The sequence below is a fragment of the Mesorhizobium cantuariense genome (assembly GCF_042647205.1).
GTDB classification, from domain to species: Bacteria; Pseudomonadota; Alphaproteobacteria; order Rhizobiales; family Rhizobiaceae; genus Mesorhizobium; species Mesorhizobium cantuariense.
Genome location: NZ_JBHRVD010000001.1, coordinates 2515134 through 2568379, shown reverse-complemented (window position 1 = coordinate 2568379; position 53246 = coordinate 2515134). Strand labels below are relative to the sequence as shown.

The following is a 53246-nucleotide window of genomic DNA, read 5'->3' as shown; positions in this document are numbered from 1 at the left end:
ATCGATGCGCGCCTCAAACACGGTGGCCGTCATCGCGCCCAGGACCTGCACGGCGAGGCTGGCCGAGACGATCAGGCCGACAGTGCGGCCATCGATGCCATACTGTGCGCCAAGCGGTTCCAGAAAGGCCCAGACCGCGCCGAAGAACATGAAGTAGCAGAAGACCGACAGCAGCGCGGTCAGCGAAGGGACCGTCAGCACATTGGCCAGGTTCTCTTCCTTGGGCAGGTCGGCATAGTCACCGGGTACGGTGAAGGCGACCGCCAGCGACGCGACGCAGACGACGGCCAGAACGATGAAGCCGCCCGCCGACCCGGCGGCCGGAATGACATAGAGCGCCAGCAACAGGGCAAGCGCGCATTGCGCCAGCGTCTGCATGGTGACAAAAAAGCCGCCGATGCGCTCGGCGCGCCGCGAACGGGCGATCAGTTCGGTGGCGACCGCGACGAGGCCGCCTTCGGCAAGCCCGGCCAGGGCGCGGGCCGCGATCAGTGTGTTGGCGCTTGCGGCATAGGCCGTCCACACATTGGCCAGCGCCAACAGCAGCAGAAGCACGGCACTTTTCCAGCGCATATTGTGCGCCGAGAGCAGCATCGCCACGACAGCCGAACCGATGGCAATGGCGATCATTTCGGCGGTGGCGACCAGCGCCAGTTCATCGCCGCTGACATGGCCCTCGGTGTAAAGGGCGCCAAGCAACACGGGCTGCAAGCCTAGAATGAGCAGGCCGACCGAACCGATCCACAGGGCCGAGGCTAGCTGCCGGCCGGTCGGATTGCCGACCAGCCAGTCGCCACTGCCTGCGTGCCCGGTATCTGTCGAAGCCAAAGGCGCCTCCCAACGTCCTTGCCGCGCGGCAAAAAAGCTGACAACCTGTCAGTATTTCAGAAACTGATACTTGATCATATTTCTTGTCAACCGGAATTTGGAAAACCCGTGCGAAAGATCGGTGCATGACGGACGTGAAGAGAATGGCGACCGAGCCCAGGCGCAGGCCCAAGCAGGAACGCAGCCGCGAGCGCATCGACGCGATCCTGTCGACGACCATGCGGCTGATCGGCGAAAAGGGCATCGACGCCGTCACCATGAAGGAGGTCGGCATGCTGGCGGGCGGGCCGATCGCCACCGTCTATCACTATTTTCCCAACAAATCGGCGATCCTGGCTATGCTTTATGAGCGGTTTTCAGAGGTCAGCCGCGCACGGCTGACGGCCATCATCGGCGACATCCGGGAGGCGAAGGACGTGATCGTGGCCGCCGACCGGCTGCTTGACGACTATCTCAGCCGCGTCGCCGGCGATCCGGCCATCCAGGATCTGCAGAACGCCATCCAGGCCGACAAGGCGCTCAAGAATCTCGACATCGCCGAAACCCGACATCAAGCCAAGATGTTCTGCGACCATGTCACCGCCCTGATCGAGCCTCAGAAGCGCGAGCAGTTCGAACGCATGGTTCTCCTGATCTTCCAGCTCGCCGGCGGTGTGGTCCGCCTGGCGCTTGCCGAGGGCGAAGCGGAAAGCCGCCAGACCATCGAGGATTACCGGTCGATCATCCACACCCAGCTGCGGCTGTTTTTCTAGAGCGTCGCGATGACGATCTCAGCCGCGCCTATTTCACCCGATGGATGAGGCCTTCGAAGCCATCGGCCAAATCGGAAGCGCCGGCCGCGAACATCTTGACGAGGTTTTGCGGACGGCCTGGAGTCTTGTTGGCATCGAGAAGGACGGCCCTGCCCTCATGGATGACGAAATCGAATTTTCCGTAGTCAAAGCCGAGTTCACGCCGCCGCTCACGCAATTCGTCGGGCACCGGGACGGGCTCGCGCCGGATCGTCTCTGATGCCTTGACCAGGCCATTTGGCGAGATGTAGCGGGTACAGCGCTCGCGCTCTCCGCAAAACACCCAGAAACGTACTGCAAAACCGTCGGGTTCTCTCTCCGGAATGAACTTTTCCACGACCAGATCATCGCAATCAAAGACACCATCTGGAACGTCGTCGAGAGATCCATGGATCTCATAGGGATGCAGGATTGGCAGATGCGGAAACGGCGGCTGTTTCCCCGCGCGCTTGGATCGCCGGTTCAGGAGTGTCTCCGGAATACCTCGATTGTTGAGATTGCTCTTGACGATGACCGGGCCTTGCCAGGCGGCGCCTTCTGACATCAGAGCCCCGCTCATCCGCCGTTTGGATATGTCTGTTGCCCCGACATTGAGGCAGAATGGAAAATTCCGGGCATAGTCGACATGGTCCGCAGGCGTGATTGTCGCATCGACATGCAGGACCGCGATATCGGCATCGTATGTCTTCGACAGACCTTGCTGAACCCGAACCGAATGGCCGCGCCTTTTCAATTCCGCAAGAATATCGAAAAGCATGTACGGGCTGCTCCTGCGCAGCAGGATGTCGCGCCTGCCCAGGAATCTGTCATGCTCATGCGTTATCACGACGATACGCGCCACTAATTACCTCTTGGTTTGTCTGTAAATCTCTTGGCTTATCCAGCAACCTCCATTAAGCCCCGATGGTATCTAAAGCTAGACGTCCCGGACCCGATCAGCTTGCATGAAAAATCACTGGGACAATTACCACCGCCATTGGAAACTTCTGGACGCGCCGCTCCGGCCAACAGCGGAAACCATCGGCATATTCGATCGTGAACTTGATCTGAAAAACGCCGATGTCCTCCTCCTTGGAGTGACGCCGGAACTGGCAATCCTGGGCAGATCGATGTTGGCGGTCGATCAATCGGCAACCATGATTTCCGGCGTATGGGCCGGCGACAATGCCTTGCGAAGGGCAATCGCCGGAAACTGGCTTGACCTGCCCGTGGATCGGGCAAGCATCGACGCCGTCATTGGCGACGGATGCCTGTCGGCAGTCGATTCCAAAGCCGCGCGCAGTTCGCTGTTTGGCGAAATCGCCAGGGTGCTGAAGCCCGGCAAGCGCGCTGCGATCCGCATCTTCGCGCGGCCGGAAACAGCGGATGACCTGCAGGGTATCGAAGCCCTGGTCCTGGCCGGTGGGGTCGAGAATTTCCACGCGCTCAAATGGCGCATCGCGATGGCGTGTACGACCGACGACTGCGATTTCGCAATCAAGGTGCGAACGATCCGCGACACCTTCGACAGCCTGTTCCCCAACCGCGAAGCTCTTGCCGCAAGGACGGGTTGGAGCATGGTGTCGATCAACACGATCGACGTCTATGCAGGCTCGGACATAAGCTACAGCTTCGCGACGCTGGCCATGCTGATCGACGAAGCGAGCAGGTGGTTCGGCGACATGCGCATCGTGCCGAGCGGCAGCTATCCCCTGGCGGAACGTTGCCCGCTTCTGGTGTTCGGTTCGGCCAAGCCCCGATAAGTTCATCATCATGGTGCCAAGAGGTGCTCCGAGCGCCTTGACTCCGGCAGGCCGGCGGCCTATTTCAGCGCCACGTTAGCACTCGCCTTTGGTGAGTGCTAACCATATGTCCGGCGCCGCCGGACGGAGGAACTGTTCTCACCGTTCTCATCGAGGAAGAAAAAATGGCAAAGTCGAAGTTCCGCCCGCTTCATGACCGCGTGGTCGTTCGCCGGGTCGAATCCGAATCCAAGACCGCCGGCGGGATCATCATCCCGGACACGGCAAAGGAAAAGCCGCAGGAAGGCGAGATCATCGCTGTCGGCTCCGGCGCCCGTGACGAAGCTGGCAAGCTGGTCCCGCTGGACGTCAAGGCTGGCGACCGCATCCTGTTCGGCAAGTGGTCGGGCACCGAAGTCAAGCTCAATGGCGAAGACCTTCTGATCATGAAGGAATCCGACATCATGGGCATCATCGGCTGATATCAGGCCTTTCCCTCAACTGAATTCCCGGGCTCGATCAAAGCCCCTGCCAGGAGCTAAAAATGGCTGCCAAAGACGTAAAATTCTCCCGTGATGCCCGCGAGCGCATGCTGCGCGGCGTCAACATCCTTGCCGACGCGGTGAAGGTCACCCTCGGTCCCAAGGGCCGCAACGTCGTCATCGACAAGTCGTTCGGCGCCCCGCGCATCACCAAGGACGGCGTCACCGTCGCCAAGGAAATCGAGCTTGAAGACAAGTTCGAGAACATGGGCGCGCAGATGGTCCGCGAAGTTGCTTCGAAGACCAACGACATCGCCGGCGACGGCACCACGACCGCGACCGTTCTGGCGCAGTCGATCGTCCAGGAAGGCCACAAGGCCGTTGCCGCCGGCATGAACCCGATGGACCTGAAGCGCGGCATCGATCTGGCCGTGACTGAAGTCGTCGCGGCGCTCGGCAAGGCTGCCAAGAAGATCAAGACCTCCGAGGAAGTTGCCCAGGTCGGCACGATCTCGGCCAATGGCGACGAGTCGGTCGGCAAGATGATCGCGGAAGCGATGCAGAAGGTCGGCAACGAAGGCGTCATCACGGTTGAGGAAGCCAAGACCGCCGAGACCGAACTGGAAGTCGTCGAAGGCATGCAGTTCGACCGCGGCTACCTCTCGCCCTACTTCGTCACCAACGCAGACAAGATGGTTGCCGAGCTCGAGGACGTCTACATCCTCCTGCACGAGAAGAAGCTCTCCAACCTCCAGGCCATGCTGCCGGTTCTCGAAGCCGTCGTGCAGACCTCGAAGCCGCTGCTCATCATCTCGGAAGACGTCGAAGGCGAGGCTCTGGCCACGCTGGTCGTCAACAAGCTGCGTGGCGGCCTGAAGATCGCCGCCGTCAAGGCGCCGGGCTTCGGTGATCGCCGCAAGGCCATGCTGGAAGACATCGCCATCCTCACCGGTGGCCAGGTCATCTCGGAAGACCTCGGCATCAAGCTCGAGAACGTCGGCCTCAACATGCTCGGCCGCGCCAAGAAGGTGTCGATCTCCAAGGAGAACACCACCATCGTCGACGGTGCCGGCAAGAAGGCCGAGATCCAGGGCCGCGTTGCCCAGATCAAGCAGCAGATCGAAGAGACCACCTCGGATTACGACAAGGAGAAGCTGCAGGAACGTCTCGCGAAGCTCGCGGGCGGCGTTGCGGTGATCCGCGTCGGCGGTGCGACGGAAGTCGAAGTCAAGGAAAAGAAGGACCGCGTCGATGACGCCCTCAACGCGACCCGCGCGGCCGTCGAAGAAGGCATCGTTGCAGGCGGCGGCGTAGCCCTGCTGCGCGCTTCGGCCAACATCAAGGCCACCGGCGTCAACGCCGACCAGGCTGCCGGCATCAACATCGTTCGTCGTGCGCTGCAGGCTCCGGCCCGCCAGATCGCGGCCAACGCCGGTGCGGAAGCATCGATCGTTGCCGGCAAGATCCTTGAGAACAAGGGCGCGACCTTCGGCTACAACGCCCAGACCGGCGAATATGGCGACATGATCGCCATGGGTATCGTCGATCCGGTCAAGGTTGTCCGTACGGCTCTCCAGGACGCGGCCTCGGTCGCCGGCCTGCTGGTCACCACCGAAGCCATGATCGCGGAGGCTCCGAAGAAGGAGTCGGCTGGCGGCGGCATGCCTGGCGGCATGGGCGGCGGCGGCATGGGCGGCATGGGCGGCATGGACTTCTAATCCAGCCAATCTGGCTAAGCTTACGGAAAGGGCGCCGAAAGGCGCCCTTTTTTGTTCTGCCAGGACGTTTACTTCACTAATAGCACTGCCGGGACTTGAATTGGGGCGACACACCGCGCGGAACGCTTGGCGCGACATTGAACTAATGTTTCCGCTGGCGTCAGAATGGGTGTTGGCTGATGTCTACAGGGCACGGCACTCGTGAATGTTGATTTCAGTGGGCGTGTGTATTATCTTACACGGAGAATGCAGCTGTGGAACGCGATAGCCGCGCCCTGATCAAATTGTTGGAGGCTGATGGCTGGTTCAGAATTGGCGCGACCGGTTCTCACCACCATTTCAAACACCCAATTAAGCCGGGCAAGGTTACAATTCCGCATCCGCGCAAGGACATGCCTACAGGAACCGTTCGCGTTTTGTTGAAGCAGGCGGGCCTTCTGAACCATAAGTGAGAAGCTTGCGTTACATCGCCTTCATCCACAAGGATCCGGATAGCATCTACGGCGTGAGCTTCCCCGACATGCCTGGCTGCATCTCGGCAGGAGATACGATCGACGAAGCCGTGCGCAACGCCGTAGAGGCGCTGTCCGGTCATGTCCGCATGCTGGAAGCGGACGACGATCCAGTTCCCCCGCCGCGCGACTTCGACGCCATCATGAGTGATCCCGAACTTGCGGAGGATCGCGACGGCGCCATGACGACTGTCATTCCGCTGATACGTGATCGCGGATCAACGACGCGGATCAACGTATCGTTCGATCTGGGCCTGCTCGAAGCCATCGATGCGACGGCTCGTGAACGCGGACAGACACGCTCGGCCTTCCTTGCCTCAGCCGCTCGCAAAGACATTGTAGATTAGCTGCGCAAGAAAGCCCGCTGCCTCCGGTGCATGGCCGGAATTACGCTGGTCCTTGCCGCGTTGACCACACAGGCGCGTCGCGATATCAGGACCCCGGCGATGATGGTATCTCGGCCGTAGAAACCGACGCGTCGCGATTGCGGCCTCCTCCGGCAAGCACCGCGGCTTCGATCAGTGCCGCCACCTCGTCGGCCACGGCCTGTACCGGGGCGCGGTCGCGGGTGGCGCGGGCGATCACCATCAGCCCTTCCAGCGACGATTCGACCAGCAGCGCCAATGCATGCGCGCGGCGCTCGGGCACCCCTGCCCTGACGAAGGCGTCCCGCAGCAGGGCTATCCACTGTTCGAAGGCCGAGCGGCACAACTCCGCCAGTTCCGGCACGTCGGTCGGCGAGTCCAGCACGACAGGCGCGATCGGACAGCCGAGCGAAAACTGGTTGTCCTCCAGCATGCGCCCCACCGACTGGTAGATATGATGGACGGCCACCGCCGGATCCTTTTCGGCAGCCAGCGCTTCGCCCAGCCTCTCCGTCACGTCGGCAACGCTGCCGCGCGTCACCTCGATGACCAGCTGGTCCTTGCCGCCGGGAAAGTGGAAGTAGAGCGAGCCCCGCGGTGCGCCGCTGGCGCTCAATATGTCATTGAGCGAAGTGCCGTGATAGCCGCGCTGCCTGAGCAGCAGCCCAGTCGTCTCGAGTATGCGGGTGCGGGTGTCGTTGGCCATGTCAACCTCTGTCAGCAGGAATCACTATAGGCCTTGCATCGAGTATGACAATCGGTCTACATAATATGTAGATCAGTCTACATATTTGAGGAGCCAGCATGCGAAGCTACCGTCTTGAAGGATCCGGCGGGACCGAATGCCTGGTGCTGCGCGACGCGGCGCAGCCGGAACCCAAACCGCATGAGATCGTGGTGCACGTTCGCGCCACCTCGCTCAACCGGCGCGACACGCTAATCCTCAACGGCACCTATCCGCTGCCGCCGCGCCAAGGCGTTGTTCCGCTGAGCGACGGGGCCGGTGACATTGTCGCCATCGGCGATGCCGTCACCCGCTTTGCCGTCGGCGATCGCGTGACAGGCAGCTATTTTGCCCGCTGGATCGACGGCCGCATCAATGCCGGGCTCATCGACCAGCTCGGCTGCACGCTGGACGGCATGCTGGCCGAATGCACTGTCCTCGACGAACAATGGGCGGTGCGGCTGCCCGATCATCTCGACTGGCACGAGGCGGCGACGCTGACCTGCGCTGGCCTGACCGCCTGGAATGCGGTGACGGGCGCCGGAATTCCGAAGCCAGGCCAATGGGTTCTGGTCATCGGCTCGGGCGGCGTCTCGCTGTTTGCGCTGCAGTTCGCCAAGCTGCTCGGCTGCCGTGTCGTTGCCGTCACCTCGCGCGGCGAGAAAGCCGACAGGCTGCGGGCGCTGGGCGCCGACCTGGTCATCTCGACATCGGATATGCCGCAATGGGGTGCGACCGTTCGCGACCAGACCGGCGGCATCGATCTCGTCGTCGAGACCGGTGGCCCGGCGACCTTCGCGCAGTCGCTGATTGCCAGCACGCTTTACGGGCACATCGTGCTGCTGACGCTGCAGGATGCGAAAGGCGGATCGATCCAGATGCCCGCGGCACTCTACCAGCGCAGCCTGGCCACCATCAGCCGCCTCTTCGTCGGCAGCCGGACCAATCTCGAAGCCATGCTGCGCGCCGTCTCGCAGCACCGCCTGCGTCCTGTCATCGACAAGGTCTTTGCCTTCACCGAGGCCGGCGAGGCCTACCGCTATTTCCAGGAGGGCGACGTCTTCGGGAAGGTGGTCATCGACGGCGCCTGACCCATCAATGTCTCAAACCAAAGGAGGAACGACAATGACAATTCGTGAAGCATCGGCCAAGTGGCAAGGGACGCTGAAGGAAGGTTCCGGGCGGCTGCGGCTCGGCAGCGGCGTGTTCGAAGGCGCCTATTCCTTCCCGTCGCGTTTCGAAAACGGTCCGGGCACCAATCCGGAGGAACTGATCGCCGCAGCGCATGCGGGCTGCTTCTCGATGGCGCTGAGCGCCATATTGGGCAACGCCAATCATGTCCCGACAAGCATCAGCACCGTCGCCAAGGTGCATCTCGGCGCAACCGCTGCGGGACCGACAATCACCCGCATCGAGCTCGAAACCGAGGTAGAGGTCGCGGGACTCGCCGACGATGAATTCGAGCGCCTTGCACAGTCCGCCAAGGTAGGCTGCCTCGTCTCACGGGCCCTTGCCGGCGTGTCTCAGATCACCCTCAAGGCCACGCTCGTCGAAGCCGCCAAAGGCCCATGAAGCCGGGAGAAGGACGATGACACAGGAACTTATCATGGACGCAGCCGCAAGCGATCTGTCCCGGCAGACGGCCGAGATCATGCGGCGCTACAACGACGTGTTCCAACGCCATGATCCCTCCGCACTTGCCGAACTGGTGGCTGAGGATTGCGTGATCGAGAACACCGTGCCGGCGCCGGACGGGGCACGCCATGCCGGCAAGGCGGCGTGCGTTGGGCTTTGGACGGCGATCGCAACCCAGGCCGGCACGCGCTTCGATATCGAGGAAACCTTCATCGCCGGCGAGCGGGCGACGATCCGCTGGCGCTATTTCATGGCCGACGGCAATTCGCTGCGCGGCGTCAACCTCATGCGCGTCGCCGACGGGCGGATCGTCGAAGCAATGGGCTACGTCAAGGGGTAGCGCCGGCCGGCGCTACCGATCCGCCAGCGCCAGCTTGGCGCCGAGGGGTGCGACGCACCAAGTCAATGCGACGGGCCGACAGACCTTCCGCTAGTCCATATTGACGCACGAGGACGCCCGACCGCAGCCATATGAGTTACTCCTAATACAAATCAATCTGTGCTAGAATTTAGTGCGACCGCCATTCGACGATCGAGAAAGACCATTAGGGAGGACTCGTGTGATGAACATCAGAACCGCCTGCTTTGGAGTACTCGCATTGGCTGTCTTCAGCGGCACGGCGTTTGCCGGGGCGCTCGACTCGCCCAAGATGATGGAACCGTTTTTCACCGATTCGGGCATGAAGACGATGAAATCCGACGATGAAATGAAGGCGGCCTGGGCAGCGATGTCCGCGGACGATCAGGCCATGATGATGAAGGAATGCCAAGACGCTGCGATGAGCAAACCATACGCACCGTTCTGCGAAAAATTGAAGGCCCTCGGCGGCGCAAACAAATGATCGCCCGGAGTTGAAGAGCAGATGAAGGCGGGCTCTAGGCTCGCCTTCTGACTATCTGGGCAGGGATTTTGCGCAGAGACCACAGGACCCGCGAACCGGTTTCTACCGATCAGCCAGCGCCAGCTTTGCGCTAAGCATGACGAAGGCACCGGCGAAGGTTCGGCGCATCCAGGTCAACACCATTGGCCGCGACACGACATGGCTGCGGATCGAAGCGGCGAAGACGCCGTAGCCGACGAAAACCACGAAGGTCAAAAGCATGAAGACGGAGCTGAGTTCCAGCATCTTCGACAACGCGTTGGGCTCGGTGGTGCTGACGAATTGCGGCAGGAAGGCGAAGAAGAAGATCGACAGTTTCGGGTTGAGCACGTTGACGAGGATACCGGTGGCGATCACCTTGCCGGCCGAGCGCGGCGTCACATCCTGCTCGACGCTCAGACCACCCTTTTCCTTCAGCGTGTTCCAGGCCATGTAGAGCAGATAGGCGACGCCGAGATACTTCAGCGTCTCGAAGGCGATCGCGCTGGTGTGCAGCAGCGCCGCCAGGCCGGTGATGGCGGCGGCCATATGCGGGATGATGCCGAGCGTACAGCCGAAGGCGGCAATGATCGAGGCCCGCGCCCCGCGCGAGAGGCCCGCGCTCAGCGTGTAGAGAACGCCGGTGCCGGGCGAAGCCACGACGATCAGCGACGTCAACAGAAATTCGATGCTCATGAAATCCTCCGCTGCCCTGCCCGGCGAGGAAGGTATCGGGACAGACAATGACGCACAAGCGGCGGTGAGCTTGATCTCCCCCCTCGAGGGGGAGATGTCGCCGAAGGCGACAGAGGGGGTCGCTTCGCATGAAGCGCCAGCGCCTCTTACGACGAGAGGACGCCAGCGCTCTATATGGGGCGACCCCCTCTGACCGCTTCGCGGCCATCTCCCCCTCGAGGGGGGAGATTGGCAGTTACACCGGCAATCCGTGCGCGCGGCGGGCCATCAGGCAATCGTCGTCGCCAGGCATGCAGGCGTGGCAGACATCCGGGCGGAGTTCATAAATGCCGCAACCGGTCGACTTGCCGATTTCGCCGGACAGCGCCGAGCAACGCACGCCCTCGCAGCGCATGCCGGACAGATTGGCCGCTACATATTTTGCCGGGATCCGGTCGAGCTGCGCATCATCCTCGGTGGAAAAGCGCGGCCACTCGGCCGAATAGGAACAGCAGGCGCCGCAGCTCTGGCAGTCGAACAGAGCAGCGGTGCTGCGTTGCGACGCCAAAAGGCTTGCAGCGGCTACCGGGGCAGACGGCCCCGGCGCGGCAGGATTGCGATCGGCGTCTTGCGGCAAGGCGCTATTTCTTCTTGCCTGTCATTTCTTCTTGCCCGTCTTGCGCGACGACGCTTCGGCCGGCGACTTGAACAGATCGGTCGCAGTCTCGGCGGGCCCGTCACCTTTCGGCGCGGCAGCCGGCTTGGCCGACTTTGCGGCGGCGGCCGGGGCTGCCGGCTGGTCCTTGGTGGAGAATTTTATGGCCATGTCAGTCCTCGTCGACGAAGCGCGATGATGGTGCGCGCGGATTGCGCAGGCGGCCGATCAGCGCCGAAACCGCCGTGATGTTCATTTCCTCGGGCGACCAGTTTCTGACTTCCGCGATGTGGTGCACTGCCAGCTCACGATGCGTGCTGCCGCTGTAGGCGGCATCCTGATGGGTCACGCGCTCATGCGTCTTGGCATCTTCGCGGACATATTCGATCAGGTAGTTCGGGCATTCGGCGCGACCGCGCACACCGAGCCGCACCTGGGCATCGCCATGGGCGCGTTTGCAGCGCTCCAGCTTTTCCAGAACCCGGCGCACATATTCGACCGGCTTGTTGAGGCCTTCGACCACGTCGGCGATGGTCGAGTCGGCGGCGATCAGTTTCGGAGGCACGCGCTTGGTAGCCATCAGCGTCTTCCGGCTCGCTTCGGCAAAGCGGCCAGCGCCGCGGCGGCGGCCAACTCGTCGGCCTCCTTCTCCAGACGCTGTTCGCGCAGGCGCGCAGTCTTGGCTTCCCGCGCCTCGCTGACGGCATCGCGTTCGGAATTGATGCGGTTGAGTGACATCGACTGGGTTTGCGTCTTGCTGAACAAGGACACGGCCTGTTCGACTGTCTTCGAATGAGCGGTCAAAATCTTTCTCCTGTCAGGAGCCTGTGCCGATGGAGCGAAACCGGGTCTTCGGTCAGGACCACGCACAAAGCAATACGGCAGCGGATTCAAATTGCTGGAGCGTCCCTTAGCACGTCCAGGCCGGCGCGCAGCGCACTTTCGGCGGCAAGACGCGCAAAATGAAAAAGGCCAGGCACCGCCTGACCTTCCGTAAGAGAACGCCGTACATCCAGACGGATGCACAAGGCACGCTCCTCTCATGCGCATGACATGCCGTGGAAACTCAGGTCTCCGCGGCCATGCGCCCGAATTCGCCACTCACCGGTGCCAGTACATCCGTGGTCACCGGGAGAGCTGAATTCTTTTTTCAGGCCGCCTTCAACTGGTCGGCGGACATCTTGCCCGACTTGTTGTCGCGGACCATCTCGTAGCCGAGCTTCTGGCCCTCGACGATGTCGCGCATGCCGGCGCGCTCTACGGCCGAGATGTGGACAAAAACGTCGGCCGAGCCGTCGTCAGGCTGAATAAAACCAAAACCTTTGGTGGCGTTGAACCATTTAACTGTGCCGGTGCTCATGACGAACCCTTTCCATGGCAAATATTCGTTCGACGCCATGCGGATGCACAACGTCGTTTGTCCCGATTTTTGATGTGGGAAGTTCGTCAAAGGCGCGCTCGAAAGCGCGGATAACAAAAGTCAGTCAAACAAATATCGACGAAATGCTTGTAGGCTTCTTTTGGCGCGCTGTCAAATCTGCATCCCCCACACCTGCGGAATTCTCCCAAAACACCTGGCCAAAACACCTGGCATGACGGCAAACCGGACGCCAAACAGCGCGCTTCCGCCAGCTCGAAAAAAAATTCGCGGCAGCCGGGAACCATCTGCGCAGACGCGCATTTATTCCGTGTCATCAGCAGTTCATGAGAGCAATCGAAAGAAAGGTTGATGGCAAAGACGCCCCCCGCACGATAAAAGGTGCGAGGGGCGTTTTCGTTTGGATCCACCTATTCGTCCGGGCCGGGTTCCGGCCACGTCTCCCTGGCCGCTTCCGCATACCAATGGCGCATCGCCGGCGTCGATAACACGGCATCGACATAGGCGCGCGTATCTGGCGCAAGCGTGCCGCCATAGGTGTCGAAGCGGGTCACGACCGGCGCATACATGGCGTCGGCGGCGGTGAAATGGCCGAACAGGAAGGGGCCGCCCTTGCCGTATTTTTCCCGGCACTCGCGCCACAACGCCTCGATGCGCTCGCGCTGCGCCTCGCCTTCGGCGTCGAGCGGCTTTTGACCCTTCGGCCGGCGCAAATTCATCGGCCAGCCGTAGCGGACTTCGCGAAAACCGGAATGCATCTCGGTCGCGGCCGAGCGCGCCAGTGCGCGGGCATCGATGTCGGCCGGCCAGAGATTTTTGTCCGGAAACAGGTCCGCCAGATATTCAAGGATGGCAAGGGTTTCCCAGACGATTTTGCCATTGTGATTCAAGACGGGTACCTGGCCGGTCGGCGACACTTTCGCCAGATTGGCAAAGGTCTCGGGCGTGCGCAGCCGCACGAAACCCTCCTCGAACGGGATTTCCAGATGCCTCATCGCCACCCATGGCCGGAGCGACCATGAGGAGAAGCACTTGTTGCCGATGAAGAGTGTGAATTCAGCCATTTGTCTCCCCGCACGCACGATCACCCAAAATCCTTTGGTCGGCGCGTGTGCGCAGCCTAGCCCGCCAACCTTGCCGCGGGAGGCGGTTGCGCGACCTGATCTGCTGCCCGGGCGACGCCTGGAACCTAACCGACGCCGGCTCGTTAGCCTCCCGCGGATGAATTCCCCCGAATTCAAAACTCCCAGGAGATGCAAAAAATGGTGAACAAGGATCAGGTCGCGGGCGTGGCCAAGCAGGTCAAGGGCTCGGTCAAGGAAGCCGCCGGCAAGGCAACCGGCAACAGGCAGACCCAGGCTGAAGGCACGGCTGATAGGATCGCCGGCAAGGTGCAAAAGGCCTATGGCGACGTGAAAGACAAGGTCAAGAAGGCGCTCTGACCCGACATCGAGGAACGCTCTTTAATCGGGGAAAGGCGGTCGCGAGGGCCGCCTTTTTCATGTGCTCCAGCCTTTGCTGAAAGCATTGGTGAAGGCGACCTCGCCATGATCGCCGGTCGCCTCGCCCAGCACCACGTCCATGCCGTCGCTGGTCACCCTGGCGAGCGCGAAACCTCCCATATAGGCAGCCTTCGGCTTGAACAGGTCGAGCCCATCCCGGCGATAGATCAGCGGCGTTTCGTGCTGGTGGCCATGGAAAATGCCGACAACATTGTAGCCCTTCAGCGCCGCCAGCAGCGCCTGCCGATCGGCCTCGCCCCACCAGTGCGGTGCACCGGCACCGTCATCGTCGTAGTGCCTTTTGGCGGCATCCCAGCGTTCTATCGAGAAAATGTCCCAGCCATAGTGCTGGAACAGAATGACCGGACGACCGTCCGCCGCATAGGTCGCCAGATCCTGCTTCAGCCATGGCAGGCTGCTCTCGGCGCCGTGACCGGTGTCGCCGGCGAAACGATGCGTCTGGACGAGATGCAGGCCGCCCCAGTCCCAGGAATAGCAATCGGTGTCGATATCATAATCGGTCGCCGGCACCGGCGGCTTGAAGAAGACGCCGGCGCGATGGTTGACCTCGACATAGTCGCGCAGTTCGCGCCGGTACCAGTCAACATGGTGCGGTGGGCCGTTCTGGTCGAGATCATGATTGCCGAGCCCGACATAGACCGGCATGTGCACGCGATCCGGGCCGACGCCCTGCTGGTAGCGCTGGCTGAACTGGAGCAGCTGGGTGCCCTCGTTCGGCTGGGTGACCTGGCCGCCGCCGTCGTCGGTCATGTCACCGCCGACGACGAGGCCGAGCGGCGTGCCGATCCTGCCCGTCGAGCGCAGGCCGGTGGCGACGCCGTTGATCGCGGCCGGCCAGTCCTTGTCGCCGAGACCGTTCAGCGCTGCAACGTCGCGCAGCAGCGCGGCGTCGGTCTTGCCTTCCTGCAGGCAGTTGGGGCTCAAGCCGCTCGCCATGCGGCAGGCATGGACATCGGCGATAAACAGGAATGTGGCATCGATGGACTGGACGCGTTGGCCGGTCTGGCTGAAGGCGGGGCGCGACAATGCGCCGGCCGCGGCAAATCCTGCAGCCTGTACCAGAAGGCTGCGTCGAGAAAACAATCCAGTCGAACGGCGATTCATCATGCGCTGAATTTCAGCATGGAGAGCGGCCGGCCGTCCAGCGCCTCTCCACGCCGCCATCCATCGACATGGTGCCACGGGTCTGGCATGTCTTTACCCTTCAACTTGTGCGAGCAGAGGAGGACGACATGAAAGCTGCACCTATCTTCATGATATTGGCCGCGTTGCTGCCCGCGAGCACCGCGCATGCCGCCGGTTGCGTCGATGCGAAGTCCGCCAAGAATGGTTTCGTTCTGGCGAGGCCCGGCATCCAAAGCAAGTTTCGGCCCGTGGCGGGCGGAATGATGTCGGTCGCCAACACCTACGAGTCGCAATCGCCCCAGACCCAATACCTGTTCGCCGGCCTGATCGAGGTGTTTCGCGACAGCGACACTGGTCGGCAGGCGATGATCCCGTTTTCCGATCTGCGAAAACTGTTCCCGCTGAAGGCAGGGGCAAAGGGCACGATAGAGTTCGTCGAGCTGTCGCCGAACAAGCAGCCGAAGAGCACCAAGACGTTGAGCCTTGTCGTCAAGGGCAAGGAGACCTTCAGCCTGGGCGACTGCAAATACAATGTTCTGGCGGTCAAGGAGACCTTCAAGAACGGCGCCGGCGAGACGCTGGATACATTCACCGCCCTCTATGCCCCCGATCTGCAAGCCGCGCTTGCGCGGCGCTATGATGAAGGCACCAGCTCGGAATCGGTCAATGGCTACGAGACAATCAAGCCGCTGGCGGAGTAGCTAGAGCCGGGGCGTTCCCCACTTCTTCGGGCATCCGCCAAGAACGTAGCGCCGCAAAGTTGACGGCTGCGTCGAGATCCTTTCCCCCTGTCGTCCGACATCAAAGGGTTCTCGGCCGTTGCAGCACCCTGCGACGTCGCCTGCTTGCCACTCCGCTCTGTGATTGCGAGGCCTCGATCTTCTCTAGGCCCGCCAGACAATCCCGCAGCACGCTCGCATCCTGCGCCGTCTTGGCCATCGACATCGCCCCGGAATAGGCTGCGACCGCCAGCGTGGCAAAGCGTTCGGGATCCGTGCCCTCGTCCCTGCCCGCCTGCTGGTCGGCTCGCATCTTGTCGGAAATCGCCTGCCGCCACCCGGCAAAAATACCGGCAAGGGCAAGGCGGAAATCCGGATCGGCGAGCGACAGTTCGTGCGCCAGATTGTTGAGCGGGCAGCCGCGCACGAAACCCTGCTGCTCCAGTTCCGCCGCCACGGCCTCGAACACCGCGCGCACGCCTTCGCGTGCAGTGCTCGCCGCCAGCACCGGTGCGATCCATGTCTCTTCGACCGCTGCAGCCACACGCTCGTCGATCACCGCCAGCGCCAGCGCCTTCTTGGTCGGGAAATGGTGATGCAGCGCGCCGCCGCTGACGCCCGCCGCCGCCATCAGGTCGCCGATGCTGGAGGCGTGATAGCCGCGCGCCTGGAACGCAACCTCGGCGACATCGAGCACTTTTTTGCGCATGCCTTCAGGGTCGTTGATGCGTTTGCGTGAGCGCAGTTTTGGTCGAACGGTCATCTCTGCTGACATTGCCGGACTTTAGCATATTGACAAAACAGGACAACCGATCTGTTTATAAACAGGATGAATGCCCTGTTTTTAGGAGAGACAGATGAACATGCCCCTGAATGCCACGCTGAAATCCGCCGTGCGCGCCTCGCCGGTCGTCGAGCTGCGGCAATACACACTGAAGCCCGGCCAGCGCGACACGCTCATCGACATCTTCGACGGCAAACTGATCGAGGGCCAGGAGGACGCCGGAATGACCATCATCGGCCAGTTCCGGGATCTCGATCGGCCGGACATGTTCGTCTGGATGCGCGGCTTCGATGGCATGGTCGCGCGGAAAAATGCTCTCGCCGATTTCTATGGCGGGCCGGTCTGGGCGGCGCACAGCCATGCGGCCAACGCAACGATGATCGATTCCGACGACGTGCTGCTGCTCAAGCCGGCGTGGCCGGGTGCAGGCTTCGACCTCACGGGCGCGCGGCGGCCAAGCCTGGCCACCGACGGAAAGCCCCTTCAAAACAAGCCGCTGACTGGCATCGTTGTCATCGAGATTCATCATTTGCAGCCCGGCACGGAGGCAGATTTCGCCAATCGCTTCGAGACTGAGACGGTGCCGCTGATGACGGCACAAGGCGCACGCCTGCTCGCGGCTTTCGCTACGGAGCATGCCGAAAACAGTTTTCCGCGCCTGCCGGTACGGGCTGATGAAAACGTCTTCATGTCCGTCACCGGCTTCGACAGCGCCGAGGCGCATGCCCGCCACAAAGCCGCCCTCGCCGTCTCGCCGGCATGGCGGGATTTTTGGCAGGCCGCGCAGCCTGGCCTGACCAAACCAACTGAGACTTTGCGGCTGTCGCCCACTTCGCAATCGCTGGTCGGGCGCGTTAGACTTCAAATGCCTTGATGATGGCTTTTGCAACAAGGGCCGGATCTTCCCAATGCGGGTTGTGGCCACAGGTCTCGGCGCAAACGAAGACGGCTTCGGGAAGGGCGGACTGCAACGCCTGCTGGTGCGCCGCGCCGAACAGCGGGTCGCACGCGCCGGCGATGATCAGAGTCCGGGCTTGCACGGCTCGCGCCGCATCAGTCAGATCGGCGCGGCGGATTTCCTCCAGGATCGCGCGCCAGCGTGGCGCCGGCATCGCCGAGGCGTCTTTCGCCAGGCCGGCGAGAAAGGCTGGGGGCACGCCGGGCCGACAGGCATGCCACCAGGCGTAGAATGGATCGGCCGGCGAGATCGGGTCGCGCAGCGCCTGAACGCCCGCGATCAGCGGATGATCCGGCGCGAAATCGGGCTTCAACGTGCCGGCCAGGACCACCAGGCCGCCGATGAGTTCCTTGTGTCGCCCAGCCAATGCGATCGCCACCATGGCGCCCAGCGAATGGCCGACGACAACCGGCCGGTCGAGCCGCAAGCGTCGGATCAGCTCGGCAATGTCGTCGGCGAAATCGGCGATGCCGCAGCCCTTGCCGGCTTGCGAGCCGCCATGGCCGCGCAGATCCGGCATGATCAGCCGGCGGCCGGCCAGATGCGGCGCTAGCAGCGAGAAACTGCGGCTGGTGTCGGTGAAGCCGTGCACCAACAGCAACGCCGGCTCGGCGCCTGATATCTCGACATAGGCAATGTCGAGATCGCCGGCAGCGACGAATTGCTTGCGGCCGGCCCAGGTGTCCTGTTCCGCGCAGGCATTCGGCCCGGCATCCAGGGGTCTCACAGGCCGAGCTTTTCCTTGACGGCGGCGAGGCCGGGTTGGCCGTCGAATGTGGTGACGCCGGCGAGCCAGGCGTCGAGGCGGTTCTTGTTAAGCGTGATTGCCTTCAGCGCCCCGTCCTCCGGCTTCATGCCGTCATTGATCAGATAGCCCATGCCGACATTCTCGAAATCGATGTCGAAGGCGAGATTCCTGAGGAACTGCGCGACGTTCGGGCATTGCTCGAGATAACCCTTGCGCACCTGCGTCGTCACCGTCGCGGCGCCGAAGTTCGGGCCGAAGAACTTGTCGCCGCCGGTCAGGTATTTGAAGTCGTACATCGTGTTCATCGGATGCGGCGCCCAGCCCTGGAAGACGATGAACTGCTTTTCCTTGATCTCGTAGCCGACCTCGGACAGCATGCCGGCTTCGCTGGACTCGACTACTTGCCAGCCGTCCAGGCCAAAGGTGGGATCGGCGATGGCGTCCATCATCAACTGGTTGGAGCCGGGCTCGATGCCGTACATTTTCTTGCCGAACTTGTCAGCGAACTTGTGCAGGTCGGAGATGTCCTTGACGCCGGCCTCCCAGACATAGGTCGGCACGGCGAATGTGTATTTGGCGCCTTCGAGATTGACGCGCACATTCTCGATCGAGCCGTCCTTCTTGTAAGGCTCGTAATAGGTGACCATCGCCGGATCCCAGTAGCCCAGGAACAGGTCGAGATCCCTGTTCTTCATGCCTTCGTAGATGACGTTGATGCCAAGCACCTGGCTTTGCGGCTGATAACCGAGCGCCTCCAACAGGACATTGGCGACCCCCGTGGTGAAGGCAAGGTCGTTCCAGCCGGGTTCAGCCATGCGGACCGTGCTGCACTGTTCGACCTCGGCCGCCTGGACCGCATGAGAAGCCAAAACCAGGGCGGCAAGACAGACACCATTTGCAAGGATGCGGAACATTTCGGTTCTCCCTCATTGTCGCTAAATTGACCAACTGGTCTTTTTATTGTCCTATGGGTCAACTCTTGATCTGAGCGGACGAAAATGTCAACGTGGATTCGCAATGCATGGACTAATCCCGTGAAACTCAAGCGCCTCAGTGAGATACGCCGCAAGGAGTTGCGGCAGGCTGCCTTCGCGGTGCTGGAGCGCGAAGGCATTGCCGGCGCGACACTGGAAAAGGTGGCAGCCCATGCCGGCGCCTCCAAGGGCATCGTGCTGCACTATTTCCGCAACAAGCAGGAATTGTTCGAGCACGCGATGCGCGAGGCCAATGCCGTCCTGTGCCAGGCGGTGATCGCGCGGCTTCGCCGGGCGCATACCCCCATGGAGCGCATGGATGCGGTGATCGAGGGCAATTTCGAGGAGCATCTGTTCCAGCCGCCTCTCTGCCATGCCTGGCTGTCGCTCTGCGCCGAGGTGCCGCGCGACGAGAAGATGGCCCGTATCCAGAGGGTGATCCATGCGCGCATGCGCTCGAACCTGTTGTCGGGCCTGCGTGGCCTCGCCTCGCCGGCGGATGCCGACGACATCGCGCTTGGCGTCACCGCGCTGATCGACGGGCTTTGGCTGCGGCTTGGCCTGCAGCCGGGCAGCGTCTCGCGCGAACAGGCGGTCCGCCAGGTCAAGAATTATGTCGCGGGCCGATTGGCCCTGCGGGAGCTTGCGACCGCCGGCGCGTAAACCGGCCTCGGCTGGCCTGCGCCGGCAGCGGTCGAAGTTCATACCGGGGGATAGGCCGACGGCTTGACCGCGGCCGCCAATGTACGGTGCTCTCGAAGCGGCAAAGATACTCGGAGCGCCGAATGAGACTTCACAACAAGCGCGCGCTGGTCACCGGCGGGTCGGACGGTATCGGCCTGGCGATCGCCGAGGCCTTTTTGCGCGAGGGTGCGGACGTCCTGATCGTCGGCCGCGACACCAAGAAGCTCGACGCCGCCCGCAAGCAACTCGGCGGCAATGTCGAGACGCTGTCGGCCGATCTCGCCACATCGGCCGGCATCGCAGCCGTCGTCGAGCATAAGAAAAAATCCGCCGGGCCGCTCGATATCCTCGTCAACAATGCCGGGGTGGCTTTCCTGGTGCCGTTCGAGACCGTCAGCGAGGCGCAGTTCCAGCAATCCTTCGCGCTCAATGTGACGGCGGTGTTTTTCCTCACCCAGGGCCTGCTGCCGCATCTCGCGGCCGGCGCATCGGTGATCAACATCTCGTCCTATTTCGCCAACAAGATGATCCCGAAGCGGCCGTCGAGCCTCTATTCGCTGTCGAAGGGCGCGTTGAACTCGCTGACCAAATCGCAGGCCTTCGAACTCGGCCCGCGCGGCATTCGCGTCAACGCCATCGCGCCCGGCACGGTGGACACAGCCATGCGGCGCAAGACCGTCGACAATTTGCCGGCCGAGGCGAAGGCGGAACTGAAGGCCTATGTCGAGCGCAGCTATCCACTCGGCAGAATCGGCCGCCCCGAAGATCTGGCCGGCATCGCGGTCTATCTGGCCAGCGACGAGGCCGCCTGGACCAGCGGTGGCATCTTCTCCGTCGACGGTGGCTACACGGCGGGGTAAGCTAGTTTCCCCCTTGAGGGGGAGATGGCCGGCAGGCCAGAGGGGGTCGCTTCGCGTGGAGCGCCAGCCTCTTCCGGCGGCGATAGGAGGTCGCGCCCGGTCGAACCGACCCCCTCTGTCGCCTTCGGCGACATCTCCCCCTCAAGGGCATATGCGCTAAGATAGCTTCGGCATGGACTGAAATTTGCGCTTTCGTGGTGGCTCACGCCATCGATGTCGCAAGGCATGGAGATTTTGGCGCAGGGCTGCCAAGGGAGGTTGAGCAAAGATCGCTGCGATCAGAGAGGCGACGATCTGGCGGGTGGCGCGCCACAGCAGCGGGCGCCCGTCGCTCAAGGGGGAGAGACACCCAACTCCTGCGAAAGGGGTTCGGTCACAAGCGCGATGAGGAAGTGGGCAAGAATCCAAGGCTTTGCGATCCTTGGGTCTTTGGCTGGAGGCGCGCGCAGTCCGATCAGGCTCTTCAGACGCTTGAAGGCGAGCTCGATGCGCCAGCGCATGCGATAGAGCTTGAGAACTGTGCCGGAGGGAAACTCCTCCTGGTCAAGCGAGGTCACAAGGATGACAAAGCCGGCGGCAATCAGCGTCTCCGGTTGAACCTGCTTGCCCTTGGCCTTGGCTTCCTTGTTGATTTTGCGCCGCGCTTCTTGTGTCGCAGCCTCGGATTTGCGCAAGGCGATCAGGCGCATCTTCAGGGGCTCGCCCTTCTTGAGGCCCAGCCAGACAGGCGTTTCGATGACCTCCTCCCGGCAGCTCTTCAGGTGGCCGATGAGATCGAACGCCTTGCCGTTGGCGTCGAGCCATCGCACATTCTTCCACGGCGCGCGCACGACAACGTCGCCGTCTTGCGCCATGACCTTTGCGATCCGCTCGGCCTGCAGATAGGCGCGGTCGCCGATGCGGATCTCGCCCGGCACCACCGGCACGCGGTCGATCAGCTCGGCCTCGCTCTGGTCGGTGATCTCGAGGAAATCGAACTGCTCGCGCTCAAGATCGAAGGCGCAGTGCATACGCCAAAGGCCATTGTTCTTCTTCTCATGCACACCCGCCTTGGCAACCGATGTCGCATCGAGGATGCGGATCAGCCGGCCCTTAGGCAAGCCTTCCTCCTCGCGCTTCAAAAGGTGCCCGATCAACTGCTGCAGCCACGGCCCTGCATTGCGCAGCCGGCCGAGCAACGCCACGTCCGAGATGTCGGCGATCCCGCTTGCCGCCGCCCAGGCCACGACGCCCCGCATGCCCACCTTGCCAAGGCAGTAAGCCAGTGTCAGGCGCAACAGATCAGTAGCCGACCTGACGCCCCGCGGCCGCAGAAACGCCTTCGTCTCGCGGGCACTCCCTGCAATCAACTCTTCACCGCCGAGGAGCTCAATCGTCTCGGCCCAGCCGTCATCTACAAGCGATTCGTGAGTCATCGCAGCGTAGAATCACAACCGATTCCCCACTGCAACACCTATCTTAGCGCATATGCCCTCAAGGGGGGAGATCAACCAGTGCCTTCAACCGATTTGCATCAATCCCGCCCGCAATCTCCGCTTGAAGCCGTTTGTGCAACGCGATACGCCGTTGCCGACTTCGACAAGGAGAGATCTGTGAGCACGCCAAAGACCAGAACCGAAACCGACACGTTCGGCCCGATCGAAGTCGCCGCCGATCGCTATTGGGGCGCGCAGGCGCAGCGTTCGCTCGGCAATTTCAAGATCGGCTGGGAAAAGCAGCCGGCGTCGATCGTGCGCGCGCTGGGTATCGTCAAGCGGGCGGCAGCCGAAGCCAATATGGACCTTCAGCGGCTCGACCCGGCGATCGGCAAGACGATTGTCGAAGCGGCGCAAGAGGTCATCGACGGCAAGCTCAACGAGCATTTCCCGCTGGTGGTCTGGCAGACCGGTTCGGGCACGCAGTCCAACATGAACGCCAATGAGGTGATCTCCAACCGAGCGATCGAGATGCTGGGCGGCGTCATGGGTTCCAAGAAGCCGGTGCATCCCAACGACCACGTCAATATGAGCCAGTCGTCGAACGACACCTATCCGACGGCCATGCACATCGCCTGCGCCGAGCGCATCGTGCACGACCTGTTGCCGGCACTGAAACATCTGCACAAGGCACTTGAAGCCAAGACCAAGGCCTTTGCGCACATCATCAAGATCGGCCGCACGCACACGCAGGATGCCACTCCCCTTACGCTTGGCCAGGAATTTTCGGGCTATGCCGCACAGGTCGCCTCGTCGATCAAGCGCATCGAGCTGACGTTGCCGGGCCTGCAGGAACTGGCGCAGGGCGGCACCGCCGTCGGCACCGGCCTCAACGCGCCCGTCGGCTTTGCCGAACGGGTAGCGGATCGTATCGCTGCCATCACCGGCATCGCCTTCGTCACCGCGCCGAACAAGTTCGAGGCGCTGGCAGCCCATGATTCCATGGTGTTTTCGCACGGCGCCATCAACGCGGCGGCCGCGGCGCTGTTCAAGATCGCCAACGATATCCGCTTCCTCGGTTCCGGCCCGCGTTCGGGCCTCGGCGAACTGTCGCTGCCGGAGAACGAGCCGGGCTCATCGATCATGCCGGGCAAGGTCAATCCGACCCAGTGCGAGGCGATGACGCAGGTCTGCGTGCAGGTGTTCGGCAACAATGCGGCCCTCACCTTCGCCGGCAGCCAGGGTCATTTCGAGCTCAACGTCTACAACCCGCTGATGGCCTACAACTTCCTGCAGTCGGTGCAGCTGCTCGCCGACGCCTCGGTCTCCTTCACCGACAATTGCGTCGTCGGCATCGAAGCGCGGGAAGACAACATCAAGGCGGCACTCGACCGCTCGCTGATGCTGGTGACGGCGCTGGCGCCGACCATAGGCTACGACAATGCCGCCAAGATCGCCAAGACCGCGCACAAGAAGGGCACCACGCTGCGCGAGGAAGCGCTCGCCACCGGGCTGGTCAGCGAGGCCGATTATGATCGCTTGGTGCGGCCGGAGGATATGACGCATCCGGGGTAGGACATTTGGCGACGGGAAAATTTACTCCCGTCGCAACCCGACCCGACGTGAATTTTGCGCAGGCCGCCCGATCACGGAAATGTAAGCGCTGTGAACAATGTGTCGCCAGTCTGGCGGCTTTGGTGAACAGTCGGCTTGCTCTATCTCACCGGTATCAACCCCTCCCGGAGAGAGAAAACCATGTCCATAAACACTTCAGTCGCCGGTTCCGGCGCTTCCAATGCCTCGACCACCATCCTCCTCGGTCGCGTCCTGCTTGCGGTCATCTTCCTGCTTTCAGGTTTCGGCAAGCTCACCGCCATCGCCGGCACAGCCGGCTATTTCGGCAGCCTCGGCCTGCCCTTGCCGACCGTAACGGCCATTGTCGTCGGCTTGATCGAGCTTCTCGGTGGTCTCGCCATCCTCGTCGGCTTCCAGACCCGGGCCGTGGCCTGGGTGCTCGCGATCTTCACGGTCGCTACCGGCTTGGTCGCCCACACCGGTTGGGCCGACCAGATGCAGATGATCCAGTTTCTCAAGAACCTCGCCATCGCTGGCGGCTTCCTCCTGCTGGCTTCCTCGGGCGCCGGCTCCTATTCGGTCGACGCCAAGCGCGGCTGAGCCAAGCCTGACCACAGCTGAACAAAAAAAGCGGCGCGGAATTTTCCGCGCCGCTTTTTCGTTGTCGGTGTATGCCCGCCGATCTGCCGGCCGCAATTTCTGCTAGGATCAGGAGCATCGGGACGAGGCCAACCGGCGGCCGACAACGGAGGTGAACGCATGCCCCGCAACGCGCTGCTTCTGCTTTCCCGGCTGCTGCTCGCCGCCCTGTTCGTGCCCTCCGGTTTCCAGGCGTTGAGCGATATTGCCGCCACGACAGGCTATTTCGCCGGCCTCGGCCTGCCGCTGCCGACGCTTGCCGCCTGGGGCACGGGACTGTTCGAACTGATCGCCGGGCTGTTCATCCTGGTCGGTTTCCAGACCCGGATCACGGCGCTGCTGCTCGCCGCCTTCTGCATTGCCGCAGGTTTCATCGGCCATTACGGCCAGGGCGGCGGCGACGCGACGCTCGCCTTCATGCACCAGCAGATGCTGATGAAGGACATCGCCATATCAGGCGGCTTCCTGGCACTGGCGATGGCCGGCGCCGGCGCATGGTCGGCGGATGAGCGCGGCGCGGTTTAATATCGTCTTAAATCCAAGGGCAGGCCCGGAACCAACCAGGCATATTGCCCCGGGTTGAACTCTCGACGCCCGAGACAGGTCGACCCCCACTCCGTCTCGGCTTCGCCGAGCCACCTCTCCCCCGATCGACGGGGTAGAGGAAGGGCACGAACTTATTCTAACCAACGCTCCCCACGCTAGGCTCCCTTCCTCTCCCTCCGGAGGGGGGAGAGGTGGCGCTGCGAAGCAGCGACGGAGTGGGGGAAGCCGGTCTTCAAACGCGAAGCCGCTGACAAGTGGCGCGATTGAGTTGACCTAATATCCGCGTGGGTCAGATAAATCACGCTCTGGTAGGCCGTGTTCATTTCACCGACACACTCGGCCCACCCTCGACGGCCAGCACCAGCCGGCGGTTGCTGATCCTTGCCAACTGCGCCAGGCGTCCTGCCGGCCGTTCGCCATAGAGATCGGCCAGCGACGCGGGCAGCACCAACGCCAGTACGCCGTTGGTGCGCTGTTCCCATTTCAGCCTTGGCATGATGCCAGGCATCGACGCCGTCAGCAGGTAGACGACGCGCATCATCGCGGCCAGCACTCGTGCCCGCTCCAGATAACGCGGCGGCGCCAGCGCCTTGATTTCGGGGGCGATGGCTTCGTTGAAGATGCCGTCGTGACGATAGGCGTTGGCCATCGCCAGGAAGGCACGGCCGGGGTGGTCGACGCCGAAGAAGGACGCGTGCGCGATGATGTTGAGCGACTGCTTGCCGCGATATTCGGGATGCGCGCGCCAGCCGATGTCGGCCAGCAATGCGGCTGCATGGCGGTAGCGCGCCTCGTCCTCGGTCTCGTCGATGCCGAAAGCGGCAAAAGTCCTGGCGGTCCAGTCGACAAGTTCATGCGCATGGGTGACGGAGCGTGAGCGCAGGCGGGCGAGTTCCTCCGAGGCCGAGATCAAGGGATCGGCCTTCTGCTCGGCAGCGTCGAGCAGCGAATAGAGAAAGCCTTCGCGCACACCGAGCGCCGAGACGATGATCTTCGACGGCTGCATCGCCGCCATGATCTCCTGCAGCACGATGGCGCCATAAGGCAGCAGCGAACGGCGGTTCTTCGAAACGCCTTCGATCCCCTTGACCTTCTCGATCTCGGCCTTCGCCACCTGCTTGAGAAAGTTCGTCGCGCTTTCGGCTGATATCTCGTAATGGTGCATGACGCCGAGCGGATAGTTGGTCATCTCCATGTGCAGCCGGGCGAGATTTCGCCAGGTGCCGCCGACGGCGTAAAAGGGCCTGCCCTGCCCGCCTTTCAACAGCTTCGCCTTTGCCAGTTCGTCACGGGTGATCTTCGCCGCCTGGGTCAGCGAGTTTTTCGCCATGTCCTGCAGGCGCAGGCCACCCAGCGGCAGCGTTATGCCGTCACCGATCGCTTCGCCGCTGACGTCGACCAGTTCGAGACTGCCGCCGCCCAGATCGCCGGCGATGCCATCGGCCGGGTGGAAGCCGGAAATGACGCCGAGCGCCGAATAATAGGCTTCCTGACGGCCGCTGATCACACGGATCTCGGTCTTCAGCACATCCTCGGCACGGCGAATGAAATCGGGACCGTTGACCGCCTCGCGGGCGGCGGCGGTGGCCAGCACATACATATGCTCGGCACCGGCCTGGTCGGAGAGCGCGCGAAAGCGGCGGAACTCTTCCATCGAGCGCGTCACCGCTTCCGGGTCGAGCTTGCCGGTCGAGACGATGCCACGGCCGAGACCGGCCAGCATCTTTTCGTTGAACAGCATGGTCGGCGAGCGCGCCAGTCCCTCATAGACGACGAGACGGATCGAATTCGATCCGATGTCGATGATGGACAGCGGTCGGCGGTCCTGCAACCGGCCCTGGGAATCAGACAGCATCAGCCGGACGCTGCGGCGTTCTTCTTGCGGCGCTTGAACTGCGCAATGCGCTTGGGCGCATGCGACTTCAGCGCGTCACCCCGTCCCGACAGGCTCGGATTGGTCATGAAATATTCCTGCGCGTTGAACGGTTCCTCGCCCTCCTCCAGCACCACGCGCCGGGAGGTCCCGTCAGCCAATACGTCGAAACTTTGCTGATTGTCCATGATGTTGCCCAGCATGATCTGGCCAAGGATCTGTTCATGCACAGTTGGATTGGTGATCGGCACCATGGTCTCGACGCGGCGGTCGAGATTGCGCGGCATGAGATCGGCCGAAGAAATGTAGACGATGGCCTCGTCCGACGGCAGGCCGTGACCGTTGCCGAAACAATAGATGCGGCTGTGCTCGAGAAAGCGGCCGACGATCGATTTTACACGGATGTTTTCCGACAGGCCCGGAACCTGCGGCCTCAGGCAGCAGATGCCGCGCACGACGAGGTCGATCTCGACGCCGGCTCGGCCGGCGTCATAAAGCGCGTCGATGATGATCGGATCGACGAGCGCGTTCATCTTCATCCAGATACGCGCCGGTTTCCCCTGCACGGCATGGGCAATCTCATCGGCAATGTGCTTCAAGATACGGTTTCTCAGCGTGAACGGCGAGATTGCCAACCGCATTTCGTCGGTCGGTTCGGCATAGCCCGTGATGAAATTGAAGAGCTGGGCGACGTCGCGGGCGATCGTCGGATCAGTGGTGAAGAAGGACAGGTCGGTGTAGATGCGCGCGGTGACCGGATGGTAGTTGCCGGTGCCAAGATGCACATAGTTGCGCAGCTTGCCGTCCTCGCGCCGCACCACCAGCGACATTTTCGAATGGGTTTTCAATTCGAGGAAGCCGAACACGACCTGCACGCCGGCACGCTCCAGATCGCGCGCCCAGCGGATGTTGGCTTCCTCGTCGAAGCGCGCCTTGAGCTCGACCAGCGCGGTGACCGACTTGCCGGCCTCGGCCGCGTCGACGAGCGCGCGCACGATCGGGCTGTCATTGGAGGTGCGGTAAAGCGTCTGCTTGATCGCCACCACTTCGGGGTCGGCCATCGCCTGGCGCAGGAACTGAACCACCACATCGAAGGATTCGTAGGGGTGATGGACGACGATGTCCTTCTCGCGGATGGCGGCGAAACAGTCGCCGCCATGTTCGCGGATGCGCTCGGGAAAGCGCGGATTGTAGGGCGTGAATTTCAGATCGTCGCGGGGGACGGCGACGATTTCGGAAATCTGGCTGAGCGCCAGCGGCCCGGTGAGCACGCTGATGCGGCTCGACGAGATACCGAGTTCGCCGGCGACGAAGTCGCGCAGTTCGCCAGGCATCAGTCTGTCGAATTCGATGCGGATCACCGACCCGCGGCGCCGCCGCTTCAGCGCCGTTTCGAACAGGCGCACCAGATCCTCGGACTCCTCCTCGACCTCGATATCGCTGTCACGAATGATGCGGAACGTACCTGATCCCTTGACCTCGTAGCCGGGGAAGAGCTTGCCGATGTAAAGGCCGACCGCCTCTTCCAGCGGAATGAAGCGGACATGATGCTTGCGGTCCGGCAGACGGATGAAGCGCTTCAGCGCCACCGGCAGGCGCAGCAGCGCGCTCATCTCTTCGCCGTTCTTGCGATGGCGCAATTGCAGCGCCATCGAGAAACCGAGATTGGGAATGAACGGGAACGGATGCGCCGGGTCGATCGACAGCGGCGTGAGCACCGGGAACACCTGCTCCTGGAAATGGTCTTCCAGCCAGATCTTCTCGTCCTTGGTCAACACGTCGCGGGTGATGGTCTCGATGCCTTCCTTGTTGAGCAGCACGGTCAGCGCCGAAAGGCTCTTCTGCTGGTCTTCCTGCAGCCGCTCGACCTCGCGCAGCAGCTGTTCGAGCTGCTGTTCGGGGGTGCGCCCGTCAGGGCTCTTCAACGTGATGCCCTCGCGCACCTGGCCGGCAAGACCGGCGACGCGGACCATGAAGAATTCGTCGAGATTGGCGGCCGAGATCGACAGGAAGCGGACGCGCTCCAACAGCGGATGATTGAGGTTCAGCGATTCTTCGAGAACGCGCCGGTTGAACTGCAGCCAGGAAAACTCTCGGTTGACAAAGCGATCGGGGTTGCCGCCTTCCGGACGGGCCACCTCGACGTTCACGAATTCGCTCTGCACCGGCTTCAGTTCGTTCATGGTTCCTGCTCTTCCCACCCGCTCAAGCCGGTTAACCGGCTTAACTTATCCTCTGACAGGCTTTTGCGACAGTTTCATTTCATCGATCTTGCAAAGAGGCCTGTTATGATCCAGATGCAGAAGCGACTGCGTTAAGGAGACGACGATGGCAGGCGGTTCCATTCCCCATTTTCAGAACGATGCGGGCCATCCGGCAATCGACATCGGCGTCAAGGAATTCATGTGCACGGGCGCCAACCCGCCTTTCGATCACCCGCATGTGTTTCTCGACATGGGCGACGACAATGAAAAAGTCTGCCCCTATTGCTCGACGCTCTACCGCTATTCGCCCAAGCTGAAGGCGACGGAAACGCTGCCGGCCGGTTGCATCTACATCGACCAGGCCGCCTGATTCCTTCGCGACAAGCCCGATGGATGACACGCGCTCCCGGCAAGTCGTCATCGCCGGGGCGGGAGTCGCCGGGCTAACCGCAGCGCTGGCTTTCGCCGAACGCGGCTACCCTGTGCAAGTGTTCGAACAGGCGCAGCGCCTGGAAGCGGCAGGCGCCGGCATCCAGCTTTCTCCCAATGCGACACGCATCCTTCGCCAACTTGGTGTGCTCGACAGGCTGCTGCCGGCAGCGGTGCGGCCGGAAGCGGTGGTCCTGAAGGACGCCGCGACGTTGCGCGAACTGGCGCGAGTGCCGTTGGGGCAAGCCGCCGAAACGCGCTGGCAGGCGCCCTATCTCGTCGCTCACAGGGCTGATCTGCAGAGCGCGCTGATGGCACGGGTTTCCGAGATGCCGGATATCCATCTTACCACCGGCGCCCGCGTCAGCAGCGTTGCCACCGGCCCGCATGGCATCACCGCGACGGCCGAGATCGACGGCAAAACCATCGAGGCCGAGGGCTTCCTGCTGGTTGGTGCCGATGGCGTCTGGTCGTCGATGCGCGCACTTGCCGATTCGGCAAGAAGGGTCGCCTCGCCGAGAAGCCACTTTTCAGGCGAACTGGCCTGGCGTGTCACCATTCCCGCCGAAAGCGCTGCCGGACAAGCCTTTGCCGCGATCGGTGCAACCAATTGCGTCACCACCTTCCTGCATCCCGGCTTCCATATGGTCGCCTATCCCGTCAGCAAGGGTGCTGCCTTCAATCTCGCCGCCTTCACCAAGGGGGACCGCATCGCCGAGGGCTGGTCCGGCAACGCCGATGCCGGGATCCTGACCCATGCCCTGCGCGGCACGGCGGCAGCACTTGCCCATCTGGTCGAGCAGGCCGGCCCGTGGACGGCGTGGCCGATCCATACGGTCGACAGCAAACAACCTTGGACGACCGGCAACATGGCGCTGATCGGCGATGCCGCGCATGCGATGACCCCGTTCGCGGCGCAAGGTGCGGCGATGGCGATCGAGGATGCAGCGATGCTTGCTGATATCATCGCCGACTTCCCTGCCGATCCGGCACGAAGTCTTCAAATCTGGGAGAACCTGCGGCGGCCGCGCGTCGCCAGGGTCGCTCGTCGCGGCGCCATCAACCGCCTTGCCTGGCATGCCACGGGCCCAGTGGCTATCGCCCGCAATCTGTTCCTGAAAATGCGCACGTCGGAGAAACTCGCAGCGGATCTGGACTGGCTCTACGGCTGGCAGGCACTCTGATCGTCGTATTTGACCAGCCTTGACGTAATGGCAATTTGTAGTTACATTTTTGTAGTCAACGAGGCTCAAATTGCGATTTGAATGGGACGCAGAGAAGGCGAAATCCAATTTCCGCAAGCATGGCGTGAGTTTTGACACCGCCGTTCGCGTTTTCTCCGATCCTTTCGCGCTAACGGAGCAGGACCGAATTGAAGAAGGCGAATATCGTTGGCAGACAACCGGCTTGGTTGACACCCTATTGGTATTGCTGGTTGCACACGCTGATCGAGAGGAAGATGAGGGCGAGGTGATCCGCATTATTTCAGCGCGGCGAGCCACGCCCAAGGAGAAACGGCACTATGCGCAAAATCGTTCGATATGAATTCGATCCGGCAAATCCACCTCCTCTGACGGAAGCCCAGAATGCGGAGATCGCGGCGTTGCGAGCGCGACCGGAGAGCGATGTCGATACCAGCGATATTCCCGAATTGACCGAAAAGTTCTGGCAGAACGCGGTCCCAAATCCCTACTTCAAACCGATCAAGCAACAGCTGACCCTTCGTCTCGATTCCGATCTCGTTGCTTGGTTCAAGAGACGCGAGCCGGATGGTCGCGGCTACCAGAGCGCGATCAACAAGGCGCTTCGCGAATATGTGGCAAAGCAGGAACGCAAGACCGGCTGACCCGTTTGGCGACATCTCTGGCCGTCTAATTGTACAAGCTCATCGACAGGCCAAGCGACACAGGCAGCGGGTTCCACCAGCCGGTGCGCAGGCCGGCGGTGCGCAAGGCCGCCGCCGCCCAGGTGTTGCAACCAACCAGCGCGTTGAAATGGCCATTGGCTTCGTAGAAGCCGTCGAACCTGGAATAGGCCGCATCCGGGACCAGGATCGGACCCATCGGACCCCGCTGGAAACTCGCATCTATGAAATCGAGCAGCGCCGCGAACCGATCCTCAGCGATGTCGAACCCCGCAACGTCCGGGCGCGATTCGACGATGTCACCGGCGACATCGACATGCATGACCGACGCGTCAAGGGTCAGTGCCTTCATCACCGGCACCGCCTTCAACTCAGACCATGTCGGCGTCTCCAGGTAGAAAGCGCGGCCGCCCCAGCCGAAGACGATGTAGCGGACCTCCGGGCTGCCGGCGGGTATGCCGGCGTCGACCAGGAAGTGGAAGCGCTGGCGCACGGCATCATCGACCGGGATGGCGATGTCGGTGTGGATCGGGTTCTTCAGCACCAGGATGTGGCGGGGCGCGGCGGGCGCGGCGGCGGCCGGCGGCCACAGCGGTCGCGGTACGAGAGTACCCAGCCCGACGGCGAGCGCAGCCACGATCGAAACAAGGCCAAGAAAACGTCCCAGTCTTTTCATGAATAGCGGCCCTGCAAACGCATTCCGGCGTGACAGCAACCGCCCGCCTCCTGCTCGTCCATACGCAAAAAAGCCCGGCACTGTTTCAGCCGGGCTTCTCGCAAACATCGAAAGGCTAGTGCAGGATCTGCGACAGGAACAGCTTTGTGCGCTCGTGGCGGGGATGGTCGAAGAACTCGGCCGGCGTGTTCTGCTCGACGATCTGGCCCTGATCCATGAAGATCACGCGGTTGGCGACCTTGCGGGCAAAGCCCATCTCGTGGGTGACGCACAGCATGGTCATGCCTTCTTCGGCAAGGCCAACCATGGTCTCCAGCACTTCCTTGATCATCTCCGGATCGAGCGCCGAGGTCGGCTCGTCGAACAGCATGATGCGCGGGTTCATGCACAGCGAGCGGGCGATCGCCACGCGCTGCTGCTGGCCGCCGGACAGCTGGCCGGGATATTTGTGGGCCTGTTCCGGGATCTTGACGCGCTTGAGGAAATGCATGGCGATTTCCTCGGCCTGCTTCTTCGGCGTCTTGCGCACCCAGATCGGCGCCAGCGTGCAGTTCTCCAGGATGGTCAGATGCGGGAACAGGTTGAAGTGCTGGAACACCATGCCGACCTCGCGGCGCACCTCATCGATCTTCTTGAGATCGTTGGTCAGTTCCTTGCCGTCGACGATGATCTTGCCCTTCTGGTGCTCTTCCAGACGGTTGATGCAGCGGATCATCGTCGATTTGCCGGAGCCCGAAGGGCCGCAGATGACGATGCGCTCGCCGCGCATCACTTTCAGATTGATGTCCTTCAGCACATGGAATTCGCCATACCATTTGTGCATGGCGATGATGTCGATGGCGACATCGGTGGTGGAAATCTGCATCTTGGCGGCATTGACCTTGATCTCTTCCGCGCTGACGGCATTTTCGGTGGCCATGACAGGGTCCCCTTGTTCTTTTGTTTAGCGTTTGTGGCCGGTGTCGAGCCGGCGTTCGGTGAACATTGAATAGCGCGACATGCCGAAGCAGAACAGCCAGAAGACGAAGGCCGCGAAGATCAGGCCGGACCTGGCCGTCTGCGCCGTTGCCCAGCTGGGGTCGGAGAAGTTCTGCTTCACAATGCCGAGCAGGTCGAACATCGAGATGATGATGACCAGGCTGGTGTCCTTGAACATGCCGATGAAGGTGTTGACGATGCCCGGGATGACCAGCTTCAGCGCCTGCGGCATGACGATGAAATACATCTTCTGCCAGTAGCCGAGACCGAGCGAGTCCGCCCCTTCATACTGGCCCTTGGGGATCGCCTGCAGGCCGCCGCGCACCACTTCAGCCATATAGGCGGCGGCAAACAGCGACACGCCGATCAGCGCGCGCAGGAACTTGTCGAAGCTGACGCCGGCCGGCAGGAACAGCGGCAGCAGGACGCTGGCAAAGAACAACACGGTGATCAGCGGGATGCCGCGAACCGTCTCGATGAAGACGACGCACAGCGTCTTGATGATCGGCATCCTGGAACGGCGGCCGAGCGCCAGCAAGATGCCCAGCGGCAGCGACACGGCAATACCGACGAAAGACAGGCTGAGTGTTACCAGCAGCCCGCCCCACAGCTGGGTCTCGACATGTGGCAGGCCAAACATGCCGCCGACCAGCAGGACGAAGGCGACGATCGGCAGCACAAAGAACAGCAGAATGGCATTCAGCCCTTTGCGAGGCACCTTCGGGATGAGCATCGGCACCAGCAGTGCCACGAACAGGATGGCGACCAGGATCGGCCGCCAGCGCTCCTCGATCGGATAGCGCCCGACCATGAACTGGCCGAACTTGGCATTGACGAAAGCCCAACAAGCGCCGGTCCAGCCATCCGGCTGGATGCCGCCTTGCGCCACGGTGGCGCATACGGTCCGGTCCGGTCCGGTCCACACGGCGTTGATGAACGCCCAGTTGATGATTTGCGGCAGGATCATCGCCACCAGCGCGATGCCGACGATGGTCAAAATGGTGTCGCCGGCGGAAGCGATCAGGTTCCTGCGCACCCACGCACTGAAACCCGTGACGCCGGCTGGCGCCGGCTGCGCCAGCGCCATTTCGGTGCGTACCCAGGACATATCATGTTCTTGCATGTCCTTACCTCACCTCTCCACCAGCGCCATCTTGGCGTTGAACCAGTTCATCACAAGCGAGGTCAGAAGGCTGATGGCCAGATAGATCACCATCATGATCACCACGCCCTCGACGGCCTGGCCGGTCTGGTTCAGCACCGTACCGGCGGTCGCCGTCAGGTCCGGATAGCCGATGGCGATGGCGAGTGACGAGTTCTTGGTCAGGTTGAGATATTGGCTGGTCAGCGGCGGAATGACGATGCGCATGGCCTGCGGCACGACGACCAGCCGCAGGATCGATCCGGACCGCAACCCCAACGCACCGGCAGCTTCCGTCTGGCCCGTGCTGACACCCCTGATGCCGGCGCGCACGATCTCGGCAATGAAGGCGGCGGTATAGCAGGACAGCGCCAGATAAAGCGAAAGGAACTCCGGCCTGACCTGGAAGCCGCCGGTCAGGTTGAAAGTCGACTGCTTTGGGTAATCGAAACTCAAGGGGAAACCGCTCAGCGCATAGGCAAGCACTGGCAGCCCGACGATCAGCGCCAGGGCTGTCCAGAGCACCGGAAATTGCTGGCCGGTCGCCATCTGCCGTTGCCGCGCCTTGCGCGCGACGAACCACGCCATGGCGATGCCGACAAGCAGAGCGACGAAGATCAGCCAGGAGCCGTCGCCCCAGATGGCGCGTGGAAAATAAAAGCCGCGCTGGTTGAGAAAGGAATCGAACGGCAGATTGATGCTGTCGCGCGGTGCCGGCAGCACGGCCAGCACGCCGGAATACCAGAAGAAGATGACCAGCAGCGGCGGGATGTTGCGGAACACCTCGACATAAACCGTGCAGATCTTCCTGATCAGCCAGTTCTGCGAAAGCCGGCCGATGCCGATGATGAAGCCGATGATTGTCGCGGTGATGATGCCGACGATGGCGACGATCAAGGTATTGATGAGGCCGACCAAAATGGCGCGGCCATAGGTCGAATCCGATGAATAAGCGATCGCGCTCTCGCTAATGTCGAAGCCGGCGCGGCCCTTGAGGAAGCCGAAGCCTGAAGCGATGTGCAGGCGCGTCAGGTTGGCGATGACGTTGTGGGCAATCCACCAGACGCCAGCCACGAGCACGACGATGACCAACGCCTGGAAGAATATGCCCCGGACCTTCGGATCATTGATGAAGGAACCGCGGCTGGGCTCCTCGCGAAGAACTTCCTGCGATGCCATTCAACCGTCCCCTGGAAAGAGAAACCGGGAAGCAGACGACCTGCCTCCCGGATCACATTTCGATCAGCGGATCGGCGGCGCGTATTGCAGGCCGCCCTTGGTCCACAGCGCGTTGATGCCGCGAGCGATCTTCAGCGGGCTGCCCGAACCGACATTGCGTTCGAACATTTCGCCATAATTGCCGACAGCCTTGACGATGTTGACGACCCAGTCATTGGAGACGCCGAGATCGGTACCGATCTTGGTATCGGCTTCCTGGCCGAGCACGCGCTTGATTTCCGGGCTGGGCGAGTTCTTCATCTCTTCGACATTGGCCTGGGTGATGCCCAGTTCCTCAGCCTGCAACAGCGCGAAGTAGGTCCACTTTACGATGTGGTACCACTGGTCGTCACCCTGGCGGACGGCCGGGCCGAGCGGTTCCTTGGAGATGATCTCGGGCAGCACGACATGATCGGCCGGTGCGCTGAGCGTCAGGCGAATGCCGTAGAGGCCCGACTGGTCGGTGGTGTAGACGTCGCAGCGGCCGGCGTCATAGGCGGCGTTGACCTCGTCCAGCTTTTCGAAGACGACCGGGTTGTACTCCATCTTGTTCGCCTTGAAGTAGTCGGCGAGGTTGAGCTCGGTGGTGGTGCCGCTCTGCACGCAGACCGCCGCGCCCGAAAGCTGCAGCGCCGAATTGACGCCCGGCAACTTCTTGGCGTTGATCATGAAGCCCTGGCCGTCATAATAGGTGACGCCAACGAAGTTCAGGCCAAGTGCCGTATCGCGATTGATGGTCCAGGTGGTGTTGCGCGACAGGACGTCGACTTCGCCCGACTGCAGTGCGGTGAAGCGCTCCTTGGCGCTGAGCGGGGTGAACTTGACCTTGGTGCCGTCACCGAAGACGGCGGCCGCGACCGCGCGGCAGAAATCCACATCGATACCTTTCCATTCACCCTTGTCGTCAGGCGCCGCGAAGCCAGCCAGACCGGTGTTGGTGCCGCACTGGATGAAGCCCTTCGCCTTGACGGTGTCGAGCGTGCCTGCCGATGCGGCCGACGCCATCACCCCAAGCGTGGCGGCGCCAAGAATGCCGATAGCAATTTGTTTCATGACCCACAGACCCTTTTCTCTGTTTTCAGGGCAAACCCTGATCTTTTTTCTCCCGCGTGAACGCAGCTCCCATCCCGGCCCATTCCCGGAACCCCACATCGTAACCGACGCGCCGTCTCCCATTCACGAATGTCATCGAAGGCGATAATTCCCGTGAGGTCAAGGGAAATGACCGAAACCGAAAGAGTTTGAAAACCGATTGCCGCAAATGCCTGATTTACAGACAAACGCGCCCGCGATTTGGTCAGCAACGCGAATAAAGCCGGCAAAGCTCATTCAACGCAAATGCGGGGCCAATGCGGACCGCAGCAGCGAAATCCATCCCAGGCAGCACCTCGGCGTTATTGACCTCAATGCGCAATGACTTGCCATGTCCAAAGACAGTCATCTGTTGGTTGCCGGGTGGTTGCAGGCCAATACCGGCCGGAGACAAGGACTGTTCTCAAAGGGCTCGAAAGACGAGCCAGGCGCCGATCGCAGCCATCAACGCGCCGGAGACGCGCGGAAACAACTGCCCGGTCGGGACGGTCTTCTCCAGGAGAACAAGGATGGCGATGCCGGCGATCCACAGCACGTTCATGACGCCGCCGACGAACAGCAGAGCCATCAGCGCCCAGCAGCAACCCAGACAATAGGCGCCGTGATCGATGCCGAGCCGAAGCGCGCCGAGCGGAGCCGAGCGGAACCCGCCATGACTGGCCAGGAACGCGATCGGCGCCTGACATTGGCGCAGGCAGACGCCCTTCATCGGCGTCCATTGATAGAGACCGGCGGCGATCAGGACGAGGCCACCGAGGATCGCGCTGTCGGTCGCCATCGAGGGATCGAGCAAGGCGAGACGGGCGAGCATCCATTGTGCACCGGTCGCCACAATGCTGAACACAACCCAGACGGCGAGATAGCCGGCAAAAAACCATCCCGTCGAAGCGATAGGCCGGCCATCCGTCCGCGCCTTGCGGCCGACGCCGGCATAGAGCAGCAACATCGGTGCGACCGAAGGCGTCATCATGCCGACCATCATCACCGCCCACATTGTGAAGATGAAAGCGAAATCGGCCGATGCCCAGGTCCGGAAACCGGGCGCCATAGTGGCGCCCATATCCATGCCGCCCATGTCCATGCCGGCCATGTCGCCGCCTGTGCTGCCCGGTACGGGGGAACCGGGCATGACCATGTCGGCGGTGAGCCACAGCACATAGGCCCAGGCGAGCACGGCAATCACGACGAGCGCGGCCGTTACGACCGCGCGGTCGCGCCGCAGCACTGCCTCGAGGGCCGTGTCGCCCATTGAATCAGGTCAATGCACGATGCCGCTCTGCGTGAGATGCAGATCGGCGAAATGGCTGTGCGTGTCGGCCAGTTCGAACTTGATCGGGCCGGTCACCTTGCTCCAGCCACGCCCAACTTCGGCGATCGCGTATTCGAAGCCGTGCGGCAGATCGATGCGTGCCTGGTGCTCAGCGCCGGTGACCGGATTCTTGATCGGCTCGCCATGGCCGTCGGTTACGCCGTTGACGTGTAGCCGCCCGGTTCGCGCGTCGACGTCGACCTTGAATTCGATCGGGGCAAAGATCGGATCGTGGAATTTCTCCAGCGTGGTCGAAAAGACCTGGAATATCGTTGCGCCCGGTTCGGTATCCAGACCGCCCAATATGCGAAGCAGCGCGCCACGCTGGGCTTCGGTCGCCCTCTCGTCGATAACCACCGCGGCTTCACCCCTGCCCTCGTGTATCGCGCCGGGCCAGCTGAAAATCCCGACGAACCGCAATCCGTCGAGATTGGTGTCGCCGTGATGGCCGCTCTCGATTTCCATGCCGGCAACCGCCTGGCAGAAACCGTGTGTCGGCATGGCGTTGAACTGGCACGGGCAGCCATAGGCGCAGTTGCAGTTGAGGAATTCGCGCGCCTTCATTGTCCATTTGACGTCGGGCATGGCATTCTCCCCTTGCAGCGCTCACGCTTCGTGAGCGCGATCCGGAATCGTGGGGGACCAGAAGGTCAACCGGCAACAACCATCCGGCAGCATCTGATCGAAGCAATCCGGCGATTAATATTAGCAGCCGACTATATATCTTTCGCGGCCGCCCACAATTGGCCGATCGGCGTAGACTGAGGTAGCTGCCGACAATGCACGCCGGGGTCACGCCGCCCCAATCGCCACCTTTTGCCGCGACGAATTGGCATATTCGAAGTCCATCCCCTGGCGGGCGGTGGCTGTTGCACGGTCCATGACGCCGCACTATGGCTAGCGGCTTGGCAAACAAGGCGACGCAGAATGGCGAAAGACGGCAGCGAGCACTCCAGCAGGATGGGCATCAACACGCGGCTTGCCCATTCGGGCAACAATCCGCATGACTATTTCGGCTTCGTCAATCCGCCGGTGGTGCATGCCTCGACCGTGCTCTTTCGTGACGCGGCTTCGATGGCGGCACGCAGCCAGAAATACACTTACGGCACGCGCGGCACACCGACGACCGATGCGCTTGCCCACGCCATAGACGCGCTGGAAGGCTCGGCCGGCACGATCGTGGTGCCATCTGGCCTTGCAGCGGTAACCGTGCCGCTGCTCGCCTTCGTGTCGGCCGGCGACCATCTGCTGATCGTCGATACCGTCTATCACCCGACCCGCAACTTCGCCGACACGATGCTGAAGCGGCTGGGTGTCGAGGTCGAGTACTACGCCCCCGATCTCGGCGCCAGCATCGCGGCGTTGATCAAGCCCAACACCAAGGTGGTGTTCACGGAATCGCCAGCCTCCAACACGTTCGAGGTGCAGGACATTCCGGCCATCGTCAAGGCGGCGCACGCCGCTGGCGCCATCGTCATGATGGACAATACCTGGGCGACGCCGCTGTATTTCCGTCCGCTCGACCATGGCGTCGACATTTCGATCCATGCGGCGACGAAATACCCGGCCGGCCATTCCGACGTGCTGCTTGGCACGGTGTCGGCCAATGAAACCTGCTGGAAGCATCTCTACGAAAGCTTCTGCACGCTTGGCTGTTGCGCCGGGCCCGACGACGTCTACCAGGTGCTGCGCGGCCTACGCACCATGGGCGTGCGCCTCGAACACCATCAGCGCAGCACGCTTGCCATCGCCTCCTGGCTCGAGGGCCAGAAGGGCGTGGCGCGCGTGCTCCACCCGGCCCTTCCCAGCCACCCGGACCATGATCTGTGGAAGCGGGATTTCTCCGGCTCGAGCGGCATCTTTTCCATCGTGCTTGCCGGTGGCGGCCAGAAGCAGCAGCACGCCTTCCTCGACGCGCTGCAGATTTTCGGCCTCGGCTATTCCTGGGGCGGCTATGAGAGCCTTGCCGTGCCGGTGTGGCTCGGCGACCGCGTTGTTGCAAAAGCTCCCTATGAGGGCCCGTTGATCCGCCTGCAGATCGGCCTCGAGGACGTCGACGACCTGAAGGCCGACATTTCGCGCGGCCTGACCGCCGCGGCGGCTGCGTAGCGGAATTCTATTCCCTCAAATTGCAGTTTCTCGGATCAGTTTGGCTTTCAAATTCAACGATGCCGCGTCATTGCGGTGCGATCAGCACACTTTCGACTTCCCCTGGAATACCGGCAGAGTTCCCAACCCTATGGCCTTCCGCCTCTTTGTTCCCATTCTTGCCGGCGCGACGCTGCGTGAGCGTCTCGTTGCCTGTATCGGCGCGACGATCGGCATTGCGCTCACCGGTGTGATCGCCAGCCTTGTGCTCGGCAACGGCCCGCACGTGCCGCTGCTGGTGGCGCCGATGGGGGCGTCGGCGGTGCTCCTGTTCGCCGTGCCGGCCAGTCCGCTGGCACAGCCATGGTCGATCATCGGCGGCAACACGATATCGGCCCTGGTTGGCGTGATCGTGGCGCATTTCATCCACGAAACCGCCCTTGCCAGTGGCATCGCGGTGGCGCTGGCCATCGCCGCCATGTCGTTCACGCGCTGCCTGCATCCGCCGGGCGGGGCGGCTGCCTTGACGGCGGTGCTGGGTGGGCCTGCGGTCATCAGCGCGGGCTTCCTGTTTCCGTTCGTGCCGGTGGCGCTGAACTCGATCCTGCTGGTGGCGCTCGGCTACGGCTTCCACAGGCTGGCCCGGCGCAACTACCCGCACGTGCCGGTTCCAGCACCGGCGAACAGCCACGGCACCGTCGATCCGCCGGCACAGTCGCGCGTCGGCTTTCGGTCCGAAGACATCGATGCCGCGCTTGGTGCGCTCGACGAGACGTTCGATATCGATCGCAACGATCTCGACCGATTGCTGCGGCAAGTCGAATTGCAGGCGATGGTGCGCGCGCACAAGACCCTTCTGTGCGAGGACATCATGTCGCGCGATGTGATCTCGGTCGACGCACACACCTCCACTGATGCGGCGCGCCAATTGCTGCTTGACCACAACATCCGTACCTTGCCGGTCGTCAACGCAGAGGCAAGGCTGGCAGGCACCGTGGGATTGCGGGAACTGACCCTGGCCTCCGGCACGGTTGGATCCGTGATATCGCCCGCGGCGACAGCCGCCGCCGGTTTCGCCGCCATGGGTCTGCTGCCGGTGCTCACCGACGGCCACAGCCATGCGGTGATCATCGTCGACGACGACGAGCGGATTCTCGGGCTGATCACCCAGACCGATCTCTTGGCGGCCACGGCGCGCCTGCAGGTTGCTGACAAGCCTTCACTGGGCGCGGTAGGGTAGCCGCCGCCGGACCCGGCGACTAATCTTCGGGAACCTTTTGCCGGCAACAGCGTCCAATCTCTCAATCGAGGTTCCGGTTCGGAGATCGGGTTGAGGAAACTGGTCATGCCTGCTGTCTTGACGGCCGTGCCTTCTGCTGCGTCAGGCGACATGCAGCTCGTGCGGCGGGCGCTGGCGCGCGACGGCGATGCCTTCCGCACCATCATCAAGACACACAATCAGCGGCTCTACCGGATCGCGCGCGGCGTCGTGCGCAATGACAGCGAGGCCGAGGACATCGTCCAGGAAGCCTATGTCAAGGCCTTCGCCCATCTCGATGCGTTTCGCGGCGACTCCTCGCTCTCCACATGGCTGTCGCGCATCGTCATCAACGAGGCGCTCGGCCGCCTGCGCAAAAGGCGCAGAACGGTGGCCATGCCGGAAAATCCGCAAGCCCAGATCATCCGGTTCCCCCTCAACCCCAGCGACGATCCGGAGCGGACGATGGCGCAACGGCAGATCCTCCAGCTGGTCGAACAAGCCACCGACAGCCTTCCCGATGTCTACCGGACGGTGTTCGTGGCGCGGGTGATCGAGGGGTTGAGCATCGAAGAGACCGCCGAACTTCTCGGCGTGCGGCCACAAACCATCAAGACAAGGCTGCACCGTGCCCGCGCCCTGGTGCGCAAGGCACTGGACGACCAGATCGGGCCGGTTCTGCTCGATGCCTTCCCCTTCGCCGGCCGGCGTTGCGAAAGGCTGACCAGCGCGGTCATGCGGCGGCTCGGGCTGGAAAGCTGACCCTCGCCGGATTCAGTTGATTTTGGCGGGAACGTTTGCCGCTGCACCGCATCCAATGACCGTCAACCGAAAAACACTGTCCGGCGCGAATTCAGCGTCCGGGCGAAGGAGATGCCATGTCTATCCGACACACTGCCGCGCTCGCCGCCCTGCTGCTGCTTGGCACTGCCCCGTTCGCACAGGCCGCCGACAAGCCGACCGATCCGCAGATCGCCCACATCGCCTACACAGCCGGGGTCATCGATGTTGAAGCGGCCAAGCTGGCGATCGAGAAATCGAAGACCAAGGAGGTCGTGGATTTCGCCAACGACATGGTGCGCGACCATGAAGCGGTGAATGTGCAGGCGCTCGACCTGGTGAAGAAACTCAAGGTCACGCCGGAAGACAACGCCACCAGCCAGGCGCTGAGCAAGGCGGCCGCCGAGGAGAGGGCCAAGCTCGTCAAGCTCGACGGTGCTGCCTTCGACAAGGCCTATGTCGACAACGAGGTCGCCTATCACAAGCAGGTCAATGGCGCGCTCGAAACCCTTTTGATCCCGTCGGCGCAGAATGCCGAGCTGAAGAGCCTGCTGGAAACCGGCCTGAAGATATTCCAGGGCCATGAGCAGCATGCCGAACACGTCGCCGGCATGCTGAAGTAAGGACCGGGAGCATGCCGAAACGCCATCTGTGGATTGCCTTGATCCTGGCCGCCGGTATCGTTCCGGCGCAAGCTGAAACCATCCAGGTCACCATCGACAGGCTGGTGTTCTCGCCAGCCACCGTCGAGGCGAAGGTCGGCGACACGATCGAGTGGGTGAACAAGGATGTGTTCGCCCACACGGCCACCGTGAAGGGTGGCTGGGAGGTGATGATCCCGCCAAAGAAATCCGCAAGCCTGACATTGAAGGCCGCGGGACCGGTCGACTATTTCTGCCGCTTCCACCCCAACATGAAGGGCCGATTGGTGGTAGCGCCCTGATCCAGCGCCGACGAGGCCCGCCTGGCCTCGTCAGGGCGCGCGATATGCGTCCATGAGCCGTCGTAGCTCGGCTTGCGCCGCTCGATCCAGGCATCGAGCCCTTCACGCAGATCGGCTGTCGGGGCCATGCGGGCGAACTGCTCGGCCTCGACCAGCAGCCCTTCGGCAATGCTCTGGTTGAGGCCCCTCGCCACCGCCGTGAGAATGCTGGCGACCGCCAGATCGGAGTGCCGCAGGATACGCTTGGCCAGATCAAATGCTGCCGGCATCAGCTCGGCATGCGGCACAACCTCGTTGACGAGACCCAGCTCAAGCGCCCGCGGCGGCGGAAACCAGTCGCCCGTCAACAGCAGTTCGAGCGCCCGCTTGCGCCCGGCAAGCCTGGGCAGGCGTTGCGTTCCGCCAAAGGTCGGCGGCATTGCAAGGTTGATTTCCGGCTTGGCGAACAGGGCACGGTCACTGGCGATGGCGAGCGGCACGGCCTCGGTGATTTCACAGCCGCCGCCAAAAGCAATGCCGTTGACGGCAGCGATGATGGGCTTGCGAAATGCTTCCAGCCTCGCCGTCAGCCGCTGCCCACGCATGACGAAGTCACGCATCGCGACGTCGACGCCAAGCGCCACGCTGGCTGAGAATTCATGGATGTCGCCCCCCGCCGAAAACGCCCGCTCCCCTGCTCCGGTAAGGATGACAGCACGGACGCTGCCATCGACCTCAATGTCATCAAGGATCGCAAGCAGGCAATCGATCAGGGCATAGTTCAACGCGTTGAGTTTTTCGGGACGATTGAGGGTGAGGACGGTTACCCCGTCACGTGTCTCGCCTAGGACAAGATCGGTCATTTGGCTTCCTTTCCAGCATGCGTTGACCGGAAAGGATCAGGTTTTCGATTGCTTGTATATTCACTAGTCGGTATACTTGAGGCCATGCCTGAAGCATCCAGCCCCACCCGCAAACGCATCGTCGATGCCGCGACGAAGCTCTTCTATGCCGAAGGGATTGGCCGCGTCAGCGTCGATGCCATCGCCGAAAAAGCCGGGCTGACCAAGCGGACGCTGTACTATCACTTCAAGAGCAAGGACGATCTGATCGCCGCCTATCTCGATGGCCGCGACCAGCCCAATCTGAAGCAGATGGCCGGCTGGTTCGATGCCGCTGAAGGTGGTGCCGACCGCAAGGTCGAAGCGATTTTCACCAATCTGGCGCGTGTCGCCCGCCATCCCAAATGGAAAGGATGCGGGTTTCTGCGCACGGCCGCGGAGCTTGCCTCGATGCCTGGACACCCGGCAGTCAAGGCCGGATCGCGGCACAAGACAAATTTCGAAAAATGGCTCGCCGCCGAACTGTCGGCCCGCGGCGTCACCGCGCCGCATATGCTGGCGCGCGAGATCGTTCTGCTCATGGACGGCGCCTTCTCGAGCATGCTGATCCACCACAACCCCGACTATATCGGGGCGGCAGGGCACGCCGCCGCAACGCTTGTGCGGGCGCGCGCTTCAAGCAGCCAGGTCTAAAGGTCTTTGGTTTTTATGCATGTCGTTGCCCCAAAATCGGGGCCACTCTTGAGCGACATGCATTAGAACCCAAACGCCAGCCATGCCGTGCCGGCCGCCAGTGTTGTCAGCGTCAACGGCAAGCCGACCCTAGAGAAGGCGCCGAATGACAGCGGCGTGCCGGCGGCCCTTGCCTGTTCGGCGACGATCAGATTGGCGACGGAACCCAGCAGCGTGAAATTGCCGGCCAGCGTAGAGCTCATGGCGACGACCAGCCAGGCGCGCTCGGGGTTTTCGAGGCCGGGTATGAAAGGCCGCAGCGCCAGCACGGCCGGGACATTGCTCATGATGTTGGAGAGCACCGCGGTGAAGCCGGACAGCCGCCAGACATCGTCCAGCCCGAGGTTCTTTGCCGAGGCGATCATGTCTGGTGTCAGAAGCGTTTTTTCGGCGCCGGCGACCACCACGAACAGACCGGCGAACATGAACAGCAGCGGACCGTCGATCTCGCGGTAGATGCGTTCCGGCTTGATGGCGCGGGTGAGCAGGAGGATGGCGCCGCCGATAAGCGCTGCCTTGGCGACCGGCACGCCGGCGAAGAAGGCGATTGCCAGCCCGATGCAGACCACCACCGCCTTCAGCACCTGCCCCTTATGCATGCGGCCACGCGAGACCTCGGGCGTCAGTTGGACCGTGCGGGCGAATTCGGCCCGGTAGACGATGCGGATGATGACAACGACCGCGACGAGGCCGAACAGGGCGACCGGAGCGAGCGCTGCCGAAAAGGCAGGATAGGAAATGCCCGACAGCGCGCCAATGACCATGTTTTGCGGATTGCCGGTGATGGTGGCGACGCTGCCGCAATTCGACGCGGCGGCAGTGGCGATCAGATAGGGGATCGGGTTGCGCTTGATGATGCGGGTGACGTGGACGACGATCGGCGCCATGACAAGGCAGATGGCGTCGTTGACCAGGAAGGCCGACAGCACGCCGGTCAACAGCGTCACCATCACCAAAAGCATGAAGGGTGCGTGCGCGTGCTCGATGGCGATGGCGCCAAGGCCGCGAAAGGCGCCTGACACTTTCAGATGCGCCACCACGATCATCATGCCGAGCAGAAGTGTGATGGTGTCGAAATTGATCGCCCGGTAGGCATCCTCCATGCTGAGCGCGCCGATGGCGATCATCGCAGCCCCGCCGAGCAGCGCGATCCCTGCCCTGTCGAGGCGCAGGCCAGGGATGCGGCCAATGGCGACACCGGCGTAAGTCAGGACCAGGATCAGCAGTGCCGCCGCGCCCATCAATGTCATCGGTAAGAAGTCCTGCTCAATCTGTTGGCCGCCGACACTGTCCGCCCGACCGGTCGCTTGCATGCCACCTTTAGCGCGATGTCGAGATCGATGCCAAACAGGCTGGGCACTGTGTGCGCCGAGGGTGCCCGAAAGAGCCGGACGACGGGGTGCCTCTAACGCAGATAGAAATCCAGCCGCTGTCGTAGCGCCTGCGGCGAAAACAACTGCTCGACCGTCTGCCGTGCCTTGTGGCCCACCGTCGCCCGCAGCCCCGGATCGGCTTTGAGATCCGCCAGGATCCGCGCCGCTTGTTGTGTCGTCTCGAACAGAAAACCGTTTTCGCCATGCCTGATATGGTCGGCGTAGCCGCCATGCGAATGACAGACAACGGGCAAACCACAGGCCATCGCTTCGAACACTACGCGGCCGAACGTCTCCACCACATGCGAACTGGTGCGATAATAGAACACGTCGAGCGTCCGCAGGAACTCTTCAGCCGCAAACCGGCCTTGCGGAATGAGTTCGAGCTGCGAATGCGGCCTGAGCCTGTCCTTGAGCGGCATCCCGCCCTGAATCCGTATCGCGGTGCCATCCGCCAGCAATGCCTCATAGAGCGGCGCATCGTCGGCATGATGCTTGTCCGGCCTATCGCCGCTCAGCCGACCCACCGTGAACGGGCCATCCGGCCTGGTCAGCCGTGGTGAAAAACGTCCGATCTCGATCGGCGACGGATGCACAACACCGTCGATTTGCTGCATGCGCCGTTGAAAGTCGGAAATCAGCACCAGTTCGGCGGCGGGCCAGCCCAGCATACGTGGCATGCGCGTGGTCAGCGCAATGACTTTGGGATGAAGGGTGTTGAAGACATAGATGAGCCGACGCGGTCGCGGGATCAGATAAGGCCACGCCTTGTTGCGCCAGTGCGCTCCGAGAAAGACATAAGTGCCGCCGTCCGGCACGTTCCGCTTCAGCGGCGAGATGCGGCGAATTGGAAAGCGTTGCATTAGCTCGCCGGACACCCTGGAGGAGGTTGCCCAGAGACGCACCTCCGCGTCTGCGCTCAACAGCCGATATAGTTCCAGGGTTTCGAGGTCACTGCCGCCAAAGGGGGTCTGGAAGCCATTGAACAGATGAATCATAGTTGCCGCGCTGATCTCTTGTCTGAACCGTTACCTTGCGGTTTGAGCAGCCTCTACGGCAGCAGAAGAATATCGTTCTCCCCGCCAGGCAAATTGCGAATGTCCATCTCTCTTTCTGACTTCCCACTGAAGACGACGCAGCGCCCATAGTGTTGAGATAGGTATGCGGTCGTCTCATTTGCTTCTGATGGCCGGTACCGAGACGGCACATACTCCATCAAGATGGGAATGCGACGGTCAACCAGTTCCCTCATGGACTTCAACGCCTCCAGTTCGGCTCCCTCGATGTCCATCCAAACAAGACCGATGTCGTCAGGGCTAACGTCCACTCCACGCAGAATGTCGTCCACCCTGCGAAGTGGCACTCGGGTTGAGCGCGCTTCGCCCCTGGGCTTGGTCATACTGCTTGCGCCGTAATTGCTTTCGTCGAAATAGAAGTCAACGACGCCGTTATGATCGCCCGCCGCACATTCAACAACGATTGTCTTATCCGTCAAATCGTTGAGAAACAGATTTTGCTTCAGGAGATTGACGTTCCTTGGCTCCGGTTCGACGCAAATTAACCGATCGAACCGCCCGCTACGTGTCAAATATATACTATGCGTTCCGATATTTGCACCAATTTCCAGAAGGGTTTTACCTTTTGTCTCGCCAACAATTTCGAGCACCCTATCTGCCAAGCCACGCTGGAAATGACCATTCTTGAATAAACTCTTTCCTATCATTTCATGCGGAGAGAAGGTGAGCTTATGATCCGCAAACTGCCTGGTAACCAGGACTATATCATTGTTGATCGTCAGCAGGCTGATTTGACGAAATTGATCAAAGGATCGAAGCCGCGCAAACATCCTGTCACGCGAGCGCCGAAGCGCTTTTTCAATTGAAGGAAATATTTTCATATGTGCATTCTTGAATGACTCTTATGGGCCAGAATTAGAAAGCAATACATACATCGCAGGGCACTGAAAAGATCTCAATGCGCTGCGCAAGCCGAATTAAAGCCGAGCCGTTGTCAGGGGGAACGCGTCGATCTGTTCGCTTGAAGCCCAAGCGCGGTGAGGCCAGAATGAATCATCGGATCGGACGCTGTTTTCGCAGGCGATCTGGATTGATTGCGATGGCCACTGTTGTTGTCAATGTACCGTGGCGACGCTGGGCGGAGGCACCGGAGCGGCGCCCGCCGGATCGAAGCTGACTTGATCGCGCCCGTTCGACTTGGCCGTGTAAAGCCTTCTGTCGGCGGCGGAGAAGATCTCCTCATAGGTGATCGGGCCAGTAAAGCTCGTGCCGCCGATGCTGACGGAAAGCGGGCAAGGCCTGCCACCGGGCGAAAAGTCCATCTCCCTGATACGCCGGCGGATGCTTTCGGCAACCACCCAGGATTGCGAGGGATCCACGCCGGGAAGAAACACGCCGAATTCTTCGCCGCCGATGCGGCCGACAATATCGCCGCCACGCAGTTGCCCTTTGATCGCCTGCGCTATCAGCTTGAGCGCCTGGTCGCCGCAATCATGGCCCAAGCGGTCATTGATCAACTTGAAGTGGTCGGCGTCGATGATCAGCAGCGCGCCCGAACGGGTTTGCTCCTGCTTGCGGGTCTGCTCGAGATAGGCTTCGACCAGCATCGAAAAGGCACCGCGGTTCAGCACCGCCGTCAGGCTGTCGGTGGCGGCAATGACGCTAAGGTCGCGCTGCGCGATGGCCAGCTGGCGAATCTTCCACATGAGAAAAAACAGAAACGAGCCGCCCAGCACCAAAGGCAGCATCAGATCGGTCATCTGCGCCCGCCACACGGCCTCGGGTGAAAGATAGGGGAAATTGAAGGAATCGACGAAGAACGCCACGGCAATGAAGAATGCCGTACCGGCTATCGTGACAGCGATCACCCTGCCCCAACTCGTCGGCGACAGATCGAGCTTCATCGCGTTCAACTCCGTTAGCCGCCGCTACTATGACGCACCAACGCAAACAAATTGATAAGACTTTTCCTCCAATTCGATGTCGGGCGGCATAGCGCGGAGCGCAGGCACCGCCGCCCACGATAGATGCTTGCGCGCGGACGCTACAGGACGGCCGCCGAAAAAGCGGCCATCCTGATTCCAGCTTGAAGACTTGGACCAAGCTGCTTGCAGAGCAAAGGCAGGCGGCACTCGAAGCCAGACCGCCCGCCGTCAGTTGAGCGTTGGTTCACCCAGCGCGTCGACGACAAAGGAGGCCGCGATCAGGTCGTCGGCATCAAGGCGGAGGGAGCCTTCGCCGCCGCCCATGACGGAAGCCACTTTCTGAAAGGTCTTCATTTCGTATTCCGTGATCCGGGCGGCCTGCATCCTGACCTTGAGATCGGCGATGCGCCGATCCAGGGCCGCAGACATTCCTATTTCTCGGTTCGACATTGCAACACTCCTCCCCACCCGTGTTTGCCTCCCACCGATCCGCATTTTGTATGAGGCTTTGCGAATACAGGCGCCGAAACGCGCCGTGCGCGGGAAAGGTTCCGAAAAGGCCGAGTCACGAAATAATACGACAGCGCTGGCGGCGGCGCGATCCACGCCAATCCGACCCTCATCACACACTAGCCCTTGAAATTATTGGCGATCCCGACAGGATTCGAACCTGTGACCATCGGCTTAGAAGGCCGGTGCTCTATCCAGCTGAGCTACGGGACCGCTGGCCGGCCCTTGGGCCGGCTGGATATTTTTGCGCTGGCCGCCGTTCAATGCGTCCAGGGCGTCCTGCGGTCATAGCGGAAATTCTCCGCATAGGAAATCTGGCGGCGCTTGGTCTCTTTCGGCTCCTCGACGCGGTAGGCGAGCACTTCCTTTTCGGCGTAGGCCACCGCCTCTTCCCTGGTGTCGAAGGTGAGCCTGATCTGGCTTTTCATGTCTCCCGACGTCGTGTAGCCCATCAGCGGGTCGATCTTCTTGCGCATCTCAGGATCGAATTCCAGCACCCAGTAGCCGGTCTTGGCCTTGCCGGACTGCATCGCGGTTTTGGCTGGGCTGAAAATGCGCGCGGACATGGCCACCTCGTTATTGTGCAAGGCAGCATCGCCACCCTTTGCCCGTCATTACTGCGCAATGCGCACGGCGGCAAGGTTTTTGCACTTGCCATGCCACACCGAAATGAATAGGCAACAGACCGTTCGGAGTGTAGCGCAGCCTGGTAGCGCATCTGGTTTGGGACCAGAGGGTCGGGAGTTCGAATCTCTCCACTCCGACCATCCTCTCATTTTCCACGAGATCTAGGCACCTGTGCCCGCGACGAGAGCCACAATCACGGTCGCCGCACTTGCCGTGCCCTTGATCGTCTCGCTTCGTCAGGGAATGCGATCCAGCCCTCATTGACGCAGGCGCGGTCGCGGGTTCTTCATGCCTTGCGAACGGAAAGGTTGCAGCGGCGATCGGCGGTTCGGTCGGCAATGCCACGATACAGCTGGCGCGCTTTTGGCCATGGCTACCGTCCCGCCGGGAACCTGCCGTATCGCTGCGCCGCAACGGCAGAGTGACCTCGTCGCGCGCCTCCTCACCAGCCGGCCGGCATTTGGCGGCAACTACCAATACTGTTGCCGTCCAAGGCGCTTGATTTACCAATCTGAATGCGTAAAACGCCTCCATGAAAACCTTTCCGAACGATGTCTTTGTCCGGGTATGCCATGTAAAGGAGGGATACGAGGACCGAGAGCGGCACATTTTGAAAGAGCTCGGCAGCCGGGGCGTTCCCGTCAACTGGTTCCTGGATTACGATGTCTCGGACATCCAAGAAAAAATTCAAGAAGAGTTTTCTGAAACGGCGCTTTCTGCGCCGCAAATATCGTGCAGTTTAAAACATATTGGCGCCTGGCAGGAATTTTTGGCCTCCGGCCTGCCCTATTGTCTCGTATTGGAAGACGACGTTTTTCTCACCCCGGATTTTGTCGACAAGCTGAAGCAAGGAATTGCCGAACTTGGGGATCCCACTAGGAAAGTGGCGATATATCTTGGCAACGCAGGTAACTACTACCTGCCAATCTGGAAGATATCGAAGCGCCAGAAGCTGTATCCTGCCCCTCATAGCCGCGCGACGGATTCATATCTCATCACGAGACCGACTGCGGAAGCGCGTTGTGATTGGTTTTCCAAAAACAAGATGACAGCAACGATAGGCCACCAGTTGGATGGGATTGACCCGCTACTGGGCGTGGAAGTCCTTTGGTTTGAAAGGCCTATCGTTGAACAGGGGACCCACAACGGCGCTTTCCCAACCTCCATACCCGGTCAAAAAAAGTGGCGCCCCTTGTGGTACAAGCGACTTGAGTGGAATTGGAAAAAGGTTCGTCGCAGAATATTTGGGCACATCTAATTTTCCCCACTCTCCACAACGGTATCCATCATCATCGCATATGGCACCGATCTGGACCGTCAGGAGTTGGCCGTCCTCGCCCAATTCTAGATCTCGAACTCGCCCTGCCCCTCATCCATGGCGTTGACGGTTTCAGCGGCGAGCGTGCGCGTGATCGCCATCTTGCGCTCGAGTGCGGTGCGGTCCAGCCTTTCCACCACGCGCATCGCTGTCGCCAGCGAGCGCTCGATGCGGCGGACGAGATACTGCACGACATGAGGCTCGACCTCGACCTGGCGGTCGGCGAACAGTTTGGTGATGACGCCGGCGAGCAGGAGATCGTCGGGCTCATGGATCTCGACTGTCGCCGCCGCTTTCAGCCGTGAGGCGAGATCAGGCAGCCTGACGCCCCAAGCCGATGGGAAGCGGCGCGCCGTCAGGAGTAGCGTCGAGCCGGCACCACGCACCGCATTGATCAGATGGAACAGGCCTTGTTCATCGACCGCGCCGGTATCGACATCGTCGATCAGTGCCGGCCGGGCGCCGAGATTAGCGATGCTGTCACCAATGCGCCTGGCGTCGACCGCCACCGCGTTGGCGCGCGCGCGCCAGATCGAAGCCAGATGCGTCTTGCCGGAGCCGGCGGGACCGGCCAGCACCACCACAGGCGAAGGCCAGTCAGGCCAGCGGTCGACCAAGGCCACAGCCTGATTGTTGGTGCCGGAAACGACCAGGTCGTCACGCGAATAGCCGGTGCCATGGCCGAGATCGAGCGGCAACTGGCGCGGCGGGTCGGCTTTCTGGTCGCTCATGCGGCTCAACCGTGCGGACCGGCAAGGCACCTGGTCATCGGCCAGATCATGGGCCAGATCATGGCTTGACGGCCTTGCGACGACCGGCCGGGGTTTCCGGCTCAACGCCGTGGCCCCTGTAGAGCGGCGATTCGAGATAGCGGGCTATGGCAAACCGTACCAGCACGGCAACGGCGGCGGAAGCTGGCACCGCAATCAGCAAACCGACGAAGCCGAACAGCGCGCCGAAGGCGAACAGCGAAAACATCAGCCATACCGGGTGCAGGCCGACGCTTTTGCCGACCAGCCGCGGCTGCAGGATGTTGCCTTCGATGAACTGGCCGATGAAGAACACGACCGCGACGGCGACGATCATGGTCCAGTCCGGCCAGAACTGGACGAAGGCAACGCCGACGGCCAGCACCAGCCCGGTCAGCGATCCGACATAGGGAATGAACGAGATGAGCCCGGCGAACAGGCCGATGAGGATGGCAAAATTCAAGCCGGTCAGCGTCAGCCCGATGGCGTACATGGCGCCCAGCACCAGGCACAGCGTGCCCTGGCCGCGCACGAAGCCGGCTGTTGCGGTGTTGATGTCACGCGCGATGGCGCGCACGGTCGCGACGTTGTCGCGCGGCACCCAGCTGTCGATGACAGCCACCATGCGGTCCCAGTCGAGCAGCATGTAGAAGGCGACCACCGGCGTCACCACGAACAGGCTGACCACCGAGACCAGCGCCATGCCGGAACTCCACAGCGAGGTGAAGACGGTGGTGATCAGGCCGAAGCCGGAAGTCAGCAGCGAATTCAACCCGTCGCGCAGGCCATTGGCGTTGACGCCGAATTTCTGTTCCAGCCATTTCGGATCGAACGACGTGATCAGGCTCTGCAGCCGGGTCAGATACTCCGGCAATTTGCCAGCGAAATCGGCCATCTGCGTGGCCAGAACGGGGATGAGGATGACGAAGGCCAGCACCAGCACGATGAGAAAGGTGATGAGAATGACCACCGTCGCCATGAAACGGGACAGGCCGAGCCGCTGCAGCCGGTCGGCGACGGGATCGAGGAAATAGGCGAGCACCATGCCGGCGACGAAGGGCAGCAGGATGGCGCTGAAGACGTAGAGAAAAAGCGCCAGGATGGCCGCGCCGGCCAGCCAGAAGAAGATCTGGCGGCGAAAGGTCGCGGACGCGGCAATGTCGGCGGCCGCAGCCTCTATCGCCGCCGCTTCTGTCTCAGATGTCCGGAGTGGAGCCTTCGCCATAGCCGCTCATGTGCCTCAGCCAAGCCACGAGATAGGCCGCGGCCGAAGCCACGGTCAAGACCCCGGACAGCAATATGAGGGCTGGCCTGAGCGGGTCGAGGTGAACGACAAGGGCGAGTTCGCCCAGCACAACCGCGGCTAGCACGATCTGGATGGCGGTGTTGGCCTTCGACACGAAAAGCGGTTTCATCTCGACCGGATGC

At 62.0% G+C, this 53246-nt stretch carries 63 protein-coding genes and 2 tRNA genes (2 of these 65 cut by a window edge); 30 read left to right on the top strand and 35 right to left on the bottom strand.

Annotated elements, in window-relative coordinates; translation table 11 throughout:
- Positions 1-828, bottom strand: partial view of an MFS transporter gene (locus ACFOJ9_RS12020; RefSeq protein ID WP_378979073.1) — the 5' portion only. Its footprint begins 360 nt before the window's first position; 828 of the gene's 1188 nt are visible here — the first part of the coding sequence; it begins with the start codon at positions 826-828; its stop codon lies beyond the left edge, outside the window.
- A 125-nt stretch (positions 829-953) separates the two neighbouring features.
- Here ACFOJ9_RS12020 and ACFOJ9_RS12015 point away from each other — a divergent pair, with 125 nt between their 5' ends.
- Positions 954-1580, top strand: coding sequence for a TetR family transcriptional regulator (locus ACFOJ9_RS12015; protein ID WP_378979072.1), 627 nt, complete (start codon positions 954-956; stop codon positions 1578-1580).
- 28 nt (positions 1581-1608) lie between these two features.
- On the opposite strand, the gene ACFOJ9_RS12010 is transcribed toward ACFOJ9_RS12015, so the two are convergent.
- Positions 1609-2376 carry a hypothetical protein gene (locus ACFOJ9_RS12010; RefSeq protein WP_378979071.1) on the bottom strand — a complete coding sequence of 256 codons (768 nt, stop codon included), beginning with the start codon at positions 2374-2376 and terminating at the stop codon, positions 1609-1611.
- Positions 2377-2563: 187 nt separating this feature from the next.
- Between ACFOJ9_RS12010 and ACFOJ9_RS12005 the strand changes: the two genes are divergently transcribed.
- The 5 genes from ACFOJ9_RS12005 (at position 2564) to ACFOJ9_RS11985 (ending at position 6399) form a co-directional block, all read left to right on the top strand.
- Positions 2564-3361, top strand: a complete 798-nt coding sequence (locus tag ACFOJ9_RS12005) for a class I SAM-dependent methyltransferase (protein ID WP_378979070.1) — start codon at positions 2564-2566, stop codon at positions 3359-3361.
- Positions 3362-3525: 164 nt separating this feature from the next.
- The gene (gene groES, locus ACFOJ9_RS12000) at positions 3526-3822 is read left to right on the top strand and encodes a co-chaperone GroES (protein WP_006203049.1); all 297 of its coding nucleotides are present in this window, start codon (positions 3526-3528) and stop codon (positions 3820-3822) included.
- Between the two features lie 62 nt (positions 3823-3884).
- Positions 3885-5540 (top strand): chaperonin GroEL, encoded by a 1656-nt coding sequence (groL, locus tag ACFOJ9_RS11995; RefSeq protein ID WP_378979069.1) that lies wholly within the window; start codon positions 3885-3887, stop codon positions 5538-5540.
- 254 nt (positions 5541-5794) lie between these two features.
- Positions 5795-5992, top strand: coding sequence for a type II toxin-antitoxin system HicA family toxin (locus tag ACFOJ9_RS11990; protein ID WP_378979068.1), 198 nt, complete (start codon positions 5795-5797; stop codon positions 5990-5992).
- On the top strand, positions 5989-6399 hold the full coding sequence (locus ACFOJ9_RS11985) for a type II toxin-antitoxin system HicB family antitoxin (RefSeq protein WP_378979067.1): 411 nt from the start codon (positions 5989-5991) through the stop codon (positions 6397-6399). The genes ACFOJ9_RS11990 and ACFOJ9_RS11985 overlap by 4 nt, the downstream gene beginning before the upstream one ends.
- 85 nt (positions 6400-6484) lie before the next feature.
- Here ACFOJ9_RS11985 and ACFOJ9_RS11980 read toward each other — a convergent pair whose 3' ends face one another.
- The gene (locus ACFOJ9_RS11980) at positions 6485-7123 is read right to left on the bottom strand and encodes a TetR/AcrR family transcriptional regulator (protein WP_378979066.1); all 639 of its coding nucleotides are present in this window, start codon (positions 7121-7123) and stop codon (positions 6485-6487) included.
- Between the two features lie 98 nt (positions 7124-7221).
- Between ACFOJ9_RS11980 and ACFOJ9_RS11975 the strand changes: the two genes are divergently transcribed.
- From ACFOJ9_RS11975 to ACFOJ9_RS11960, 4 genes are all read left to right on the top strand, one after another.
- Complete coding sequence (locus ACFOJ9_RS11975) at positions 7222-8232, top strand: zinc-dependent alcohol dehydrogenase family protein (protein ID WP_378979065.1); 1011 nt, start codon at positions 7222-7224, stop codon at positions 8230-8232.
- A 34-nt stretch (positions 8233-8266) separates the two neighbouring features.
- Positions 8267-8713: an OsmC family protein gene (locus ACFOJ9_RS11970; protein ID WP_378979064.1), complete on the top strand. Its 447-nt coding sequence runs from the start codon at positions 8267-8269 to the stop codon at positions 8711-8713.
- A gap of 16 nt (positions 8714-8729) precedes the next feature.
- Complete coding sequence (locus tag ACFOJ9_RS11965; protein WP_378979063.1) at positions 8730-9116, top strand: nuclear transport factor 2 family protein; 387 nt, start codon at positions 8730-8732, stop codon at positions 9114-9116.
- 223 nt (positions 9117-9339) lie between these two features.
- Complete coding sequence (locus ACFOJ9_RS11960) at positions 9340-9618, top strand: hypothetical protein (RefSeq protein ID WP_378979062.1); 279 nt, start codon at positions 9340-9342, stop codon at positions 9616-9618.
- Positions 9619-9720: 102 nt separating this feature from the next.
- Here ACFOJ9_RS11960 and ACFOJ9_RS11955 read toward each other — a convergent pair whose 3' ends face one another.
- From ACFOJ9_RS11955 to ACFOJ9_RS11925, 7 genes are all read right to left on the bottom strand, one after another.
- Positions 9721-10332, bottom strand: coding sequence for a LysE family translocator (locus ACFOJ9_RS11955; RefSeq protein ID WP_378979061.1), 612 nt, complete (start codon positions 10330-10332; stop codon positions 9721-9723).
- 235 nt (positions 10333-10567) lie between these two features.
- Entirely contained in the window at positions 10568-10948 is a 381-nt protein-coding gene (locus ACFOJ9_RS11950; RefSeq protein WP_378979060.1) for a YkgJ family cysteine cluster protein, read from the bottom strand.
- A 21-nt stretch (positions 10949-10969) separates the two neighbouring features.
- A complete protein-coding gene (locus ACFOJ9_RS11945) occupies positions 10970-11137 on the bottom strand; it encodes a hypothetical protein (RefSeq protein ID WP_378979059.1) in 168 nt (55 codons plus the stop codon).
- Position 11138: 1 nt separating this feature from the next.
- Entirely contained in the window at positions 11139-11546 is a 408-nt protein-coding gene (locus ACFOJ9_RS11940; protein ID WP_056593642.1) for a hypothetical protein, read from the bottom strand.
- On the bottom strand, positions 11546-11770 hold the full coding sequence (locus ACFOJ9_RS11935) for a hypothetical protein (RefSeq protein ID WP_109663043.1): 225 nt from the start codon (positions 11768-11770) through the stop codon (positions 11546-11548). The genes ACFOJ9_RS11940 and ACFOJ9_RS11935 overlap by 1 nt, the downstream gene beginning before the upstream one ends.
- A gap of 346 nt (positions 11771-12116) precedes the next feature.
- On the bottom strand, positions 12117-12326 hold the full coding sequence (locus tag ACFOJ9_RS11930) for a cold-shock protein (protein ID WP_010915421.1): 210 nt from the start codon (positions 12324-12326) through the stop codon (positions 12117-12119).
- A gap of 428 nt (positions 12327-12754) precedes the next feature.
- Entirely contained in the window at positions 12755-13408 is a 654-nt protein-coding gene (locus tag ACFOJ9_RS11925) for a glutathione S-transferase family protein (RefSeq protein WP_378979058.1), read from the bottom strand.
- Between the two features lie 189 nt (positions 13409-13597).
- Here ACFOJ9_RS11925 and ACFOJ9_RS11920 point away from each other — a divergent pair, with 189 nt between their 5' ends.
- Positions 13598-13786, top strand: coding sequence for a CsbD family protein (locus tag ACFOJ9_RS11920; protein ID WP_378979057.1), 189 nt, complete (start codon positions 13598-13600; stop codon positions 13784-13786).
- A gap of 57 nt (positions 13787-13843) precedes the next feature.
- Here ACFOJ9_RS11920 and ACFOJ9_RS11915 read toward each other — a convergent pair whose 3' ends face one another.
- Entirely contained in the window at positions 13844-14974 is a 1131-nt protein-coding gene (locus ACFOJ9_RS11915) for a metallophosphoesterase (protein ID WP_378979056.1), read from the bottom strand.
- 125 nt (positions 14975-15099) lie between these two features.
- Here ACFOJ9_RS11915 and ACFOJ9_RS11910 point away from each other — a divergent pair, with 125 nt between their 5' ends.
- A complete protein-coding gene (locus tag ACFOJ9_RS11910) occupies positions 15100-15693 on the top strand; it encodes a hypothetical protein (protein WP_378979055.1) in 594 nt (197 codons plus the stop codon).
- 100 nt (positions 15694-15793) lie between these two features.
- On the opposite strand, the gene ACFOJ9_RS11905 is transcribed toward ACFOJ9_RS11910, so the two are convergent.
- Positions 15794-16474 (bottom strand): TetR/AcrR family transcriptional regulator, encoded by a 681-nt coding sequence (locus ACFOJ9_RS11905; protein ID WP_378979054.1) that lies wholly within the window; start codon positions 16472-16474, stop codon positions 15794-15796.
- A gap of 94 nt (positions 16475-16568) precedes the next feature.
- Here ACFOJ9_RS11905 and ACFOJ9_RS11900 point away from each other — a divergent pair, with 94 nt between their 5' ends.
- A complete protein-coding gene (locus tag ACFOJ9_RS11900) occupies positions 16569-17369 on the top strand; it encodes an NIPSNAP family protein (protein WP_378979053.1) in 801 nt (266 codons plus the stop codon).
- Here ACFOJ9_RS11900 and ACFOJ9_RS11895 read toward each other — a convergent pair.
- Both ACFOJ9_RS11895 and choX read right to left on the bottom strand, forming a co-directional pair.
- Positions 17350-18180, bottom strand: coding sequence for an alpha/beta fold hydrolase (locus tag ACFOJ9_RS11895; RefSeq protein ID WP_378979052.1), 831 nt, complete (start codon positions 18178-18180; stop codon positions 17350-17352). The genes ACFOJ9_RS11900 and ACFOJ9_RS11895 overlap by 20 nt on opposite strands.
- Positions 18177-19115, bottom strand: coding sequence for a choline ABC transporter substrate-binding protein (gene choX / locus ACFOJ9_RS11890; protein ID WP_378979051.1), 939 nt, complete (start codon positions 19113-19115; stop codon positions 18177-18179). Before choX ends, ACFOJ9_RS11895 begins: the two co-directional genes overlap by 4 nt.
- Before the next feature lie 84 nt (positions 19116-19199).
- Here choX and betI point away from each other — a divergent pair, with 84 nt between their 5' ends.
- Together betI and ACFOJ9_RS11880 are read left to right on the top strand one after the other, a co-directional pair.
- Entirely contained in the window at positions 19200-19838 is a 639-nt protein-coding gene (gene betI / locus ACFOJ9_RS11885) for a choline-binding transcriptional repressor BetI (protein ID WP_378979050.1), read from the top strand.
- Positions 19839-19960: 122 nt separating this feature from the next.
- On the top strand, positions 19961-20719 hold the full coding sequence (locus tag ACFOJ9_RS11880; protein ID WP_378979049.1) for an SDR family NAD(P)-dependent oxidoreductase: 759 nt from the start codon (positions 19961-19963) through the stop codon (positions 20717-20719).
- A gap of 332 nt (positions 20720-21051) precedes the next feature.
- Here the strand turns inward: ACFOJ9_RS11880 and ACFOJ9_RS11875 are convergent, their stop codons facing one another.
- Positions 21052-22134, bottom strand: coding sequence for a transposase (locus tag ACFOJ9_RS11875; RefSeq protein ID WP_056580349.1), 1083 nt, complete (start codon positions 22132-22134; stop codon positions 21052-21054).
- Between the two features lie 177 nt (positions 22135-22311).
- On the opposite strand from ACFOJ9_RS11875, the gene fumC reads away from it, so the two are divergent.
- From fumC to ACFOJ9_RS11860, 3 genes are all read left to right on the top strand, one after another.
- Entirely contained in the window at positions 22312-23709 is a 1398-nt protein-coding gene (fumC, locus tag ACFOJ9_RS11870) for a class II fumarate hydratase (RefSeq protein ID WP_378979048.1), read from the top strand.
- Between the two features lie 180 nt (positions 23710-23889).
- Entirely contained in the window at positions 23890-24309 is a 420-nt protein-coding gene (locus ACFOJ9_RS11865; RefSeq protein WP_378979047.1) for a DoxX family protein, read from the top strand.
- A 159-nt stretch (positions 24310-24468) separates the two neighbouring features.
- Positions 24469-24873: a DoxX family protein gene (locus ACFOJ9_RS11860; protein WP_378979046.1), complete on the top strand. Its 405-nt coding sequence runs from the start codon at positions 24469-24471 to the stop codon at positions 24871-24873.
- Positions 24874-25213: 340 nt separating this feature from the next.
- Here the strand turns inward: ACFOJ9_RS11860 and ppx are convergent, their stop codons facing one another.
- Positions 25214-26749, bottom strand: coding sequence for an exopolyphosphatase (ppx, locus tag ACFOJ9_RS11855; protein WP_378979045.1), 1536 nt, complete (start codon positions 26747-26749; stop codon positions 25214-25216).
- On the bottom strand, positions 26749-28950 hold the full coding sequence (locus ACFOJ9_RS11850) for an RNA degradosome polyphosphate kinase (RefSeq protein WP_378979044.1): 2202 nt from the start codon (positions 28948-28950) through the stop codon (positions 26749-26751). Before ACFOJ9_RS11850 ends, ppx begins: the two co-directional genes overlap by 1 nt.
- A gap of 145 nt (positions 28951-29095) precedes the next feature.
- Here ACFOJ9_RS11850 and ACFOJ9_RS11845 point away from each other — a divergent pair, with 145 nt between their 5' ends.
- The 4 genes from ACFOJ9_RS11845 to ACFOJ9_RS11830 all read left to right on the top strand — a co-directional run bounded on the left by ACFOJ9_RS11845 (position 29096) and on the right by ACFOJ9_RS11830 (position 31246).
- Complete coding sequence (locus ACFOJ9_RS11845) at positions 29096-29341, top strand: zinc-finger domain-containing protein (protein ID WP_378979043.1); 246 nt, start codon at positions 29096-29098, stop codon at positions 29339-29341.
- 19 nt (positions 29342-29360) lie between these two features.
- Positions 29361-30584 carry an FAD-dependent monooxygenase gene (locus tag ACFOJ9_RS11840; RefSeq protein ID WP_378979042.1) on the top strand — a complete coding sequence of 408 codons (1224 nt, stop codon included), beginning with the start codon at positions 29361-29363 and terminating at the stop codon, positions 30582-30584.
- 70 nt (positions 30585-30654) lie between these two features.
- A complete protein-coding gene (locus ACFOJ9_RS11835) occupies positions 30655-30945 on the top strand; it encodes a BrnT family toxin (RefSeq protein ID WP_378979041.1) in 291 nt (96 codons plus the stop codon).
- On the top strand, positions 30923-31246 hold the full coding sequence (locus ACFOJ9_RS11830) for a BrnA antitoxin family protein (RefSeq protein ID WP_378979040.1): 324 nt from the start codon (positions 30923-30925) through the stop codon (positions 31244-31246). Before ACFOJ9_RS11835 ends, ACFOJ9_RS11830 begins: the two co-directional genes overlap by 23 nt.
- 25 nt (positions 31247-31271) lie before the next feature.
- Here ACFOJ9_RS11830 and ACFOJ9_RS11825 read toward each other — a convergent pair whose 3' ends face one another.
- The 7 genes from ACFOJ9_RS11825 to ACFOJ9_RS11795 all read right to left on the bottom strand — a co-directional run bounded on the left by ACFOJ9_RS11825 (position 31272) and on the right by ACFOJ9_RS11795 (position 38263).
- Entirely contained in the window at positions 31272-31940 is a 669-nt protein-coding gene (locus ACFOJ9_RS11825; RefSeq protein WP_378979039.1) for a TIGR02117 family protein, read from the bottom strand.
- A gap of 115 nt (positions 31941-32055) precedes the next feature.
- A complete protein-coding gene (locus tag ACFOJ9_RS11820; RefSeq protein WP_031260969.1) occupies positions 32056-32805 on the bottom strand; it encodes an amino acid ABC transporter ATP-binding protein in 750 nt (249 codons plus the stop codon).
- 78 nt (positions 32806-32883) lie between these two features.
- Positions 32884-34041, bottom strand: a complete 1158-nt coding sequence (locus ACFOJ9_RS11815; RefSeq protein WP_378979038.1) for an amino acid ABC transporter permease — start codon at positions 34039-34041, stop codon at positions 32884-32886.
- A gap of 9 nt (positions 34042-34050) precedes the next feature.
- Positions 34051-35238, bottom strand: a complete 1188-nt coding sequence (locus ACFOJ9_RS11810; protein WP_378979037.1) for an amino acid ABC transporter permease — start codon at positions 35236-35238, stop codon at positions 34051-34053.
- A 63-nt stretch (positions 35239-35301) separates the two neighbouring features.
- Positions 35302-36330 carry an amino acid ABC transporter substrate-binding protein gene (locus tag ACFOJ9_RS11805; protein ID WP_378979036.1) on the bottom strand — a complete coding sequence of 343 codons (1029 nt, stop codon included), beginning with the start codon at positions 36328-36330 and terminating at the stop codon, positions 35302-35304.
- A 442-nt stretch (positions 36331-36772) separates the two neighbouring features.
- Positions 36773-37618, bottom strand: coding sequence for a DUF2182 domain-containing protein (locus ACFOJ9_RS11800; protein WP_378979035.1), 846 nt, complete (start codon positions 37616-37618; stop codon positions 36773-36775).
- A gap of 9 nt (positions 37619-37627) precedes the next feature.
- Positions 37628-38263, bottom strand: a complete 636-nt coding sequence (locus tag ACFOJ9_RS11795; RefSeq protein ID WP_378979034.1) for a DUF1326 domain-containing protein — start codon at positions 38261-38263, stop codon at positions 37628-37630.
- Positions 38264-38605: 342 nt separating this feature from the next.
- Between ACFOJ9_RS11795 and ACFOJ9_RS11790 the strand changes: the two genes are divergently transcribed.
- From ACFOJ9_RS11790 to ACFOJ9_RS11770, 5 genes are all read left to right on the top strand, one after another.
- Entirely contained in the window at positions 38606-39787 is a 1182-nt protein-coding gene (locus ACFOJ9_RS11790; RefSeq protein WP_378979033.1) for a cystathionine beta-lyase, read from the top strand.
- A gap of 130 nt (positions 39788-39917) precedes the next feature.
- Entirely contained in the window at positions 39918-41006 is a 1089-nt protein-coding gene (locus ACFOJ9_RS11785; RefSeq protein WP_378979032.1) for an HPP family protein, read from the top strand.
- Between the two features lie 105 nt (positions 41007-41111).
- Positions 41112-41786, top strand: coding sequence for an RNA polymerase sigma factor (locus tag ACFOJ9_RS11780; protein WP_378979031.1), 675 nt, complete (start codon positions 41112-41114; stop codon positions 41784-41786).
- Positions 41787-41902: 116 nt separating this feature from the next.
- Entirely contained in the window at positions 41903-42427 is a 525-nt protein-coding gene (locus ACFOJ9_RS11775; protein WP_378979030.1) for a DUF4142 domain-containing protein, read from the top strand.
- Between the two features lie 11 nt (positions 42428-42438).
- Positions 42439-42747 (top strand): cupredoxin domain-containing protein, encoded by a 309-nt coding sequence (locus ACFOJ9_RS11770; RefSeq protein WP_378979029.1) that lies wholly within the window; start codon positions 42439-42441, stop codon positions 42745-42747.
- On the opposite strand, the gene ACFOJ9_RS11765 is transcribed toward ACFOJ9_RS11770, so the two are convergent.
- Positions 42693-43589 (bottom strand): crotonase/enoyl-CoA hydratase family protein, encoded by an 897-nt coding sequence (locus ACFOJ9_RS11765; protein WP_378979028.1) that lies wholly within the window; start codon positions 43587-43589, stop codon positions 42693-42695. The genes ACFOJ9_RS11770 and ACFOJ9_RS11765 overlap by 55 nt on opposite strands.
- Before the next feature lie 84 nt (positions 43590-43673).
- On the opposite strand from ACFOJ9_RS11765, the gene ACFOJ9_RS11760 reads away from it, so the two are divergent.
- Positions 43674-44261, top strand: a complete 588-nt coding sequence (locus tag ACFOJ9_RS11760; protein WP_378979027.1) for a TetR/AcrR family transcriptional regulator — start codon at positions 43674-43676, stop codon at positions 44259-44261.
- Between the two features lie 62 nt (positions 44262-44323).
- Here the strand turns inward: ACFOJ9_RS11760 and ACFOJ9_RS11755 are convergent, their stop codons facing one another.
- The 7 genes from ACFOJ9_RS11755 to ACFOJ9_RS11725 form a co-directional block, all read right to left on the bottom strand.
- Positions 44324-45550, bottom strand: coding sequence for an anion transporter (locus ACFOJ9_RS11755; protein ID WP_378979026.1), 1227 nt, complete (start codon positions 45548-45550; stop codon positions 44324-44326).
- Positions 45551-45705: 155 nt separating this feature from the next.
- A complete protein-coding gene (locus ACFOJ9_RS11750; protein WP_378979025.1) occupies positions 45706-46536 on the bottom strand; it encodes a glycosyltransferase in 831 nt (276 codons plus the stop codon).
- A gap of 188 nt (positions 46537-46724) precedes the next feature.
- Positions 46725-47570 (bottom strand): FkbM family methyltransferase, encoded by an 846-nt coding sequence (locus ACFOJ9_RS11745; RefSeq protein WP_378979024.1) that lies wholly within the window; start codon positions 47568-47570, stop codon positions 46725-46727.
- Between the two features lie 234 nt (positions 47571-47804).
- Positions 47805-48593: a GGDEF domain-containing protein gene (locus tag ACFOJ9_RS11740; protein ID WP_378979023.1), complete on the bottom strand. Its 789-nt coding sequence runs from the start codon at positions 48591-48593 to the stop codon at positions 47805-47807.
- A gap of 249 nt (positions 48594-48842) precedes the next feature.
- Positions 48843-49064 carry a hypothetical protein gene (locus tag ACFOJ9_RS11735; RefSeq protein ID WP_378979022.1) on the bottom strand — a complete coding sequence of 74 codons (222 nt, stop codon included), beginning with the start codon at positions 49062-49064 and terminating at the stop codon, positions 48843-48845.
- Between the two features lie 196 nt (positions 49065-49260).
- Positions 49261-49337, bottom strand: a tRNA-Arg gene (locus ACFOJ9_RS11730).
- A 47-nt stretch (positions 49338-49384) separates the two neighbouring features.
- Entirely contained in the window at positions 49385-49690 is a 306-nt protein-coding gene (locus tag ACFOJ9_RS11725; protein WP_378979021.1) for an ETC complex I subunit, read from the bottom strand.
- Positions 49691-49814: 124 nt separating this feature from the next.
- On the opposite strand from ACFOJ9_RS11725, the gene ACFOJ9_RS11720 reads away from it, so the two are divergent.
- Positions 49815-49891 (top strand) — tRNA-Pro (locus ACFOJ9_RS11720).
- A 392-nt stretch (positions 49892-50283) separates the two neighbouring features.
- Complete coding sequence (locus ACFOJ9_RS11715; protein WP_378979020.1) at positions 50284-51009, top strand: glycosyltransferase family 25 protein; 726 nt, start codon at positions 50284-50286, stop codon at positions 51007-51009.
- Positions 51010-51095: 86 nt separating this feature from the next.
- On the opposite strand, the gene hdaA is transcribed toward ACFOJ9_RS11715, so the two are convergent.
- The 3 genes in view from hdaA to ACFOJ9_RS11700 are tightly spaced (at most 58 nt apart) and all read right to left on the bottom strand, a layout consistent with a single transcriptional unit that may run on beyond the window.
- On the bottom strand, positions 51096-51800 hold the full coding sequence (gene hdaA / locus ACFOJ9_RS11710; protein WP_378979019.1) for a DnaA regulatory inactivator HdaA: 705 nt from the start codon (positions 51798-51800) through the stop codon (positions 51096-51098).
- A 58-nt stretch (positions 51801-51858) separates the two neighbouring features.
- A complete protein-coding gene (locus ACFOJ9_RS11705) occupies positions 51859-53043 on the bottom strand; it encodes an AI-2E family transporter (protein WP_378979018.1) in 1185 nt (394 codons plus the stop codon).
- Positions 53015-53246, bottom strand: the final stretch of a protein-coding gene (locus tag ACFOJ9_RS11700; protein ID WP_378979017.1) for a CDP-alcohol phosphatidyltransferase family protein. The gene runs 326 nt beyond the window's last position; 232 of the gene's 558 nt are visible here — the last part of the coding sequence; its start codon lies off the right edge, out of view; its stop codon occupies positions 53015-53017. Before ACFOJ9_RS11700 ends, ACFOJ9_RS11705 begins: the two co-directional genes overlap by 29 nt.

Excerpts from the sequence above, each read along its gene's own strand:
- ACFOJ9_RS12015 (WP_378979072.1), top strand. The coding sequence starts at position 954 with ATGACGGACGTGAAGAGAATGGCGACCGAGCCCAGGCGCAGGCCCAAG.
- ACFOJ9_RS12010 (WP_378979071.1), bottom strand. The coding sequence starts at position 2,376 with ATGCTTTTCGATATTCTTGCGGAATTGAAAAGGCGCGGCCATTCGGTT.
- ACFOJ9_RS12005 (WP_378979070.1), top strand. The coding sequence starts at position 2,564 with ATGAAAAATCACTGGGACAATTACCACCGCCATTGGAAACTTCTGGAC.
- groES (WP_006203049.1), top strand. The coding sequence starts at position 3,526 with ATGGCAAAGTCGAAGTTCCGCCCGCTTCATGACCGCGTGGTCGTTCGC.
- groL (WP_378979069.1), top strand. The coding sequence starts at position 3,885 with ATGGCTGCCAAAGACGTAAAATTCTCCCGTGATGCCCGCGAGCGCATG.
- ACFOJ9_RS11980 (WP_378979066.1), bottom strand. The coding sequence starts at position 7,123 with ATGGCCAACGACACCCGCACCCGCATACTCGAGACGACTGGGCTGCTG.
- ACFOJ9_RS11975 (WP_378979065.1), top strand. The coding sequence starts at position 7,222 with ATGCGAAGCTACCGTCTTGAAGGATCCGGCGGGACCGAATGCCTGGTG.
- ACFOJ9_RS11970 (WP_378979064.1), top strand. The coding sequence starts at position 8,267 with ATGACAATTCGTGAAGCATCGGCCAAGTGGCAAGGGACGCTGAAGGAA.
- ACFOJ9_RS11965 (WP_378979063.1), top strand. The coding sequence starts at position 8,730 with ATGACACAGGAACTTATCATGGACGCAGCCGCAAGCGATCTGTCCCGG.
- ACFOJ9_RS11960 (WP_378979062.1), top strand. The coding sequence starts at position 9,340 with ATGAACATCAGAACCGCCTGCTTTGGAGTACTCGCATTGGCTGTCTTC.
- ACFOJ9_RS11955 (WP_378979061.1), bottom strand. The coding sequence starts at position 10,332 with ATGAGCATCGAATTTCTGTTGACGTCGCTGATCGTCGTGGCTTCGCCC.
- ACFOJ9_RS11945 (WP_378979059.1), bottom strand. The coding sequence starts at position 11,137 with ATGGCCATAAAATTCTCCACCAAGGACCAGCCGGCAGCCCCGGCCGCC.
- ACFOJ9_RS11940 (WP_056593642.1), bottom strand. The coding sequence starts at position 11,546 with ATGGCTACCAAGCGCGTGCCTCCGAAACTGATCGCCGCCGACTCGACC.
- ACFOJ9_RS11930 (WP_010915421.1), bottom strand. The coding sequence starts at position 12,326 with ATGAGCACCGGCACAGTTAAATGGTTCAACGCCACCAAAGGTTTTGGT.
- ACFOJ9_RS11925 (WP_378979058.1), bottom strand. The coding sequence starts at position 13,408 with ATGGCTGAATTCACACTCTTCATCGGCAACAAGTGCTTCTCCTCATGG.
- ACFOJ9_RS11920 (WP_378979057.1), top strand. The coding sequence starts at position 13,598 with ATGCAAAAAATGGTGAACAAGGATCAGGTCGCGGGCGTGGCCAAGCAG.
- ACFOJ9_RS11915 (WP_378979056.1), bottom strand. The coding sequence starts at position 14,974 with ATGATGAATCGCCGTTCGACTGGATTGTTTTCTCGACGCAGCCTTCTG.
- ACFOJ9_RS11910 (WP_378979055.1), top strand. The coding sequence starts at position 15,100 with ATGAAAGCTGCACCTATCTTCATGATATTGGCCGCGTTGCTGCCCGCG.
- ACFOJ9_RS11905 (WP_378979054.1), bottom strand. The coding sequence starts at position 16,474 with ATGACCGTTCGACCAAAACTGCGCTCACGCAAACGCATCAACGACCCT.
- ACFOJ9_RS11900 (WP_378979053.1), top strand. The coding sequence starts at position 16,569 with ATGAACATGCCCCTGAATGCCACGCTGAAATCCGCCGTGCGCGCCTCG.
- choX (WP_378979051.1), bottom strand. The coding sequence starts at position 19,115 with ATGTTCCGCATCCTTGCAAATGGTGTCTGTCTTGCCGCCCTGGTTTTG.
- betI (WP_378979050.1), top strand. The coding sequence starts at position 19,200 with ATGTCAACGTGGATTCGCAATGCATGGACTAATCCCGTGAAACTCAAG.
- ACFOJ9_RS11880 (WP_378979049.1), top strand. The coding sequence starts at position 19,961 with ATGAGACTTCACAACAAGCGCGCGCTGGTCACCGGCGGGTCGGACGGT.
- ACFOJ9_RS11875 (WP_056580349.1), bottom strand. The coding sequence starts at position 22,134 with ATGACTCACGAATCGCTTGTAGATGACGGCTGGGCCGAGACGATTGAG.
- ACFOJ9_RS11865 (WP_378979047.1), top strand. The coding sequence starts at position 23,890 with ATGTCCATAAACACTTCAGTCGCCGGTTCCGGCGCTTCCAATGCCTCG.
- ACFOJ9_RS11860 (WP_378979046.1), top strand. The coding sequence starts at position 24,469 with ATGCCCCGCAACGCGCTGCTTCTGCTTTCCCGGCTGCTGCTCGCCGCC.
- ppx (WP_378979045.1), bottom strand. The coding sequence starts at position 26,749 with ATGCTGTCTGATTCCCAGGGCCGGTTGCAGGACCGCCGACCGCTGTCC.
- ACFOJ9_RS11850 (WP_378979044.1), bottom strand. The coding sequence starts at position 28,950 with ATGAACGAACTGAAGCCGGTGCAGAGCGAATTCGTGAACGTCGAGGTG.
- ACFOJ9_RS11845 (WP_378979043.1), top strand. The coding sequence starts at position 29,096 with ATGGCAGGCGGTTCCATTCCCCATTTTCAGAACGATGCGGGCCATCCG.
- ACFOJ9_RS11840 (WP_378979042.1), top strand. The coding sequence starts at position 29,361 with ATGGATGACACGCGCTCCCGGCAAGTCGTCATCGCCGGGGCGGGAGTC.
- ACFOJ9_RS11830 (WP_378979040.1), top strand. The coding sequence starts at position 30,923 with ATGCGCAAAATCGTTCGATATGAATTCGATCCGGCAAATCCACCTCCT.
- ACFOJ9_RS11825 (WP_378979039.1), bottom strand. The coding sequence starts at position 31,940 with ATGAAAAGACTGGGACGTTTTCTTGGCCTTGTTTCGATCGTGGCTGCG.
- ACFOJ9_RS11820 (WP_031260969.1), bottom strand. The coding sequence starts at position 32,805 with ATGCAGATTTCCACCACCGATGTCGCCATCGACATCATCGCCATGCAC.
- ACFOJ9_RS11815 (WP_378979038.1), bottom strand. The coding sequence starts at position 34,041 with ATGCAAGAACATGATATGTCCTGGGTACGCACCGAAATGGCGCTGGCG.
- ACFOJ9_RS11810 (WP_378979037.1), bottom strand. The coding sequence starts at position 35,238 with ATGGCATCGCAGGAAGTTCTTCGCGAGGAGCCCAGCCGCGGTTCCTTC.
- ACFOJ9_RS11805 (WP_378979036.1), bottom strand. The coding sequence starts at position 36,330 with ATGAAACAAATTGCTATCGGCATTCTTGGCGCCGCCACGCTTGGGGTG.
- ACFOJ9_RS11800 (WP_378979035.1), bottom strand. The coding sequence starts at position 37,618 with ATGGGCGACACGGCCCTCGAGGCAGTGCTGCGGCGCGACCGCGCGGTC.
- ACFOJ9_RS11795 (WP_378979034.1), bottom strand. The coding sequence starts at position 38,263 with ATGCCCGACGTCAAATGGACAATGAAGGCGCGCGAATTCCTCAACTGC.
- ACFOJ9_RS11790 (WP_378979033.1), top strand. The coding sequence starts at position 38,606 with ATGGCGAAAGACGGCAGCGAGCACTCCAGCAGGATGGGCATCAACACG.
- ACFOJ9_RS11785 (WP_378979032.1), top strand. The coding sequence starts at position 39,918 with ATGGCCTTCCGCCTCTTTGTTCCCATTCTTGCCGGCGCGACGCTGCGT.
- ACFOJ9_RS11780 (WP_378979031.1), top strand. The coding sequence starts at position 41,112 with ATGCCTGCTGTCTTGACGGCCGTGCCTTCTGCTGCGTCAGGCGACATG.
- ACFOJ9_RS11775 (WP_378979030.1), top strand. The coding sequence starts at position 41,903 with ATGTCTATCCGACACACTGCCGCGCTCGCCGCCCTGCTGCTGCTTGGC.
- ACFOJ9_RS11770 (WP_378979029.1), top strand. The coding sequence starts at position 42,439 with ATGCCGAAACGCCATCTGTGGATTGCCTTGATCCTGGCCGCCGGTATC.
- ACFOJ9_RS11765 (WP_378979028.1), bottom strand. The coding sequence starts at position 43,589 with ATGACCGATCTTGTCCTAGGCGAGACACGTGACGGGGTAACCGTCCTC.
- ACFOJ9_RS11760 (WP_378979027.1), top strand. The coding sequence starts at position 43,674 with ATGCCTGAAGCATCCAGCCCCACCCGCAAACGCATCGTCGATGCCGCG.
- ACFOJ9_RS11755 (WP_378979026.1), bottom strand. The coding sequence starts at position 45,550 with ATGACATTGATGGGCGCGGCGGCACTGCTGATCCTGGTCCTGACTTAC.
- ACFOJ9_RS11750 (WP_378979025.1), bottom strand. The coding sequence starts at position 46,536 with ATGCAACGCTTTCCAATTCGCCGCATCTCGCCGCTGAAGCGGAACGTG.
- ACFOJ9_RS11745 (WP_378979024.1), bottom strand. The coding sequence starts at position 47,570 with ATGAAAATATTTCCTTCAATTGAAAAAGCGCTTCGGCGCTCGCGTGAC.
- ACFOJ9_RS11740 (WP_378979023.1), bottom strand. The coding sequence starts at position 48,593 with ATGAAGCTCGATCTGTCGCCGACGAGTTGGGGCAGGGTGATCGCTGTC.
- ACFOJ9_RS11735 (WP_378979022.1), bottom strand. The coding sequence starts at position 49,064 with ATGTCGAACCGAGAAATAGGAATGTCTGCGGCCCTGGATCGGCGCATC.
- ACFOJ9_RS11725 (WP_378979021.1), bottom strand. The coding sequence starts at position 49,690 with ATGTCCGCGCGCATTTTCAGCCCAGCCAAAACCGCGATGCAGTCCGGC.
- ACFOJ9_RS11715 (WP_378979020.1), top strand. The coding sequence starts at position 50,284 with ATGAAAACCTTTCCGAACGATGTCTTTGTCCGGGTATGCCATGTAAAG.
- hdaA (WP_378979019.1), bottom strand. The coding sequence starts at position 51,800 with ATGAGCGACCAGAAAGCCGACCCGCCGCGCCAGTTGCCGCTCGATCTC.
- ACFOJ9_RS11705 (WP_378979018.1), bottom strand. The coding sequence starts at position 53,043 with ATGGCGAAGGCTCCACTCCGGACATCTGAGACAGAAGCGGCGGCGATA.